General features: G+C 59.7%; 57 protein-coding genes and 3 pseudogenes (1 of these 60 only partly in view). 27 read left to right on the forward strand and 33 right to left on the reverse strand.

From position 1 onward, the window contains the following. Positions 1-196: 196 nt before the first annotated feature. The 3 genes from A5483_RS01905 to A5483_RS01915 all read right to left on the reverse strand — a co-directional run bounded on the left by A5483_RS01905 (position 197) and on the right by A5483_RS01915 (position 4,019). The gene (locus A5483_RS01905; protein ID WP_063810832.1) at positions 197-1,138 is read right to left on the reverse strand and encodes an NUDIX hydrolase; all 942 of its coding nucleotides are present in this window, start codon (positions 1,136-1,138) and stop codon (positions 197-199) included. Positions 1,139-1,145: 7 nt separating this feature from the next. Beyond that, entirely contained in the window at positions 1,146-3,251 is a 2,106-nt protein-coding gene (locus A5483_RS01910) for an RNA degradosome polyphosphate kinase (RefSeq protein WP_002549503.1), read from the reverse strand. Between the two features lie 123 nt (positions 3,252-3,374). After that, a complete protein-coding gene (locus A5483_RS01915) occupies positions 3,375-4,019 on the reverse strand; it encodes a winged helix-turn-helix transcriptional regulator (protein WP_002549448.1) in 645 nt (214 codons plus the stop codon). A 131-nt stretch (positions 4,020-4,150) separates the two neighbouring features. On the opposite strand from A5483_RS01915, the pseudogene A5483_RS01920 reads away from it, so the two are divergent. Further along, a pseudogene (locus A5483_RS01920) lies at positions 4,151-5,034 on the forward strand (NADase-type glycan-binding domain-containing protein). Between the two features lie 7 nt (positions 5,035-5,041). On the opposite strand, the gene dtd reads toward A5483_RS01920, so the two are convergent. Beyond that, positions 5,042-5,479 carry a D-aminoacyl-tRNA deacylase gene (gene dtd, locus A5483_RS01925; protein ID WP_063810833.1) on the reverse strand — a complete coding sequence of 146 codons (438 nt, stop codon included), beginning with the start codon at positions 5,477-5,479 and terminating at the stop codon, positions 5,042-5,044. A gap of 195 nt (positions 5,480-5,674) precedes the next feature. Between dtd and A5483_RS01930 the strand changes: the two genes are divergently transcribed. From A5483_RS01930 to A5483_RS01940, 3 genes are read left to right on the forward strand one after another with little or no spacing between them, the layout of a single operon-like run. Next, positions 5,675-6,175, forward strand: coding sequence for a nitrobindin family protein (locus A5483_RS01930; protein WP_063810834.1), 501 nt, complete (start codon positions 5,675-5,677; stop codon positions 6,173-6,175). Position 6,176: 1 nt separating this feature from the next. Beyond that, entirely contained in the window at positions 6,177-7,118 is a 942-nt protein-coding gene (gene ygfZ / locus A5483_RS01935) for a CAF17-like 4Fe-4S cluster assembly/insertion protein YgfZ (protein WP_063810835.1), read from the forward strand. A gap of 40 nt (positions 7,119-7,158) precedes the next feature. Beyond that, positions 7,159-8,544, forward strand: coding sequence for a sugar transferase (locus tag A5483_RS01940; protein ID WP_002549669.1), 1,386 nt, complete (start codon positions 7,159-7,161; stop codon positions 8,542-8,544). Between the two features lie 22 nt (positions 8,545-8,566). On the opposite strand, the gene A5483_RS01945 is transcribed toward A5483_RS01940, so the two are convergent. From A5483_RS01945 to A5483_RS01955, 3 genes are all read right to left on the reverse strand, one after another. Further along, entirely contained in the window at positions 8,567-9,304 is a 738-nt protein-coding gene (locus tag A5483_RS01945; RefSeq protein ID WP_002549463.1) for an SDR family oxidoreductase, read from the reverse strand. A gap of 75 nt (positions 9,305-9,379) precedes the next feature. Next, the gene (gene ptsP, locus A5483_RS01950; protein ID WP_002549597.1) at positions 9,380-11,053 is read right to left on the reverse strand and encodes a phosphoenolpyruvate--protein phosphotransferase; all 1,674 of its coding nucleotides are present in this window, start codon (positions 11,051-11,053) and stop codon (positions 9,380-9,382) included. Positions 11,054-11,057: 4 nt separating this feature from the next. Beyond that, complete coding sequence (locus tag A5483_RS01955; RefSeq protein ID WP_002513080.1) at positions 11,058-11,324, reverse strand: HPr family phosphocarrier protein; 267 nt, start codon at positions 11,322-11,324, stop codon at positions 11,058-11,060. A gap of 95 nt (positions 11,325-11,419) precedes the next feature. On the opposite strand from A5483_RS01955, the gene ispD reads away from it, so the two are divergent. Then, positions 11,420-12,223 (forward strand): 2-C-methyl-D-erythritol 4-phosphate cytidylyltransferase, encoded by an 804-nt coding sequence (gene ispD / locus A5483_RS01960; protein ID WP_063810959.1) that lies wholly within the window; start codon positions 11,420-11,422, stop codon positions 12,221-12,223. Continuing rightward, positions 12,223-12,726, forward strand: coding sequence for a 2-C-methyl-D-erythritol 2,4-cyclodiphosphate synthase (ispF, locus tag A5483_RS01965; protein WP_042842930.1), 504 nt, complete (start codon positions 12,223-12,225; stop codon positions 12,724-12,726). Before ispD ends, ispF begins: the two co-directional genes overlap by 1 nt. Here ispF and A5483_RS01970 read toward each other — a convergent pair. Next, positions 12,673-13,077, reverse strand: a complete 405-nt coding sequence (locus tag A5483_RS01970; RefSeq protein WP_063810836.1) for a PTS glucitol/sorbitol transporter subunit IIA — start codon at positions 13,075-13,077, stop codon at positions 12,673-12,675. The genes ispF and A5483_RS01970 overlap by 54 nt on opposite strands. 196 nt (positions 13,078-13,273) lie before the next feature. On the opposite strand from A5483_RS01970, the gene A5483_RS01975 reads away from it, so the two are divergent. Then, on the forward strand, positions 13,274-13,567 hold the full coding sequence (locus A5483_RS01975; RefSeq protein WP_042842995.1) for a PTS sugar transporter subunit IIB: 294 nt from the start codon (positions 13,274-13,276) through the stop codon (positions 13,565-13,567). Positions 13,568-13,649: 82 nt separating this feature from the next. On the opposite strand, the gene A5483_RS01980 is transcribed toward A5483_RS01975, so the two are convergent. Then, the gene (locus tag A5483_RS01980) at positions 13,650-14,135 is read right to left on the reverse strand and encodes a CarD family transcriptional regulator (RefSeq protein ID WP_002549548.1); all 486 of its coding nucleotides are present in this window, start codon (positions 14,133-14,135) and stop codon (positions 13,650-13,652) included. Between the two features lie 150 nt (positions 14,136-14,285). Here A5483_RS01980 and A5483_RS01985 point away from each other — a divergent pair, with 150 nt between their 5' ends. Then, entirely contained in the window at positions 14,286-14,879 is a 594-nt protein-coding gene (locus A5483_RS01985; RefSeq protein ID WP_082863974.1) for a hypothetical protein, read from the forward strand. A gap of 40 nt (positions 14,880-14,919) precedes the next feature. Here the strand turns inward: A5483_RS01985 and A5483_RS01990 are convergent, their stop codons facing one another. Further along, entirely contained in the window at positions 14,920-15,600 is a 681-nt protein-coding gene (locus A5483_RS01990) for a response regulator transcription factor (RefSeq protein ID WP_063810837.1), read from the reverse strand. Beyond that, positions 15,597-16,778 (reverse strand): sensor histidine kinase, encoded by a 1,182-nt coding sequence (locus tag A5483_RS01995; protein WP_063810838.1) that lies wholly within the window; start codon positions 16,776-16,778, stop codon positions 15,597-15,599. Before A5483_RS01995 ends, A5483_RS01990 begins: the two co-directional genes overlap by 4 nt. Positions 16,779-16,938: 160 nt before the next feature. Here A5483_RS01995 and phoU point away from each other — a divergent pair, with 160 nt between their 5' ends. Then, positions 16,939-17,607 (forward strand): phosphate signaling complex protein PhoU, encoded by a 669-nt coding sequence (phoU, locus tag A5483_RS02000; RefSeq protein ID WP_002549706.1) that lies wholly within the window; start codon positions 16,939-16,941, stop codon positions 17,605-17,607. A gap of 141 nt (positions 17,608-17,748) precedes the next feature. Here phoU and A5483_RS02005 read toward each other — a convergent pair. Then, positions 17,749-17,940: pseudogene (locus A5483_RS02005) on the reverse strand (hypothetical protein). A 46-nt stretch (positions 17,941-17,986) separates the two neighbouring features. Here A5483_RS02005 and A5483_RS02010 point away from each other — a divergent pair. Next, positions 17,987-18,823, forward strand: a complete 837-nt coding sequence (locus tag A5483_RS02010; RefSeq protein ID WP_193790422.1) for a polysaccharide deacetylase family protein — start codon at positions 17,987-17,989, stop codon at positions 18,821-18,823. A gap of 103 nt (positions 18,824-18,926) precedes the next feature. On the opposite strand, the gene A5483_RS02015 is transcribed toward A5483_RS02010, so the two are convergent. The 13 genes from A5483_RS02015 to A5483_RS02070 all read right to left on the reverse strand — a co-directional run bounded on the left by A5483_RS02015 (position 18,927) and on the right by A5483_RS02070 (position 29,727). Next, entirely contained in the window at positions 18,927-19,676 is a 750-nt protein-coding gene (locus tag A5483_RS02015) for a phosphoglyceromutase (protein WP_002549579.1), read from the reverse strand. A gap of 158 nt (positions 19,677-19,834) precedes the next feature. Next, positions 19,835-20,293: a PTS sugar transporter subunit IIA gene (locus A5483_RS02020; RefSeq protein ID WP_063810839.1), complete on the reverse strand. Its 459-nt coding sequence runs from the start codon at positions 20,291-20,293 to the stop codon at positions 19,835-19,837. Positions 20,294-20,351: 58 nt separating this feature from the next. Further along, entirely contained in the window at positions 20,352-20,651 is a 300-nt protein-coding gene (locus A5483_RS02025; protein ID WP_063810840.1) for a hypothetical protein, read from the reverse strand. A gap of 121 nt (positions 20,652-20,772) precedes the next feature. Further along, entirely contained in the window at positions 20,773-22,257 is a 1,485-nt protein-coding gene (locus A5483_RS02030; RefSeq protein ID WP_063810841.1) for a PTS galactitol transporter subunit IIC, read from the reverse strand. A 71-nt stretch (positions 22,258-22,328) separates the two neighbouring features. Next, on the reverse strand, positions 22,329-22,622 hold the full coding sequence (locus A5483_RS02035) for a PTS sugar transporter subunit IIB (protein WP_002549572.1): 294 nt from the start codon (positions 22,620-22,622) through the stop codon (positions 22,329-22,331). A 239-nt stretch (positions 22,623-22,861) separates the two neighbouring features. Beyond that, positions 22,862-23,155 carry a PTS sugar transporter subunit IIB gene (locus A5483_RS02040; protein WP_002549649.1) on the reverse strand — a complete coding sequence of 98 codons (294 nt, stop codon included), beginning with the start codon at positions 23,153-23,155 and terminating at the stop codon, positions 22,862-22,864. Between the two features lie 12 nt (positions 23,156-23,167). After that, a complete protein-coding gene (locus A5483_RS12015) occupies positions 23,168-23,320 on the reverse strand; it encodes a hypothetical protein (protein WP_161485333.1) in 153 nt (50 codons plus the stop codon). A gap of 30 nt (positions 23,321-23,350) precedes the next feature. After that, a complete protein-coding gene (locus tag A5483_RS02045; RefSeq protein ID WP_193790423.1) occupies positions 23,351-24,346 on the reverse strand; it encodes an asparaginase in 996 nt (331 codons plus the stop codon). Beyond that, complete coding sequence (locus A5483_RS02050) at positions 24,347-25,795, reverse strand: amino acid permease (protein ID WP_063810843.1); 1,449 nt, start codon at positions 25,793-25,795, stop codon at positions 24,347-24,349. 377 nt (positions 25,796-26,172) lie between these two features. Continuing rightward, entirely contained in the window at positions 26,173-27,648 is a 1,476-nt protein-coding gene (locus tag A5483_RS02055; RefSeq protein WP_002549536.1) for a glycine hydroxymethyltransferase, read from the reverse strand. Positions 27,649-27,761: 113 nt separating this feature from the next. Then, complete coding sequence (locus A5483_RS02060; protein WP_063810844.1) at positions 27,762-28,868, reverse strand: sugar kinase; 1,107 nt, start codon at positions 28,866-28,868, stop codon at positions 27,762-27,764. 2 nt (positions 28,869-28,870) lie between these two features. Further along, positions 28,871-29,512 carry a bifunctional 4-hydroxy-2-oxoglutarate aldolase/2-dehydro-3-deoxy-phosphogluconate aldolase gene (gene eda, locus A5483_RS02065; protein ID WP_063810845.1) on the reverse strand — a complete coding sequence of 214 codons (642 nt, stop codon included), beginning with the start codon at positions 29,510-29,512 and terminating at the stop codon, positions 28,871-28,873. A gap of 26 nt (positions 29,513-29,538) precedes the next feature. Further along, the gene (locus A5483_RS02070) at positions 29,539-29,727 is read right to left on the reverse strand and encodes a hypothetical protein (protein ID WP_153023066.1); all 189 of its coding nucleotides are present in this window, start codon (positions 29,725-29,727) and stop codon (positions 29,539-29,541) included. Positions 29,728-29,762: 35 nt separating this feature from the next. On the opposite strand from A5483_RS02070, the gene A5483_RS02075 reads away from it, so the two are divergent. The 3 genes from A5483_RS02075 to A5483_RS02085 all read left to right on the forward strand — a co-directional run bounded on the left by A5483_RS02075 (position 29,763) and on the right by A5483_RS02085 (position 33,361). Next, entirely contained in the window at positions 29,763-30,539 is a 777-nt protein-coding gene (locus A5483_RS02075) for a 3-ketoacyl-ACP reductase (protein ID WP_063810962.1), read from the forward strand. A 14-nt stretch (positions 30,540-30,553) separates the two neighbouring features. Beyond that, positions 30,554-32,575, forward strand: coding sequence for an FAD-dependent oxidoreductase (locus A5483_RS02080; RefSeq protein WP_063810847.1), 2,022 nt, complete (start codon positions 30,554-30,556; stop codon positions 32,573-32,575). Between the two features lie 129 nt (positions 32,576-32,704). Then, on the forward strand, positions 32,705-33,361 hold the full coding sequence (locus A5483_RS02085; protein WP_063810848.1) for a ThuA domain-containing protein: 657 nt from the start codon (positions 32,705-32,707) through the stop codon (positions 33,359-33,361). Positions 33,362-33,528: 167 nt separating this feature from the next. Here the strand turns inward: A5483_RS02085 and A5483_RS02090 are convergent, their stop codons facing one another. Both A5483_RS02090 and A5483_RS02095 read right to left on the reverse strand, forming a co-directional pair. Continuing rightward, entirely contained in the window at positions 33,529-34,368 is an 840-nt protein-coding gene (locus A5483_RS02090) for a sugar phosphate isomerase/epimerase family protein (protein WP_063810849.1), read from the reverse strand. Continuing rightward, positions 34,369-35,559, reverse strand: a complete 1,191-nt coding sequence (locus tag A5483_RS02095; RefSeq protein ID WP_063810850.1) for a Gfo/Idh/MocA family protein — start codon at positions 35,557-35,559, stop codon at positions 34,369-34,371. A gap of 296 nt (positions 35,560-35,855) precedes the next feature. Between A5483_RS02095 and ngcE the strand changes: the two genes are divergently transcribed. The 3 genes from ngcE to A5483_RS02110 all read left to right on the forward strand — a co-directional run bounded on the left by ngcE (position 35,856) and on the right by A5483_RS02110 (position 39,204). Further along, a complete protein-coding gene (gene ngcE, locus A5483_RS02100) occupies positions 35,856-37,274 on the forward strand; it encodes an N-acetylglucosamine/diacetylchitobiose ABC transporter substrate-binding protein (protein WP_063810851.1) in 1,419 nt (472 codons plus the stop codon). A gap of 32 nt (positions 37,275-37,306) precedes the next feature. Further along, positions 37,307-38,323 (forward strand): carbohydrate ABC transporter permease, encoded by a 1,017-nt coding sequence (locus A5483_RS02105; RefSeq protein WP_082863975.1) that lies wholly within the window; start codon positions 37,307-37,309, stop codon positions 38,321-38,323. A gap of 89 nt (positions 38,324-38,412) precedes the next feature. After that, a complete protein-coding gene (locus A5483_RS02110) occupies positions 38,413-39,204 on the forward strand; it encodes a carbohydrate ABC transporter permease (protein ID WP_241497667.1) in 792 nt (263 codons plus the stop codon). A 208-nt stretch (positions 39,205-39,412) separates the two neighbouring features. On the opposite strand, the gene A5483_RS02115 is transcribed toward A5483_RS02110, so the two are convergent. Further along, on the reverse strand, positions 39,413-40,429 hold the full coding sequence (locus tag A5483_RS02115) for a LacI family DNA-binding transcriptional regulator (protein ID WP_153023067.1): 1,017 nt from the start codon (positions 40,427-40,429) through the stop codon (positions 39,413-39,415). Positions 40,430-41,046: 617 nt separating this feature from the next. Here A5483_RS02115 and A5483_RS11125 point away from each other — a divergent pair. Beyond that, positions 41,047-41,700, forward strand: coding sequence for an NAD(P)-dependent oxidoreductase (locus A5483_RS11125; protein ID WP_199539599.1), 654 nt, complete (start codon positions 41,047-41,049; stop codon positions 41,698-41,700). A 24-nt stretch (positions 41,701-41,724) separates the two neighbouring features. On the opposite strand, the gene A5483_RS02125 is transcribed toward A5483_RS11125, so the two are convergent. Continuing rightward, positions 41,725-44,196 carry a polysaccharide lyase 8 family protein gene (locus tag A5483_RS02125; protein ID WP_063810853.1) on the reverse strand — a complete coding sequence of 824 codons (2,472 nt, stop codon included), beginning with the start codon at positions 44,194-44,196 and terminating at the stop codon, positions 41,725-41,727. Positions 44,197-44,617: 421 nt separating this feature from the next. Here A5483_RS02125 and A5483_RS12325 point away from each other — a divergent pair. Continuing rightward, positions 44,618-46,149, forward strand: a pseudogene (locus A5483_RS12325) (DUF2264 domain-containing protein). A 552-nt stretch (positions 46,150-46,701) separates the two neighbouring features. On the opposite strand, the gene rlmB reads toward A5483_RS12325, so the two are convergent. Next, positions 46,702-47,661 (reverse strand): 23S rRNA (guanosine(2251)-2'-O)-methyltransferase RlmB, encoded by a 960-nt coding sequence (gene rlmB / locus A5483_RS02140; protein WP_063810856.1) that lies wholly within the window; start codon positions 47,659-47,661, stop codon positions 46,702-46,704. A 13-nt stretch (positions 47,662-47,674) separates the two neighbouring features. Then, positions 47,675-49,105: a cysteine--tRNA ligase gene (gene cysS / locus A5483_RS02145; protein WP_002549647.1), complete on the reverse strand. Its 1,431-nt coding sequence runs from the start codon at positions 49,103-49,105 to the stop codon at positions 47,675-47,677. A 47-nt stretch (positions 49,106-49,152) separates the two neighbouring features. On the opposite strand from cysS, the gene A5483_RS02150 reads away from it, so the two are divergent. Further along, the gene (locus A5483_RS02150) at positions 49,153-49,371 is read left to right on the forward strand and encodes a hypothetical protein (RefSeq protein ID WP_002549702.1); all 219 of its coding nucleotides are present in this window, start codon (positions 49,153-49,155) and stop codon (positions 49,369-49,371) included. A 10-nt stretch (positions 49,372-49,381) separates the two neighbouring features. Here the strand turns inward: A5483_RS02150 and A5483_RS02155 are convergent, their stop codons facing one another. After that, positions 49,382-50,818, reverse strand: a complete 1,437-nt coding sequence (locus A5483_RS02155) for a DUF4032 domain-containing protein (protein ID WP_176607886.1) — start codon at positions 50,816-50,818, stop codon at positions 49,382-49,384. Between the two features lie 148 nt (positions 50,819-50,966). Here A5483_RS02155 and A5483_RS02160 point away from each other — a divergent pair, with 148 nt between their 5' ends. From A5483_RS02160 to A5483_RS02195, 8 genes are read left to right on the forward strand one after another with little or no spacing between them, the layout of a single operon-like run. Then, complete coding sequence (locus tag A5483_RS02160) at positions 50,967-51,500, forward strand: Asp23/Gls24 family envelope stress response protein (RefSeq protein WP_002549514.1); 534 nt, start codon at positions 50,967-50,969, stop codon at positions 51,498-51,500. A gap of 11 nt (positions 51,501-51,511) precedes the next feature. Continuing rightward, on the forward strand, positions 51,512-51,697 hold the full coding sequence (locus tag A5483_RS02165) for a DUF2273 domain-containing protein (protein ID WP_063810857.1): 186 nt from the start codon (positions 51,512-51,514) through the stop codon (positions 51,695-51,697). Further along, positions 51,697-52,110, forward strand: a complete 414-nt coding sequence (locus A5483_RS02170; RefSeq protein WP_042842938.1) for an Asp23/Gls24 family envelope stress response protein — start codon at positions 51,697-51,699, stop codon at positions 52,108-52,110. Before A5483_RS02165 ends, A5483_RS02170 begins: the two co-directional genes overlap by 1 nt. Position 52,111: 1 nt before the next feature. Then, positions 52,112-52,666 (forward strand): DUF6286 domain-containing protein, encoded by a 555-nt coding sequence (locus tag A5483_RS02175; protein WP_063810858.1) that lies wholly within the window; start codon positions 52,112-52,114, stop codon positions 52,664-52,666. Further along, positions 52,663-53,379, forward strand: a complete 717-nt coding sequence (gene amaP, locus A5483_RS02180; RefSeq protein WP_063810859.1) for an alkaline shock response membrane anchor protein AmaP — start codon at positions 52,663-52,665, stop codon at positions 53,377-53,379. Before A5483_RS02175 ends, amaP begins: the two co-directional genes overlap by 4 nt. A gap of 60 nt (positions 53,380-53,439) precedes the next feature. Next, positions 53,440-54,015 carry an RNA polymerase sigma factor gene (locus A5483_RS02185; protein WP_063810860.1) on the forward strand — a complete coding sequence of 192 codons (576 nt, stop codon included), beginning with the start codon at positions 53,440-53,442 and terminating at the stop codon, positions 54,013-54,015. Beyond that, a complete protein-coding gene (locus A5483_RS02190) occupies positions 54,006-54,530 on the forward strand; it encodes an Asp23/Gls24 family envelope stress response protein (RefSeq protein ID WP_063810861.1) in 525 nt (174 codons plus the stop codon). The genes A5483_RS02185 and A5483_RS02190 overlap by 10 nt, the downstream gene beginning before the upstream one ends. Continuing rightward, positions 54,523-54,876, forward strand: coding sequence for a hypothetical protein (locus A5483_RS02195; protein ID WP_063810862.1), 354 nt, complete (start codon positions 54,523-54,525; stop codon positions 54,874-54,876). Before A5483_RS02190 ends, A5483_RS02195 begins: the two co-directional genes overlap by 8 nt. A 64-nt stretch (positions 54,877-54,940) precedes the next feature. Here A5483_RS02195 and A5483_RS02200 read toward each other — a convergent pair whose 3' ends face one another. After that, positions 54,941-55,957, reverse strand: partial view of an ABC transporter ATP-binding protein gene (locus A5483_RS02200; RefSeq protein WP_063810966.1) — the 3' portion only. Its footprint extends 84 nt past the window's final position; the window shows 1,017 of its 1,101 coding nt (coding positions 85-1,101); its start codon lies beyond the right edge, outside the window; the stop codon is at positions 54,941-54,943.

Consider the following 55,957-nt stretch of genomic DNA (forward strand, 5'->3'; position numbering starts at 1 on the left):
TGATCTTGGCGAGACGATTCGTCACGGCACATCCTTTTCGAGTGATGTCCTAGAGCCGCCGTTGCGGCCCTTGGTACAGGGCTGACGGTAGGGTCAGAAAATGTCGCAAGTATCGCGTCAAGGTGAACGCAACGTGAACACCGCCGCCACCTTGACCGAAGCAAGTCGGCTAAGACACAGCTTGCGACCTGCTAGTTCAGTACCGTGACGAGTACCATTCTTGGCAGATTGTGCGCCCCGCTTCATCCAGGTGAACGATTAGGCATTCTGCAGTTGACATGGGGTGGTTCGCCCCGCCGAGGGCGTCTCGCATCGTCGGCAATACAGGCCGATGACCACAAATGGCGATGGGTTTGGTGGGATCTGCCAGCGCGCGGCCAATAATTTTCCTCATGGCTGACGCCGTCTTGCGGGGGTCCGCTTCATGTGTTTCCTCGCTTAGGGCGTCGAGTCCGGTGATCTCGGCCTCAATGGTGTCGGCATACGGCTGCAGGGTTTGCATACATCGCGTCGATGATGAGCTCGCAAGACGGGTGACGCCAAAAGCGTTCAGCAAATCGACCAACGCCTTAGCCTGACGGCGACCCCGCCTTTCTAACGGACGTGTGGCGTCTTTGCCGTGTCTGGTACGGGAGTTCCACTCTTTGCGGGAGACAGCTTTGCCATGACGTACCAGGACGACCGTTGACGTCGCAGGCACGTCGAGAGCCTCCTCGAGCACTTGGACGTCGGTGGGATAGGTGAGATGCTCAAGAGCTTGGTCGATCGGTATCCAAAAGGCGCCATCGATCTCCTCAAGGCTGGCCGTTGCATTCTCAACGGACCCTCCGATGGCGACCCCTAGCCACCAGGAGACGACCTTGGCCCGCGACTTTGGCTTGCCGGTACGTGCGGAGTATTTGACGGTGTACTCGATGGGTTGCAGGGGCATCGTCAGTCGGACATCGATGCCGGTTTCCTCGGCGACCTCGCGCACTGCAGCGGTGGGAAGATCCTCGTTAGGCTCGAGTTTTCCCTTGGGCAGGGAAAGGTCGTCGTAATCGGGGCGATGGACGACGAGCACCTCGCGAGCTCCACCGTCAACGTCGCGTAGCACGACGGCGCCAGCCGCCTGGATAGGACCCTTGTGTCCTCCCATCTCGGATTCACCGCCTCCTGTCGCGGGTGCGTCGGATGAGTTCTTCCTGGAAGTCAGTCAGCGGGATGCCGTCCGGTCCGCGCGATGTTTCGGTCCAGGTGCGGTCCTGTAGATGCCACGACACCGTACCCGGGTCGAAGGCCATGTCGAACATCTCTTCAACCTCCGCCACGTGCTGCTTGTTGGACAAACCAACAAGGGCCTCAACGCGGCGGTCCAGGTTGCGATGCATGAGATCAGCTGAGCCGATTGCCACCATCGGACGACCACCATTGGCGAACCAGAAGACGCGAGAGTGCTCCAGGAACCGCCCGAGTATGGAGATGACCCGGATGTTCTCACTGAGCCCAGGAACCCCTGGTCTGATGGAGCAAATACCACGTACCCACAGGTCCACCGAAACGCCGGCGCGGGAGGCACGGTAAAGGGCGTCGATGACGCGCTCATCGACGATGGAGTTGACCTTGATTCGCACTCCGGCAGGTAACCCAGCCTTCTTGTTCTCGATCTCACGCTCAATGGCGTCGATGATGCCGCTACGGATGCCTTCCGGAGCTACCAGAAGACGGCGGTAACGCTTTTCGACCGTCATTCCAGATAGATGATTGAACAACCGCGCGACGTCCTCGGTGATGATCGGGTTCGACGTCAACAACCCGAGATCCTCATACTGGCGGGCGGTCTTGGGGTTGTAATTACCGGTGCCGATGTGTGCGTAACGTCGCAGCCCTTCGCCTTCGTCACGGATAGCCAAAGCCAATTTACAGTGGGTTTTGAGGCCCACCATGCCATAGACAACGTGGACGCCGGCACGCTCCAGCACCCGGGCCCAGGTGATGTTGGCCTGCTCGTCGAACCGGGCCTTGATCTCCACGACAGCCAGTACCTGCTTGCCAGCCTCGGCGGCGTCAACCAGGGCGTCGATGATAGGGGAGTCCCCTGAGGTGCGGTAGAGAGTCTGCTTGATGGCCAGCACCTGCGGGTCGGCGGCGGCCTGCTCGATGAACCTCTGAACGCTGGTGGCGAAGGAGTCATACGGGTGGTGGACGAGAACGTCACGCCGCCGGATTGCGGCGAACATGTCGGCCGGGCGGGCCGTTTCCACTTCCGCCAGATGCGGATGTGTGATGGGTAGGAAGTTCGGGTATGACAGATCGTCGCGGTCGACGTCGGCTAGGGAGAATAGGCCGGTAAGGTCCAACGGGGCAGGAAGCCGGAAGACCTCCTTGTCTTTGATGTCGAGCTCGCGGGTGAGCAGGGCGAGCATTTCCTCGGTGATGTCGTCTTGTACCTCTAGACGTACCGGGGGACGACCTACTTTGCGACGCAGGAGTTCCTTTTCCAACGCGAAGAGCAGGTTCTCGGCGTCGTCCTCCTCGACCTCGAGGTCCTCATTCCGAGTGACGCGGAACGTGGTGTGCTGCAGCACGTGCATACCAGTGAATAACTGGTCGAGGTGACGGCTGATGATTTCTTCTAGCGGAAGGAATCGTCCCCCACCCAGGTTGACCAGCCGGGGCAGCACCGACGGCACTTTGACTCGAGCGAACTGCTCTGCACCAGTGATGGGATTCGCCAACATGACGGCCAGGTTGATTGACAGGCCGCGAATGTACGGGAAGGGATGGGACGGGTCGACAGCTAAGGGGGTGAGGATGGGGAAAATCCGCTCCGAGAACAGGGAGCGCATGCGGCCCTTTTCGTCATCGGACAGCTCGGCCCAGCGCAGGATCTCAATGCCCTCAGCCGCCAGCCCGGGTCGCACCTCTTCAGCGAATACCCGAGACTGCTCGGCGACCAGGTCGTGAGTGCGGGCCAGAATGGCGTCGTGGAGCTCGCGGGGTAGCATCCCGGCGACGGACGGCACGGCAACCCCAGCGTCGATGCGACGCTTGAGACCGGCGACTCGCACCATGAAAAACTCGTCGAGGTTGGACGAGAAGATGGCCAGGAACTTCGCTCTCTCGAGCAGAGGGATGCGCTCGACGTCCCGTGCAAGATCCAGCACCCGTTCGTTGAAAGCGAGCCACGACAGTTCACGATCGCTGTAGCGGCCCTCCGGCAGCTCGTCGGGAGAAGCCGGGGAGGTCCCGGGGGTGGGCTTCTTGGCCATGGACACACTCCTTGGAGATTTGTCCGCCCACCATTGGGTGGGCGCAGCTGCATTCAATCTATCGGACGGAGCCCGCTGGCATGGTGTGCAACTTCCATGTCGGCCGGTACCGCCCGAGCGAATTTAACGTTCCGGCTGGAATCGGTAGCCCACCGACCGCACTGTCTGGATGTGGCCTTCGTACTCTGGGCCTACCTTGGCGCGGAGGCGACGGATGTGGACGTCCACGGTCCGGGTACCTCCGTAATAGTCGTAGCCCCACACGTCTGACAATAGGAGGTCCCGGGTGAGCACTCTGCCGGGGTGTTCGACGAGGTACTTCAGCAGCTCGAACTCGGTGTAGGTGAGGTCAAGGTCCTTGTCTCCGACACTCGCTGTGTACCCGTCCTCGTCGATGGTGAATGGCCCTGCCACAAGTTGGTTGGTGACTTGTACCGTGGACAAGCAGCGAAGTCGAGTCTCGGCCTCCGACGGAGTTGCCGAATCGCACAGGAAATCGTCCATTCCCCACTCGGGGCTGATAACCGAAAGAGTGTCGGGGCCGGCCAGCAGCAGGACCGGCACTTGCCTCTCGTGACAGGACAGCCGAAGACACGCCTCGCGGGCTTTGGCCGGTTCGTCGTGGCAGTCGACCAGCACGACGTCGACTCCCTCTAGATGAGACATGCACTCCTGCAGGTCGTCGTAGCGGGCGATGCTGTGAGGCAGCAGCTCCAGGGCCTGAGGCAGCGGGGTGTCCAGCGGACCCAGCAAGGACAGTTGTGCCATCCGGATGCCCTCCCATGCCCGGTCAAATCGCGTTGTCCGCGATCGCGTCGCTAACGATGTCGCATCCCATCATCCCACGGGGGACTGAGCCATCTCACGATATCGGCACTACGATCGGTGCCGTGACGAGAATGCCTGACGAGTGGTTCCGTCCGGACGATGAAGAGCCCGGACCGGACGAACCCTGCCCGGCGGAGAGCGTTGAGGATACCCCGGACAGTGAGGATCCACCTTCTCGCCATGGCGGCTCTGAGGAGAGCCCGATTTCCTCAACGACCAGCGGCTCAATCCGCGTCCTGACCGACGAAACCGGGCCGAGCGTGGTGGTTGGTCACGCCCTCGCTACCGGTGCCTCGGCATCCGCGCATCGTCGGCACTTCCCAATTTGCATCCTGGTGGTTGCGGCTGCGCTCGTCGTCGGACTGGTGCTAGGTATCTTCATCACCTAGTCCCGTGACAGTACCGGCGCGGCGCGGGTCCCTCCTAGAGCCTTGGCGCCGGCGCCCACCTCCACAGCAGACATGCCATACCAGGGGAGAGTCAAGGCGATTAGCGGCGTGAGGGCCACAGCATCGTGCGTATCCGATCCCGCGGTCGATTCTCAGCATGAACTGGTTCGCTACGACGCTAAGTTCGTTGTCGACGATAAGCCGCAGACGGCGTGGCGGTGGAACGGCTCGGGTGAGGGTCAACAGATCACCTTCACCCTCACCCACCCCGCCCGGATTGTTGGCGTGGGGATGATCAACGGCTATGCCAAGGTCTTCGGCAACGTCGACCTGTACCCGCAATACCGTCGGGTGCGCACGGTGCGCTGGACCATGCCTGACGGGACCTGGTTCAACCAGGACTTCACCGATGACGACCAAGACTTTCAGAAGATCATGATCCTCCCCACACCGTCAGCGGGGACATCACCCTCACCATCATCGCGACGACCCAACCGGGTCTGGTTGGTGAGCCAACTCGGGACTCGGTGCTTATCTCATCGGTGCAGTTGTACGAGGCATCCTGAGGATTGTTCAGCGCCAGTCATCGGTGTCGATGAGGATCGTCATCGGGCCGTCATTGACTAAACCCACCTTCATATCGGCGCCGAAGATCCCGGTCTCGACGTGCGCTCCCAAGCTGCGCAGATGGGCCACGAAATGATCCACCAGCGGCTCAGACACCGGGCCGGGGGCTGCGGCACTCCACGACGGGCGGCGCCCTTTGCGGGTGCTGGCGTAGAGGGTGAACTGGCTGACGACGAGGAGTGGGGCATCGAGGTCGCTGGCAGATTTCTCGTCCGCGAGGATGCGCAGTCCCCAGATTTTTTCGGCGAGTTTCTCGGCGTCTGCTGCGGTGTCGGTGCCGGTCACGCCGACGAGCACTACTAGCCCGGGAGTTGTCAGTGACCCGACCGTCCGGCCCTCGACGACGACCTCGGCACTGGTTGCTCTCTGTACGACGACCCGCATGGAATCGAGTCTACGCAGGTGACCCCGTAGAATCGTGGTGTGGCTGAGGCTGATCTCGTGGTTCTGGTGACTGTTGCGGTGGTGGGCGCCGTGTTGCCGCTGGTTGCTCTGACTAGGGTTCTGGTCGCAGCTTGGCGAGGTTGAGCACGGCCATCGCTCCGGCTTTCCCGAAAATCTACGACGACACGAGGACCCATGCCTTTTCAGATTCCTGATGACCTGAATCGTGATCTCATGCCCCTGGCCTGGATGATCGGCCACTGGGAGGGTGAGGGACACGGAAACACCCCAGATGACGGTGAGTTTAGTTTCGGGTGCCAGGTCGACTTCACCGAGAATGGCGGGGACTACTTGCACTACATCTGCCAGACGTTCACCATGAATCCTGAAGGCACCCCGGCCGCCCCGCTACGCATGGAGACCGGTTTCTGGCGTCCCAACGTCGACACCCGCAAGGTCGATGTGTTGATGGCTGCCCCGGAGGGGTGGGCTGAGGTGTGGACCGGCACTATTGACGGTGCCAAGATCGAACTGGTCACCGATGCTGTGGCTCGTACCGAGGAGGCTCTGGTCCCCTATACCGGTGGGCAACGTCTTTATGGTCAGGTCGAAGGTGATCTGCTGTGGACATTCGACCGGGCCACCGTCGATGCCCCCTTACAGCCCTACATGTGGGCTCGCCTCAAGAGGTCCTGAGATGTCCGATCCTGTAGTGCTAACTGACGGTCCGGATGCCGGGCTGGTCTCCCACGTTGGGAACCCGCTCGTTGAGCAGCGCCTGATGGTTGGCGGGGGCGGGCGCGTTGAGCTACCTAATCGTGAGGTGTTGGCGGTTTCCGGCGTCGATCGGCTGGGCTGGCTGCACTCCTTGACTTCGCAGTTCCTTGACGGCATTGAACCGGGACGCACGACGACAAGCCTCGTACTTTCCCCGACTGGCCACGTTGAGCACGTCTTGCACGGCGTCGATGACGGCCAGACCTTTTGGGCATGGACGGAGCCGGGTCGGGGTGCCGACCTGGCGGCCTGGCTAGACTCAATGCGCTTCATGATGAGGGTCCAAGTTGCGCTGCGCCCGGACCTGACCGTCCGATGGTTCGGCCATGAAGTCGCCGTTCCTGAGGGCGTGGTCCTCGATTCGGAAGTGGCCGGTGGGCGCGAGGTGATTCTGCCCGCTGACACCGAGGTGCCTGGGGATGGCGAGCCGGTCGGGGTGCTGGCCTGGGAGGCGCTGCGGATTGCCGCCGGCATTCCGCGGATTGGGTTGGATACCGACGATCGAACCATCCCTAACGAGATTGGTCTCTACGGCACTCATCTAGATAAGGGGTGCTACCGCGGCCAGGAAACGGTTGCTCGGGTTTACAACCTGGGGCGCCCGCCGCGTCGGCTAACTCTGTTGCAGCTCGACGGCTCCCGCGCTGAGCTTCCCGAGGTCGGTGCCGACATTCACGCTGCTGGACGTCGAGTAGGGGCCATGGGGTCGTCCGCCAACCATGAGGTCGACGGACCGATCGGTTTGGCTCTAGTGCGTCGTGGTGTCGATGTCGGTCTGGAGCTGGAGGTCGACGGGATCGCGGCGAGTCAGCAACCACTGGTCGATCCCGAAGTTGGGCTGCACGTTCGCCCGGTAGTGTGAGCCTGTGCCCCTGTGCCCAACAGGGCCGAGGAGGAAATACGTGAAGAAGGATTATTTCAACCGCACCCAGAAATTGGTGACGGTCCTCGTTGACGTCATCGTCTTCGTGGCCGGCATCTTTCTGTCATTCTGGATGCGTTTCGGAATGGTCATTCCGCAGCGAAACCTAGACGACGGAAAAGCCGCGCTTACGGCGTCGGTCATTGCGTTCCTTATTATCAACGTTTTGTCTGGTGTTTACGTTCTATATAACAAGACGCTGTTAGACATAGGAATTATCACGGTCGTCGACCAGGTCATGGTGACTATCGTGATTATGGCGTTGACCTTCTTTGGGCGATGGTTTGCTTTCCCGCGCTCAGTTCTCCTCATTAACCTGATGGTCGGCATTGTGTTGCTCCTCGTGTGGCGCAGTGTCGAGATCGTGGCCTATCGCCATTTTCGGGGGGCTAAGCGGGTCATGCTGCTCGGTCCACCTGAGATGCTCAACCGGGCTGTCATGAACTATATGGCTAATAAGGCGACCCGTCATCGTCTTACGCATGTGGTGCGTGGCCACTATCTGGAGCAGATTCGATCTCATATCGACGAATTTGATACCGCCCACGTATCTGACGATATCCCTTCGTCAGAGCGGGTTGCTATTTACGACCTGCTACTGAGCGAAGACAAGGAAATCTTCATGTCCACCTCGTTTGAGCATATGATGCTCATCAATCCGACAATAATGTCGATTGAGGATGAGACGATCATTGCTGCGAGTCCATTTAAGATTCCGGCAGAAATGGATATTGTCAAGAGGTCTTTTGACATCTTGCTGTCGTTGATCGCCCTGGTCGTCGCTTCGCCGATCATGCTCGTTACCGCGATCTTGGTGAAGGCCAGCTCTCCTGGCCCGATCTTCTACCGTCAGACCCGCATCACCAAGGACGGGCGCGAGTTCAAGATCCTCAAATTCCGTTCCATGGGCGTGACGGCTGAGAAGGAATCCGGCCCCATGCTGGCCACCACCAACGATCCGCGCGTCACCCCGGTCGGCAAATACCTGCGCAGCCTGCGTATCGACGAGATTCCGCAGCTCATCAATGTGCTCATCGGCGACATGTCGATCGTCGGCCCTCGCCCTGAACGGCCCTTCTTCGTCGACCAATTCCAGGAACAGAACGCCCACTATACGTTGCGACACAACGTGCGTGCCGGCATTACCGGGTACGCGCAGGTCTACGGTAAGTACGCTTCAGACTTCGCTGCCAAGCTCAACTTCGACCTCATCTACATCAAGCAGTACTCCCTCGTTCTGGACGTCAAGATCATGATCCAGACCATCAAGATCCTCTTTGACAAGGTCTCTTCGCGAGGCGTTGACGAGACAGCCGAGCCCGACGAGAACGTCCACCTGCCCGCGGAGGTCCAGCAACTGGACTGACGGGCAGGGAACCCCCTGGAATTTAGGATTCGCGGGCCACCTTGTACTGAGCCGCTTGGGCGCGAGGACGAACGATCATCCGATCAATGTTGACGTGGCTAGGCAGCCCAGAGATCCAACGCACGCATTCGGCGATGTCGGCGGCGACGAGAGGAGAGTCAACCCCTTCGTAGACCTTGTCGGCTTTGGCCTGGTCGCCATGGAAACGTACTAGGGAGAATTCCTCGGTGTGCACCATGCCGGGGCTCACCTCGCATACTCGCACCGGATGGCCGCACAGTTCTAGGCGCAGGGCCTCGACGACAGCTCTCTCGCCAGACTTAGCGGCACAGTATCCGGCGCCGCCCTCGTAGCCCCATTCAGCGGCGGTGGAGGTGATGGTGATGATGGTGCCTTCAGCAATTTCGAGTGCGGGCAAGAGGGCCTTGGTGACCCGCCCCATGCCTAGCACGTTGGTTTGGTACATCGTCGTCCAGGCATCGAGGTCAGCTTCAGCGACGGGTTCCTGGCCGACGGCACCGCCAGCATTGTTGACCAGGAGATCCACCTTACCGCCGACAGCCTTAACAAGCTTGGTGACAGACTCGGTGCTCGTAACGTCACATACCACAGCTTGCCCCCCAATCTCGGTGGAGAGCGGCTCGATGAGTTCGGCTCGGCGGGCGGCACAAATGACGTGCCAGCCATCGCGCGCTAGAGCGCGGGCTGTGGCCGCGCCGATTCCTGAACTTGCTCCTGTGACCACTGCAGTCTTAGTCATAGACCCATTGTCCTCCCGCACGGAGCATGCCAAAGCCCCCTTTAAAGGGGGCTTTGGCAGATTCGGGATCGTGCGTTAGCTGACGAGAACCTCGACACTCGGGTCAGCCAGCTCCAGGGCTGCCTTGCGGGCCTCTTCCGGGCTGCAAGCGACCAGAGCGGCGTCGGCGATCTGGCGGCACTGCTCTAAGCTATGGCGAGATAGGGCCGCCTTGACGGCGGTGATTTTGCCGGCGGCCATCGAGAGGGAACGGACCCCGATCCCCACGAGAACTAAAGCCAGCAGAGGATCACCGGCAGCCTCTCCGCACACGCCGATAAGCCGCTCGCCAGCTCCGTCACAGGTGGCCTTGATCAGCTGAATGACGGCAGGTTGCCACGGCGTCAAGAGCTCAGCCAACTCGCCCTGCAGGCGGTCAGCGGCCATCGCGTACTGGGTGAGGTCGTTAGTGCCGATGGAGGCAAAATCCACCGGCTCCAATACCTGAGACGATCGCAGAGCCGTTGAGGGCACCTCGACCATGATGCCCACGGTCTTGATACCGGCGGCACGGGCACGAGAGGAGAACCACTCGGCTTCTGCCTTCGTGGCGACCATCGGGGCCATCACATATGGCTCACGACCTGTCTGCTCGGCAGCCTTGGCGAGTGCCTCCAGCTGGGCGTCGATGAGGTCGGTGCGTACCTGAGACAGACGCAGCCCGCGACGTCCCAGGGCCGGATTTTCCTCAGGGCCCAGGTCAGCGAAGGCCAATGGCTTGTCGGCTCCGGCGTCCAGGGTGCGGAAGACAACCTTGGCGCCCTCATCGAAGGTCTTAAGTACGGTGGCGTACGCCTCAGTCTGCTCGGCAACGGTGGGCGCGTCCTGGCGATCCAGGAAGAGAAACTCGGTGCGGAACAGGCCAACTCCCTCGGCGCCCTTCTTCTTTGCCGTCGGGGCGTCGGATGGGTTGCCGATGTTGGCGAGTACGAGGATGCGCTCGCCGTCAGATAGCGTGGCGTCTCCTTCGGGGGCTGAGGCCAGCACCTCGGCGCGACGATTGGCGCGCTCGGTGAGCTCGGCGACGGCTGCTTCGGTAGGCTCGACAAGGACCGTGCCGGTGACGCCGTCAAGGGCCAGCGCAGTGCCGTCTTCAATGTCACGAGCCTCGCTACACCTCACCACAGCCGGTATGCCGATCTGGGAGGCCAGGATCGCGGTATGGCTTGTGGGGCCGCCGGCCGCAGTGATGAGACCACGGACCAGCTCTGGGTTAAGGGTCGCGGTATCAGCCGGGGCAAGATCTTCCGCGACGAGGATCACTGGCGAATCAAAGGAGGGAACGCCGGGCTCAGGCAATCCCTGCATGACGGCGATCGCGCGATCGCGGACGTTGCGTAAGTCGGTGACGCGTTCGGCAAGGTAGCCACCTGCTGCACTCAGCTGAGCGCAGAAATCGTCAAAGGCTGCCCACAGTGCGTGGGCCGGGCCATGTCCGTCCGATAGGTGGGACTTGACGCTGCTAAGCAACCCGGGATCGCGAGCCATCATGGCAGTGGCCTGCAGTACCGCAAGAGCCGACGGATCGGCGTGAAGGGAGCGTTCGTCGAGACGATCAGCCACCTTGCTGAGGGCGGCCTCAACCTTGGCGAGATCTGCTTCTGCGCCGTGGCTGGGATCTGAAGCGGGCAGTCCGGGGGCGGGGGAGACGACAAGCGCATGGGCCTGTCCGACTCCTGCCGAAACCCCGAGCCCCGAGAGGGTCCGCATGGGGTCAGGCCTCCGGGTCGGTCTGCAGGTTCGCGACGAGGGCGTCGAGCACCTCGTCGGCGTTGTCACCTTCTGCGGTCAATTCGACGGTCTCGCCGTGCTTGGCTCCGAGCCCCATGACCGACAGAATCGAGCGGGCATCCACCGGCTCTTCGCCAGGGCGCCCGATCTTGACGGCCAGGCCCGACTTCGACGCTGCCTGAACGAACATGGCCGCGGGACGGGCGTGCAGGCCGCTCTCGGCTGCGATGGTCGTGGTGCGACTCGGCATGATTGCCTCCTTGGTGGGGTAAGAATGTCAGGGTCGACGATAGCCGACGGTGCGATGATACGAAGTGGTGGGTCGGGGCCGATAGAGTGCGAACCATGGTTGATGAGCACACCCCGCCCGTCGTCGCGGTTGTCGTCGCAGCCGGTCTGGGGACACGATTCGGCGGTCCTGTTCCCAAACAAGTCACGTCGCTGACCGGAAAGGCTGTCGTCGCCGTCGCAGTGGAATCCCTAGCCGCAGGCGGTTGCGACGAGGCCGTCGTCGTGGTGAATGAGGGCATGCACAACCACCTGCAGCTAGCCCTGGCGGCATCTCCGATCCCGGTTCACCTCGTTACCGGGGGCGATACACGCCAGGACTCGGTACGCAATGGGCTGAGATTTATTGCCCAGCATCATCGGTTAAGCGACGCCACGACGGTGCTCATTCACGACGCAGTGCGTCCGCTGGTGCCGGCTTACGTCGTCGAGAATGTCATCGCGGCCGTCGCGAATGGCGCTGTGGCTGTGACTCCAGTGGTCGATGTGGTCGACACCATACGTCAGGTTGACGGAGACACGTCATCGGTCATTGACCGTTCAACCCTGCGTGCCGTTCAGACTCCGCAGGGATTTAAACGTGCCATCGTCACTGAATGTCACGAGCAGCTGTCTATGGAAGGCGGCTCGGTTACTGACGATATTTCGTGTTGTGAGCGGTACGGGCACCATGCCACCCTCATCGAGGGCTCCAGGATGTCCCTCAAGATCACTGAGCCGGTTGATCTGGATATCGCAGAGGTTTTTGCGAAGGCGGCTGCCGGGGCCGGGCATCATTCGGGACGCCGTGTTGGCAGGATGCTGCGTGCTGCCAAGCCGTCCACCATTGCTAGGAGATTGAGCCGCAGGAGTCGACGGTGATGGAGATCCGGACGGGGATTGGGACGGATGTTCACCAGCTGAGCGAGGGCGTGCCAATGCATGTTGCCGGGCTTTCTTTCCCTGATGAGGGGGTTGGGCTGGCCGGTCATTCTGACGGTGACGTTGCCTGCCACGCCATATGCGATGCGCTGCTATCGGCGACCGCATTGGGTGACGTTGGCTCAGTATTCGGCACGGCGGATCCGCAGTGGGCTGGGGCGGCTGGGGCCGCCTTGCTGAGCCATGTGGTAGCTCTCGTGGCTGGTGAAGGATGGATCATCCACAACGCCGCGGTGCAGGTTATTGGGCAGAGACCGCGTATGGCCGCTCGTAGGGCCGAAGCGGAAGCCACCCTGTCAGAAATCGTCGGAGCGCCAGTATCGGTATCGGCGACGACGACCGATCACCTGGGATTTACCGGACGTGGCGAGGGAGTGGCGGCGATTGCGTCAGCCCTTGTTACTCGCGGGTTCAAAGGTGAGGATAGCGCCCTGATCCGGTAGCTGCGGCTGTGGCCCGGACATCTTGATAGCTCCAGCAAGGAGCGATTGGTCAGGGGAGTTGAAATACAACACGACGTGGCCAAGATCGCCGAGGTTGGAGGTTGCGGCTTCTCCGACCTCATCGATGGTGTAGCGAGCGCCGGCGAGATTAAAGACATCTCCGGGGCGCAGGTCGCGCTCAGGGGGCAGCGGGGAACGACCGCCGCGATTGTGAACCACGCAGATATCAGATAAGGCATCGGGCACGGGCTCTCCGAACAGCACGATGACCCCAGTATCTAACATGTCCTGAGCGTTTTTGCCGGTGCGGAGCACCACGGCATTCCACACTGTGCTGGACGTAGTCACCATGGCGGACTCCCTCGAGATGGACGCTGTGCTCTTGACGGCAAGGTACCATTATGGATAGCTACCCAAGGCACCGTGGTCGCGGGGGATCAACCCCCACCGAAGCGGGTAAAAGGGGTGCGTTTAACATCGTGGGGGACATCCCTTGGTAGACCACATCCAAGGGGCGAGGAGATTTCCCGGAGGAGGGGTGGTCACCATGATCGAGAAGAAGATTCTGGTCTGCTGTGGCACTGGTATCGCGACGTCAGTGCAGGTCGCCAACAAACTTCAGCGGTTGCTGCGTGAGCGCGGGATCAACGCTCGGATGGAGCACTGTCGTGTCGCGGAGGTCCCGCGAGTAGTGGGGGAACTCAACCCTGACGCGATCGTCTCAACGACCGCAGTGAAGCAGCCTACCGAGAACGTCAAGATGTTCCGCGGCGTCGCGTTCCTTACCGGTGTTGATGAGGGGCAGTTGGCAGACGAGATTGCGGGAGCACTGAAATCTTGACGATCCCGTGACAAGCCTCAAGGCATGAGAAACGGGGGCTCACTCGCTTGGAGCGAACCCCCGTTTTCGCGGTAAGTGCGAATCAGGAAGCCAGAACCTCGTCGAGCATCTCTTCGGCCCGTTCATCGGTCACCTTCTTGGCGAGGGCCAACTCGGATACCAGGATCTGACGAGCCTTCGAGAGCATCCGCTTCTCGCCGGCTGACAGGCCGCGGTCGCGCTCGCGCCGCCACAGGTCACGAACGACCTCGGCAACCTTGAGAACGTTGCCAGAGTGGAGCTTCTCAAGGTTGGCCTTGTAACGACGAGACCAGTTGGACGGTTCCTCAACATTGGTCTTACGAAGGACCTCGAAAACCTTTTCGAGCCCTTCGTCGTCAACGACGTCACGAACGCCGACAAGGTCAAGATTGCTGGCTGGCACTCGCACAACCAAATCGTTCTGTCCGAGAATCCTCAGAACGAGGTAGAGCTTTTCTTCACCTTTAATAGTGCGAGTCTCGATGTCCTCGATCACGGCAGCGCCATGATTTGGGTAGACAACGGTTTCACCAACATTGAAAGTCATGTGTATGGCCCCTTTCGGGGGTTAATTTTATCACATAATAGTTGCTGAAGTCAATGCTAATTTCGTGCGGAAGTGCTTAATGGTGTTATGGTGCGCCTGGCTCATCGGTTGAGTCATATACACCTGGACCCAGGTTCCGTGGTGCTGCGGATGAGTTGCTCTGGCCCGGTGGATGCGGCCCCTGTGGGTGCTGATTCAGCTAAACTCAACGACGATATGCACCCCGCAAGAGGAGATTCCACGATGATCGACTGTCGTCGGACGGCTGCTGTCCTTGCTGCCGTCGGGGTTCTTGGTGTGGCAGCTTGTGGTGCCGATCCCAAAGTCCTCACCAGTTACACTCCGGCGGCTGGTGTCAGTGGGGAGTCCGGCACCGTCAAGGTGCGGAATCTGGTGCTCATTAATGGGGGTGGTCAGGCCCGGGTGTCCGCCGCAGTTGTTTCTCGACAGAGCGACAAGCTTGTCGAGATTACTGGGCAGCCGCTTAAATCAGATAACTCCTTGTCCGGGCGGTCCTTCACTGTGAGGACAGTGGACGTCAAACTTCCAGCTCAGAGATCGGTCAACCTTACCCAGTCTGATCTTCAGGCCCCCGCTAAAGGGCTGTCGGATGGGCTGTTAGCCAAAGTGACGCTCAAATTTGCGAACTCAGCGCCGATTACTTTGAATGCTCCGGTTGTGGCATCGACTCATCCGGACTTCAAGAAGTACGCTCCCTCAGGGGTTCCGTCGGCTCAGTCCTGATAGCCGAATACATTCTGGATGTGGCCTATATGGTGCTGCCTTAGGCCTGAAACTTGTAACCCAGTCCGCGGACGGTGGTGATGCGTACCGGATGGGATGGATCGTCCTCGATCTTCGCACGCAGCCTCTTGATATGCACGTCAAGAGTTTTAGTGTCGCCGACATAGTCGGCTCCCCAAACCCGGTCGATGAGAGAAGCCCGGGTCATGACACGTCCGGCATTGCGTAGCAGCACTTCAAGGAGGTCGAACTCTTTAAGGGCAAGTCGCACGACCGTCCCCTCGACGCTGACCTCGTGACGCTCGACGTCCATCCTTACCCCGCTCTCTTCGAGTACATCGGGGGAGACGTCTATCTCGGGGCCGCCACGACGAGTGACAGCGCGGATGCGCGCTACCAGTTCCCGGTGGCTAAACGGCTTGGTGACGTAGTCGTCGGCTCCGAGCTCCAGGCCGACAACTTTGTCGATCTCCGAATCTCTGGCCGTCACCATGATGATCCCGACATTGCCACGCTGACGTAGCTGGCGGCAGACCTCCGTTCCCGGAATCCCCGGCATCATGAGGTCGAGCAGCACGATGTCGGCACCGTTACGCGAGTAGGCTTCTAGACCGTCAGCGCCATTGGCGGCAGTGGTGACCTCAAATCCCTCCTTGCGCAGCATGAAGGCGGTGGCCTCACGGTAGGACTCTTCGTCCTCAATGATGAGTACGCGGGTCATGACTCCTCCTGTTCGGATTCGTTGTGGTGATCAACGTCGAGGGTTGGAAGCCGAAGGGTGAACGTGGATCCTTGGCCCAATTTGCTCCACACATCGACCGATCCCCCGTGTGCCTGGGAGGTGTGCTTGACTAGCGACAATCCCAGGCCGGTTCCACCGTTTTCCCTGGAACGGGAGTAGTCCACCCGGTAAAATCGTTCAAAGATACGCTCTTGGTCGGCCTCGCTAATACCGATTCCATTGTCGGCGACAGCGATCACGATGACGTCGGTGTCGACGTCACGGACGCGCCGGGCGGAGACCGCGACCCGGGCCTTTGGCTCGGAATAAACGATGGCGTTGTGAACAAGATTGGCGACTGCCTCGGTGAGCTGGCTTTGATCCCCAAGGACCCACAGGTCCTCGTCGCAGCGCACCACTAACGTCACCTCTCGGTTGGCAGCTTGTTCCCGGTGGCGCGAGACGGCCTCGTCAATAACGTCTGCGACGGCTACTGGTTCAGCACGCAGTAGCGGCTGGTCGGCTTGTAGTCGGGATAAGTCGATGATCTGGGTCACGAGGGCAGACAGCCGCGAGGACTCTACTGTCAGCCGCTGGGAGAAATGTCGGACGGCCTCCGGATCGTCAGCTGCACCTGCGATGGCCTCGGCGAGGATGGAGACAGCACCGATGGGGGTCTTCAACTCATGAGAGACATTGGCGACGAAGTCTCGGCGGGTCTCGGCCAGCCTGACGTGTCGCGAGCTGTCACTGGCAGCGATAATGGCATTGCCGTGATCATCGAGGGGACCGACTCGCACCGTGAGGATGAGGTCGGCCCCTGTGGATGCCCGTTTCATCGCCATGGTGTCGACGATGTCGCGGCCCTCGCGCCGGGCGGTGCGCACCAGATTGAGCAGAGCCTCATCAGCGATACGTGAACCGCGTACGAGTTCCATCGATCGCGCCCCCACGGTGGTGTGGAGGACCTCGTCATGAGGTCCGACGATGACAGCTGCCTCGGTGGCTAAGTCGAGAGCCCGAGAGAGGGTCGAATCGACCTCAATAGCTTCGATGTCGGTGGCGAGGGTGTCTACGGGATGACGAGATGACTCCACTACACGGCTTATGAGGACCGTCAACCCAGCGCCGACGCCGGCACCAATGATTGCTGACAGAACTATGCCCACAGTTCGCATAATAGGGGGATGGGCGTCAGGCTCGTCACCCGCGTGTCACAAAGGGCTGCGGAGGTCATTGGCCGTTCACTTAAGGTTCACGGTGGTGTCACACGGGAGAAATGTCTCGGTCGACAGGGTCGATAGTCTTGGCAAGACCCCACTACGGAAGGATACCGGCATGCGTGAGAGCTATCACGATGAGCTCAATGCCACCAGCGGCAGGATTCTGACGATGGCGGAGTTAGTCCGGGTTGCCGTCAAAGATGCCACGGCGGCTCTCATCGGTGCGGATCTGACCACCGCTGAGCGCGTCATCTCTGACGATTCCAAAGTCGACGCCCTAAACGAGGAGATCGAGCGTCGTTGTTTTGATCTGCTTGCCCGTCAGGCCCCGGTGGCCGGTGAGTTGCGTACCATCGTCGCGATGCTGCGGATGTGTTACGAGCTTGCACGTATGGGTGACCTCGCTGCCCACGTCGCCAAGATCGCCCGCCTGCGGTTCCCCGAGGTTGCGGTGCCTCCGCAGGTCGCCGACCAGTTCGTCGAGATGTCGAAGATTGCCGACTCCATGATCGGCAAGGCTGAGAAGACTCTTGCCGATCGCGATGCGGAGGCCGCCGAGTCTCTGGCGTCTGAAGACTCCAAGATGGATGATCTGCGACGCGATCAGTTCCGTCTGCTACTGGGCGACGACTGGACTTACGGGGTGGAGAGCGCCGTCGATACGGCTTTGCTGGGCCGCTACTACGAGCGCATCGCCGATCACGCTGTGGCTGTCGGGTCCCGTGTCATCTACATTGTCACTGGCGAGGGCCCTGCTGGCGAAGACTGGCCGAGCGCGTACTGATCAACCGACTCCTCATGTCAGCATTTCCAGTCGGCACGAGGGGTTTGTCGTGTCGCAGCTCGGATGCCTTGTATTGAGTACCTACAATTGAGTTGACTAACGTGCCGTCATACACGGCTGATAATTCTCAGTGAGGTCTTGTCACATGGCTTTTGCCTTCCGCAAGAAAACGATGGCTGGAGCTGTTGTTCTCGTCACTACCGTTTCAATGGCCATCGCCGGGTGCGCGAGTAGAGATCCGGAGTCTGCTAACTCCCCGTCAAAGTCGGGTGCTAGTTCCGCTCAAGCATCTTCGCAGCAGTCGCCGTCGAAGAGCCCCGTCGCGACGCCCAAGGGCTCCGGCGGAGCCAGCGTGCCGGCCGGGCTGCCGAGCGGCCCGGTGCCTGCCGGCACCTTCGGTGTTGGTGCAGCCGTCACCAAGCCCGCTTGCGCCGAGCCGCCGTCGAACTACCCCCCACTTAAGGTTCCGGGGACTGTCGTCAAGGACATCGACGGCCTGGAGGCGGGAACGAACCACGGCACGGCTGCCGACAAATATGTCTACCCGGCCTCGGTGGTGAATCAGTGGTTAGAGAAGCCTGCCACTCAGCCTAAGAACAAGAAAATCGCCTTTGTCACTTTTGATGACGGTCCAACGACCAAGTTCACCGGTGAGCAGCTGGATAATTTGAAGAAGGCAGGTGCTCGTGCCACCTTCTTCATGATTCCTCCGCAAATGCGTGACGTGAATAAGAACATGCTGAGCCGCTCACTTAAGATGGGCAATGCGCTGGCCATCCACTCGTATTCCCACGACTACAAGTACTTGTATCACGGCAGTGCTGTGGACAAGGCTAAGCACATCGGATGCGACTGGGACTGGGCAATGGCTCAAAGTCGCGCCATCCTCGGGTCGAATTACTTCTCTTCGGCCTTCCGTCATCCGGGGGGCCACATGTCCTGGACTAACCTGTCTCAGGCTGACGCTGCACTGGCCAAGCGTGGGGTCGGCTGGATCGATTGGAATGCCATGAGTGGGGACGCTGACGCGCAGCGACCCACGACTGTTCCCGGATATCTCCAGATGGTCAAGAAGAGCATCAAGGAGTCCAATAACCCGAACGTCGTGGTCATCCTCAACCACGACACGTACGGCAAGCAGATGACAGCTGAGGCCATGCCATCCATCCTCGCCTGGCTCAAGAGTCAGGGTTATGAATTCGGCGTTATCGCCTGATCCCTAGCTAGCGGCCTACGTAATTCGACGGTGCCCCCAAACAATTGTTTGGGGGCACCGTCGAATTACGTCAAGCGACATCAGTGGTCGCTGAGGTTAGGGCTCACTTGTTTCCCTGGTTGGCGACCGCCTTGGCGCCGGCAGCAGCAGCCTCAGGGTCGAGGTAGCGGCCACCCTTAGTTACGGGCTTGAGGTCGTCGTCAAGCTCGTAGAGCAGCGGGATACCGGTCGGGATGTTGAGGCCGGCGATGTCCTCGTCACTAATCTCGTCAAGGTGCTTGACGAGGGCGCGCAGGGAGTTGCCGTGAGCAGCCACCAGCACCGTCTTGCCATCCTTGAGGTCGGTAGCAATGTCGGAGGTGAAGTACGGCACCATGCGAGCCACGACGTCCTTGAGGCACTCGGCGACCGGACGCTCCGACTCTGGGATGTCGGCATAACGCGGGTCGTTGAACTGGCTGAATTCGCCGTCATGGTCAAGGTCCGGCGGACGAACGTCGTAGGAGCGACGCCAGGCCATGAACTGGTCGTTGCCGTACTTCTCCTTGGTTTCGGCCTTGTTCAGGCCCTGCAGTGCGCCGTAGTGGCGCTCGTTGAGACGCCAGGAGCGACGCACCGGAATCCAGTGGCGATCACAGCCGTCAAGGGCTAGGTAGGCGGTATGGATGGCGCGACGCAGCAGTGAGGTGTGGACGATATCGGGCAGGAGGTCCTCCTGCTTGAGTAGGTCGGCGGCATGGCGAGCCTCGCCCTCGCCCTTCTCATTGAGATCGACATCCACCCAGCCGGTGAAAAGATTCTTGGAGTTCCACTCGCTCTCGCCGTGGCGGAGCAGGATGAGCTTTGCAGTCATGGTTCCACCTTAGTGTGCCGTGCGGACAGCATTCGCGGCCCCTACCCGATCCGCGGGATCGAAGTGAACCTGCCTCCCGGTAATTCGGTTTTTGATCTCAGCCATAGCCTCGTCAGACTGTGGTGAAGTCAATGTGGGCGAGGGGGATGTTATGACCATCAATTCTCTATCGTTGCGAGGACATGCGAGAGTTTGTCGGCGACCTGCGCGCCCTCACCGTGCAGCAGAATGTGGTACGACGACTCGTCTTGGATGAGCGCGATGACGGCCCCGAGCATGCCTACTTGATTGTCAGGGTCAGTGACCAGGGGCCAGATGCTGAGTTGAACGTCGAGGCTGCGTTCGGGATCGTCCATGGCATGAAAGATCGTCGATGCACTGTTGCGGCAGACCAGTAGCCCCGGGGAGATGACGTGATCGGGGTCGATGTGTGGAATAGCGATCGACACGTAGCCGAAGTCAAGCCCGGTGGGGAATTTCTCCTCCCGCGCGCTTACCGCGTCGAGGAAGGTGGACTTCACCATGTTGTCAGCGATGAGACGCTCATTGACCTGGGTGTAGAGGTCATCCTGGGTGGTGGCCGTCACGTCTGCCACGATGAGACGGGGTGTCGGCATGTTTTACGTTCCTTTTCAGGTGGAGTTTCGTATCGGCGGCATGTGACGGTCGACACGGTTAGCGGGCAGGGAAATGTTTGCGCGACCGGGTGCCTATCCCTAAGACGCCGTCCCGGAAACGGATGAAATAGTTCGGCATCCGCGTCATATAGGCAACTAGAGCATCGGCATCGCAACGCTTCAACCACAGGCCGTTTGCGGCTGGCATCCAGCGATGTCGGGCGGCCTGGGTGCGGATGATAGGGGTGAGGTGGTCGGCTAATAAGGTAGGCCCTGCTCGACGGGCCTTTGGCCATGTGTTGAGCTCGGACCTCATAGCTTTCTCCGCATCTTTGACGACGCGATTGCCAATGATCATAACTGCCATCCACGTGAGTAGCGGCCCTATGAACCATAGGAAGTGCTCTTGAAACCCCCCCGATGGCTAGGCGCCACCAGCGGCCGAGAATTACGTCGAGCATGGACTCAACCATGGTGGATCACCATCCAGCTTCCGCTGCTTCTTTTTCGGCTGCGAGTTCTTCCTCGCTCATATATGTCTCGCGGTCGGTGATGCCGGGAGTATTGCCCTTTGCGATGTAGACGAAGAAGGCGACGTAGCACAGCACGGCGAAGGCGAGTAGGAAGATGCTAAAGACGATAAACGCGGTGCCGTACGCCTTGGCCTGCCCGAAGACGAAGAAGAACGCTATGAAATACGCAATCAGGTGAGCACCGGAGTCGATGGCGGAAATTTGACTAGCACCATTTGGGATCGCGAAATTCGCCTGACGGGCCAGCTCGGTAGTGGTCGGGGCCATGAAAGTTCCGATAGTCAGCATGCAGGCAATGAAGAAGGAGCCAATCACTGTGCCGCGAGCGATATTTCCTCGGCACCATGTGGTTGCCCACACTGCGAAGAAGGGGGTATTGGCGAGGTCGGTGAAGGGGAGCATTTGGTTGAGGTGCAGGTAGCTCATGAGAATGCCGAGAGCTAGGGTGATCGGTACGAGGATGATGGCGACTGACATATTGGCCGGGTAACCGACGAGGATAGCGGCATCTAGGCCAATGTTAAGTTCGCGATCTGGATAGCGCGCCTTGATCCATTCCTGGGCTGCGTCAGATAACGGTATGAGGCCTTCCATGAGTAGGCCGACCATTCTGGGTAGGAGGAGCATGACGGCACCCATGGAGATCGAGACCATGAGGATGTCCTTGATAGCAGTTCCCCATGCCTCAGTGAACTGCGGATAATAGGCGAGAACGCCTATGACGAGGCCGAGCAGGGTTCCCATAACCATAGGCTCGGCCCAGGATCCGTATTTTTCCTGGATGTGCTCAGGGGTCATCTTGTTGTTTTTGAACCCGGGTACGTGATCAAGGATCTTGTTGATAGTCCACCCCACCGGCGCCCAGGACACAGTGTCGGTATGGGCCGTCGTGACGCCAGGGATTTTGTAGTAATCCTGAATGATCGGGGCGACGATATCAGCAAGTTTGAGAACGACGATGAGGGTAATAACGCCTGCAGTGAGTCCGAGCCAGAAATTCTTCGTCACCATATAGACAAAGGCTGCCGAGAAGATGAAATGCCAGAAGTTCCACATGTCGACGTTGAGTGTGGTGGTCCACTTTAACGCGATCATGACAAGGTTGATGGCGATGGCAAGGATGAAGATCCATGGAACGATTTTCGCCGTTCCGAAGGAGATGGCTGCTGCCACCGGCCAGCCGGCATCGATGATGGGAAGGTCCAGTCCGGTATTACGCACCATCGCCTCGGCGGCTGGGCCGAGGCTCTCGGTGAGAAGGCCAATGACGAGATTGATTCCGATGAATCCGATACCAATGGTGAGTGCAGCCCGGATGGCCTTGCTGAGCTTCATCCTGAAGAACAGGCTCAATAAAAATATGATAATAGGAAGGACGACGCTGGCCCCTAGACTCAGAAAATATTGAATAACGGTGGTGACGTGATCCATGGTGGGGATCCCTTCTACCAGGTGAATCCTCGGATGTGGTGGGGAGTGGGGCTCCGCCAGCGTGTTATCGGTCAGTCCTTGAGGTAGGTGGCAATCTCGTCGGCGAGTTTGTCGGCGCCGACTCCGGTAAGGAAGGCAACCCCCTTGAAGACTTTGATGCCTTCGTCGGGGGACTTCACCATTGTCGTCGAAACGATGGCATCAGGATGGAAAGACGCAGTCTGAGCAGGCACTTCCAAGGCCCTGCATTCCTTCATGGACGCATTGATGCCGCGCTCCTTCAGCATCTTCTCAAGCTTGTTCGCAACCTGAACTGAGGTGGCAATGCCAGTGCCGCAGCAAACCAAAACCTTCTTGTCGACCATCGTGTGACTCCCTTGATCCAAAGGGGGAACGAACCTCGCTCCACCCGTCGTGATGGGGGCGGGTAGTGAGGGGCATCGCTGCCCCGGCTACCTGGCGTCCAATAAGGTAATTCTGCCCGACGGCTCGAGGGGGATAACCAAGTTTGGGAGGCTTGTGCACTTATGTGCATTTACGGTCATGTGGTCAGCGAGGAAGCGCTTCGCCTCTGCCACTTGCGGCAACGACAGCCACAGACCGGTCAGGCTTTGAGGTCGCTAGCGATCTGGTCGGCAAGCTCTTCTGCGCCGACTCCGGTGAGCAGCGGTGTGCCTCGGTAGACCTTAATCCCCTCGTCTAGAGGGGTGATGGCGGTGGTGACGACGATGGCGTCAGGCTGGAAAGTCTCCATTTGAGCAGGGATGTTGGCCGTCTTGCATTCCTTCATCGTCGCGGTAACGTCGCGATCACGCAGCATCCGCTGCAACTTGTTGGCCACTTGGACGGAGGTGGCGATGCCGGTGCCGCAGCAGACCAGAACCTTCTTGTTGACCATCAATGCCTCTCCTCACGTGAATGCCGAACTCACCTCGTCGGCCAGCTCGGGGTACGGCGACGGCACCCCATGATCAGTTAGCGTGCCTCCATCATCGTTGACAGGCAGACCATTAGCCAGTGATAACGGCAAATCTCCCGCCACTTCGCGACGAATGTGCGTCAATATTAGGACGCTAGTGAGAAAATGCGGCGATTAGACGCTGATCTCACCAGCGATGTCAGTCTCGATCCAGCGCCGCAGTTCTTTGCCGCGCAACCCTTGAGAGAGCAGAAAGATCAGCTTGGCGTGGAGAGCTTCGAGCGTCATGTCATGGGCGCTGATAGCCCCGCCCTCGGTGAGAGCGTGACTTGACTGGTATCGACCCAACTGGACATCAGCTTGCATACATTGGGAAGCGACGACAACGGGGGTGCCGGCGGAGATGACATCGAGGATGGCGTCGACAAGGCCGGGCTCATCGCTGGGGATATTTCCGACCCCGAATGCGCGCAAGATGACGGCCTCGGGCAAGGGGTCGAGGACAGCTCGAAGACGTCGAGCGCTGATGCCCGGCGATAGATCAACGATGAGGACGTCATGGCGCTGGTACGGGGCGGGGTTGAGCCAGCCGCAGCCCGTCGCCTCATTCTCGACCCATTGCCATGGTGCACCGGTGCGCGCTAGCTGTGGGACGGCGGGGGAGTCGAATCCGTTATAGGCCCACGAGGAGAGTTTTGTGACGCGATTGCCACGCAGCAGTTTGTGACCAAAGAAGACCGCAACCCCGTTGAGCCGCCCGCTTGTGGCCGCTCGTAGCGCGCCAGTGACGTTTGGTGCAGCATCTGTCCCCACGACTCCCAACGAGTATTGCGCCCCGGTGACGACGACCGGTTTGCCGAACTCCGTGAGGGCGTAGGACAGCGCCGCTGAGGTGTAGGCCAAAGTGTCGGTTCCATGAAGCACGACGAAGGCGTCGGCGTCGTCGCGGTGCTCCCACAGATCGTCGACAATTCGGTGCCAGTCGTCGGGAGTGGCATTGGCCGAGTCAATGAGATGCTCGAAGCTCAAGGTCTCAAAGGTTCCGGCGAGTTCGGTGCCGGACAGTAACTGGTTAAGCCAACCCGTCAGATCAGCACCTGGAGCCAAGCCGTTAGGAGTGGGCACCATTCCCAAGGTTCCGCCGGTGTAGAGAATGTGGGTCCGCATGATTCACATCCCCTCCTCGCTCGGAACCACGTTGTCGAGCAAATCAGGCTTGATGCTGTTACGCACCGCGTACCACCCAGCAACCATTGCGATTGCGACTAGAGCGAAGAGGGCTAGCGTCCAGCGCCCCGATTCCGAGGTGAGGTTCGACAGCACGACCACCAGTAGGAAGGCCAACGAGATGTAGTTCGTGACCGGAGCGCCCGGCATGCGGTATTCCGGTCGGCTCTCCTTGCCCGACTTGGCTGCGCTCACGAAACGGGTATGGGAGAGCAGCACCATCGCCCACGTGCCAGCAATGCCGATACCGGCTAGATTCATGACGATCTCGAAGGCGCTATCCGGAAGGAAGGCATTGAGGGCGACGCCCAGTAGGCCGAGGGCAGCGGTCATAGCGATACCGCCAGAAGGCACGTGGTGACGGTTGAGCTTGGCAGCGGCTTTTGGCGCTTCGCCGGCAACTGCCAGCGACCTCAAGGTGCGCCCGGTCGAGTACAGGCCAGCATTGAGCGAGCTGAGGGCGGCCGTCAGGACGATCACCTGGATGATGTCGCCGGCATAGGGGATTCCGATTCCGGTGAAGAAGGTGACGAACGGGGATTCATTGGTCGAATAAGCCGTGTAGGGCAGCACCAGTGCCATCAGGATGATCGAACCGACGTAGAAGACGAAGATACGCAGGATCATCGAGTTGATGGCCTTAGGCAAGATCTTGCTTGCTTCCTTAGTTTCGCCTGCTGCCACACCGACCATCTCGGTGCCGCCAAAGGCGAAGATCACTCCCAGAGTGAGCGCAAACAGCGGTGCCAGCCCGGCGGGGAAGAAGCCACCATGCTGGGCGATGTTGTGGAAACCTGCGGTGTAGTTACCAACCCGCGCGCCAGTGACGATGGCCCAGATGGCCGCGATCATGAACAGGATGATCGCGGTCACCTTGATGGCAGCGAACCAGAATTCGGCCTCGCCGAACATCTTCACGCTCAGCATGTTGAGGGTAAACACAACGCCGAGGGCGATGAGCGCTAGCACCCATTGCGGGACGACACGCAAGGCCGTCCAATAGTGCAGGTACAGTGCCACCGCAGTGATGTCGGCCATCACCGTCACTGACCAGTCGAGGAAGAAGAACCATCCGGTGACGTAGGCGCCTTTCTCACCCATGAACTCACGTGCGTAAGACACGAAGGCACCCGAGGACGGCCGACGAATAGCCATCTCTCCAAGGGCTCTCACCATGAGGAAGGCGAAGATGCCGCAGACGGCGTAGCTGATCGCCAGTCCGGCGCCGCCTTGGGCAAGGCGGCCACCCGTCCCTAGGAACAGGCCAGTGCCGATTGAGCCGCCGATGGCGATCATCTGCAGGTGCCGGTTTTTTAAAGCCTTGTCGTAGCCAGCATCCCCCTTGTCAACGGTGCTGCTGGTCTGCGGGGCAACAGGATCACCTTCCTGCATGAGAACCTCCTCGTGACGGAACCGCCCGGTCTAGCACGGGAATGCTAGCGCCGCGATAGGGTCACTCTGCCCCGAAAATAAGTGGCTTTACAAACGGATCAGAATGGAGCGGGGCGGTTGAATTATCGACGTGACCGTGTGGTAAGGCCCCGTCTGATGAAGTAGTTCATCTGGGCGCTACAGAGCCAGATGGTCGAGGTTGCAGGATTGAGATCAGGCAGTCAAAGCAGCGAAGAAGAAAGGACAGCAACGAGAAATTGACGGTCCATGTTCTGCAAAGAGCAGAACATGGACCGTCGATCGAAACGGTTCGAAAATTTTGCGAGGTAGAAACCTGGTGAGGAGTCTCGAACTCGGAATCCGCGAACCGAGGCTCGTCAGGCCAGATCCAACCCTGGGTAGAGGGGGAAATTGCCCAGCAGCTCGTCGGCCGCGTCATGGACCTTCTGAGCCACACCGTCGGCAATCTGGTACTTGGCCTTGCCAGGCTTGCCAGTGGAGGCCGTCACCGGGGTGGTGGCTTTCAAGGTAGTGACGATGAGCTCGGCAACTTGATCGAATTCGTCGGATCCGAATCCGCGAGAGGTCAGTGCCGGGGTGCCGATGCGTATGCCAGAGGTGTACCAAGCGCCGTTCGGGTCAGCCGGAATGGAATTGCGGTTGGTGACCACACCTGAGTCCAGCAGGGCGGCCTCGGCCTGACGGCCTGTCAGCCCGAAGCTTGCGGTGACGTCGAGCAGGTTGATGTGGTTGTCAGTTCCGCCGGTGACGAGCTTGACGCCCCGCTTCATGAGTCCCTCGGCTAGCGCCTTCGAGTTATCGGCGACGCGCTGGGCGTAGGTGCGGAAGGCCTGGGTGCGGGCTTCTGCCAGGGCGACGGCCTTGGCAGCCATGACGTGCGACAGCGGGCCGCCGAGCACCATCGGGCAGCCGCGGTCGACGTCGTCGGCGTAGTCCTTGGTCGTCAGCACCATGCCGCCGCGCGGTCCCCGTAGAGACTTATGGGTCGTCGTCGTCACGACCTGGGCGTGGGGAACAGGGTCCTCGTCACCAGTAAAGACCTTGCCAGCTACCAGGCCAGCGAAGTGGGCCATGTCGACCATGAGCACAGCACCGACCTCGTCGGCAATCTCGCGCATCGTTGCGAAATTCACGCGGCGCGGGTAAGCGGAGTATCCGGCGACGATGACAAGTGGCTTGAACTCGCGGGCGAGCTCGGCGACTTTGTCGTAGTCGAGCAGGCCAGTCTGCGGATCGGTGCCGTACGAGCGCTGGTCGAACATCTTTCCGGAGATGTTAGGGCGGAAACCATGGGTGAGGTGGCCACCCGTATCGAGGCTCATCCCGATCGCCCGCTGGTCATTGAAACGATGGCGCAGGGTATCCCAGTCAGCCTGAGTGAGGTCGTTGACGGTGCGGGCACCAAACTCTGACAGCGCCGGGGCCTCGATGTGGTGGGCGAGGATCGTCCAATAGGCGGTGAGATTGGCGTCAATGCCGGAGTGGGGCTGCACATAGGCGTGCTCGGCGCCGAACAGGGCGCAAGCATGCTCGGCGGCGATCGTCTCGACAGTGTCAACGTTTTGGCAACCGGCGTAAAACCGGTGGCCAGCAGTGCCCTCGGCGTACTTGTCAGAGAACCAGGTACCCATGGTCGCCAAAACTGGCAGGGACGCGTAGTTCTCGGAAGCGATGAGTTTGAGGGAATGACGCTGGTCGGTGAGCTCAGCACGGGTGGCCTCCGCGATCCGCGGTTCAACCTGCGCGATCGCGTCAAGCATGGTGCGGTAGGCCGGGGCTAGCTTCTCGGCAATGTCACGGGCGGTGGGGTCGACGGCGCTGGACTCACTCACGGATGGCTCCTGTCATGACGGGATGGTAGGCACGAATCTACTCGCCCCAGGAGCTGATTGGGGCTATAGGCCGAAAGGACGGCGAGTGGCTTGCCGTCCTGCCATGAATCGGATCAGCGTTTCACTCTTGCAGATCCGCCTGCCGCTAACGATTGCACTTCGCAGCGGCTGGCCATCGAGGTGTCGCCGGGGGTCGTCATGGCCAGAGCGCCGTGGGCGGCTCCCCACTCGACGGCCTTCTGCAGGTCTCCCGTGTCCATAAGGCCAGCCACCAGGCCAGCGGCGAAGGAGTCACCGCCGCCAACGCGGTCGAGGATCTCCAGGTCGGGGCGTTCGACCGAGCGAACTAAACCAGTGTCCTTCGACCACGCGATAGCTGACCAGTCGTTACAACTAGCAGTACGCACCTGACGCAGGGTCGTAGCAACGACGGAGATATTCGGGAACTCCTCGACGACCTTGTCAATCATGGTGGCATACGAGTCGACGTCGAGGTGGGAGAGGTTCTCGTCGTTGCCCTCCACCTCGAATCCTAGACACGCCGTGAAATCCTCCTCATTACCGATCATGACGTCGACCAGCCTCGCTAGCTCGCGGTTGACGCGGCGTGCTTCCTCCTGGCCGCCGATCGATTTCCACAAGCTCGGACGGTAGTTGAGGTCGTAGGAGATGATGGTGCCGTTAGCGTGGGCGGCCGTCATGACAGCCTTCGCAGTCTGGGCGCTGGTCTGTGACAAAGCGGTGTAGATGCCACCGGTGTGCAGCCATCGCACTCCCAGCTCACCGAAAAGACGGTCGACGTCGATGTCTTCGGCGCGTAGCTGGCTGGCAGCAGTGTGGCCGCGGTCGGAGACGCCCACAGCGCCACGGACACCAAAGCCACGCTCGGTGAAGTTGAGCCCGGTACGCACTGTGCGGCCGACTCCGTCGGAGGGCACCCAGGTGATGAACTGGTCGTCGACCCCACCGGCAGCAATGAGGTCACCGGCGAGGTGCCCAACCGGATCGTCAACCAGGCTGGTAATGACGGCGGCGTGTTTACCGAAGACGCGGGATAAGCCGCGACTGACGTTGTATTCGCCGCCGCCCTCCCAGACGTCGAAGGACCGAGCAGTACGGATGCGACGCTCGCCCGGGTCGAGCCGCAGCATTACCTCACCAAGGGAGACGACGTCGTAACGGCACTGATCTGCGGGGCGAAGGGTGACTGGGCTGGTCATGACTACTCCTTGACGATGTGGTGGGCGCTGTGGGCGGCTTCGCGGGCTAGGTTGGCGATGGCGTGGCTGTCGCGGGCGGCCACGGCGTCAGCCGGAGTGAGCCAGGTACCTCCGACGGCAGGAATATTGGGGCGAGAGAGGAAATCCGCGAGGTTGCGTGGCTTGACCCCTCCGGTGGGGACGAAGCGCAGGTGCGGGAAGGGACCTCCCAGCGACACGATGGTGGCTGCACCGCCGAAGATACCGGCTGGGAAGAACTTAAAAGTATCGAGCCCCATGTCGATTCCGGCCATAATTTCGGTCGGGGTGATGACCCCCGGCAGGACTGGTATGGCATGGTGTCGGCACCGATCGACGACCTCGCGGGAGAGGCCGGGGGAGACGACGAAAGTTGCCCCGGCGCCCACCGCCTCATCGACCTGACGCGCGCTGATGACGGTTCCGGCGCCGACAATGATCCGGCCGTCGCTGGCCATGGACTCGATGGCGGCAGGGGCGGCATCAGTACGGAAAGTTACTTCGGCGACGGGAAGGCCGCCGACGACCAACCCGTCCGTGACGGCTGGGGTAGTGGCGGCGTCATGAATGACGACTACCGGGATGATGAGGTTCGCCAGGACTTTGTCGAGTGCTTCGTTGCTCACTTGTGATCTCCGACGTTGGGGGTTTGTCAGATTTCTACGCCGGAGGCATCGATTGTCTCGAGGACTTGCCACGGTTTCCCGTGGTCGATCCAATCAGTGCCGTATCGGACGGTTGTGGATGGGGCGATTGACAGGTTTGTACCCCATTCAACCATGGACCTGACCTTCTGTGGTAAGCGCTTGCCGAAGACGTCGAGAACAGCAATACTGAGCATCACGCACGCCAACGATGTACGACGAGGGAGTCGGTATGACGAAAGTTGCACTGGTCACCGGCGGGAACCGGGGCATTGGCCTAGCCATCACCAAGGCGATGCTGTGCCATGGATACGCGGTCCAGATCCTGTCGCGAAGCCAACCATCGGCAGAGCTACTCGACGAGATGGCTCGGCTTGGTGAGGTCGGCCACACTAGAGGGGACGTCTCCGATCTATCGGTTCACGAGCGTTTTATCACTGACGCCGTGGCCAAATGGGGGCGCATTGACGTGCTCGTCAACAATGCCGGAGTCGCGCCCGCCAGCCGCGACGATATCCTTAATGCCACCGTAGAATCCTTCGATCGTGTCATGGGGATCAACCTGCGCGGCCCCTACTTTCTTACCCAAGCCGTAGCCCGAAAATTTATCGACCAACGTGGCACTGGCACTACCAACACCACTGACGGTCTTGCCGGGGCTATCGTCAACGTCGCATCGTGCTCCTCGGCGATGGCAAGCCTTAATCGTGGCGAATATTGCATTTCTAAGGCAGGAGTTTCCATGGCCACTCAGCTGTGGGCTGCGAGACTCGCCCCCGAGGGGGTCCTCGTCAATGAGGTGCGTCCCGGAGTCATCGCTACCGACATGACTGCGTCTGTCAAGGAGAAGTACGACCGACTGTTGGCTGAGGATTTGGCGCCAATGCGAAGGTGGGGCCTTCCAGAGGACGTTGCAGCAGCAGTCGTTGCTCTGGCTATCGGGTCGATGAGGTATTCGGTCGGCGAGGTGATCAACGTCGATGGCGGCATGCACATCGCGAGACTGTGAACAAGGTGCGTGACATGGATCACTCCACGATGTGCCTCGAAGGCCTCGAAGTACCCGTCGTTCAAGTCAACACTGTCGTCATCGGCACCGGGTCTGCCGGGTATTGCGCTGCTGACCGGTTGGCCCAGTTTGGTCAGGATGACGTCATCGTCGTTGCCGACAAGGTTAACGCCGGGACATCGCGCAATGCAGGCTCCGACAAACAGACTTACTACAAGCCGACCCTGTCAGGGAATGGGCCCGACTCGGTGGGAGCGATGGCCCGTACGCTCTTTGACGGGGGAGCCATGGATGGGGACATTGCCTTAGTTGAGGCTGCGATGTCGGCGCGCTGTTTCTATAACCTTGTCGAGGCCGGCGTCGAGTTCCCCAGTGATCGCTACGGGCAATTCTCCGGTTACAAGACCGACCACGATCCGCGGCAGCGAGCCACCTCGGCGGGGCCGTTCACCTCCCAATCGATGGTCGAACATCTCGAGCAGCGGGTACGGTCACACCACACACCGGTCTTCGGAGCGATACGCCTTGTCGACTTGCTCGTTGATCGTTCGGGGGAGACCCCCCGATGTGTGGGACTGCTGGGTTTGCGCCGTGATGTCGCTGTCGGCCAGGGTTACCCTTTTATCCTCATTGCAGCCCGAAATGTCGTCCTCGCTACCGGAGGACCTGCAGGAATGTTCGCTGACTCAGTATGGCCGCACGGGCAATGGGGAGCCATGGGGGCTGCCCTGCGGGCCGGAGCGGTAGGTCACAACCTACCGGAGTTTCAATTCGGTCTGTCCTCTTTGCGTCCCCGATGGAACGTGTCTGGAACGTATATGCAGGTGGTGCCGTCCTTCGTCTCGGTGGATCCCGACGGCACTGAGCATGCTTACTTGTCTGAGGTCATCAACGACCCTGGTGCATTAACCAGTCTCGTCTTCCGCAAGGGCTACCAGTGGCCGTTCGACGTCGACAAGGTCCGCGACGGATCAAGTTTTATCGACATTCTCACATACCGGGAGACGGTGATGCGGGGGCGCCGGGTGTTCCTTGACTTTCGCGTCAACCAGCCTGGGTGGGACCCGCATCGTCTCGACGATGAGGCTCGACGCTACCTGAAATCGGCCGGAGTCTTTGACTTGCCGAGCCCCGTCGAGCGGTTGCGTCACATGAACCTCCCCGCCTACGAGCTCTACCTGAACCGCAATCCAGGGATCGACCTGGCCTCTAAGCGTTTGGAGATCGGGGTGTGCGCCCAGCACAACAATGGTGGTATCGACGTCAACGCGTGGTGGCGTTCCTCCATCGACGGCCTGTACGTGGTCGGTGAGGCGGCCGGAGCCCACGGAGTGGCGCGTCCAGGTGGTGCGGCTCTCAACTCAGCTCAGGTGGGCGCTACCCGAGCGGCACAGTGGATCGCAGCTCACGAGAGCGGCGAGATGCCTATTGACGACACCTGGTGGGCCTTGGCCACGGCTACCCTTACCGCGGCCGTTGACCTGCTTGATGGAGCCTGCTTTCGTAAAGGCGCTGATGCCAGCCCCATAGACTCCATCATGGCCGTGTCGACCAGGGCTATGAGTGACCATGCCGGTCTCGTGCGCTCGCGCCAGGGTTTGGAACATCTCCAGGGTCGGATCGACCGGTGGCGTCGTCAACTCGTCAACGAGTGCTGTGTTGATCCGTCCAATCGTCGCAGCGTTGATCGGCTCTTCCTCGTCCGAGACATCCTCGATGCCCAGGCTGTCTACGTGGCGGCCATGATTGATTATCTGGACCATGGGGTCGGTTCACGCGGATCGGTGCTCTACACCGATCCCGATGGGGCTCTTCCCGTCTCGTGGTGGTCCGACGGCAGCCAACTCGACGTCGAGGAGATCTTTCGTCATCGCCTCGACTCCAGACAACACCACGGTGTGACCCAACGGGTGTGGCTAGCTCCAGACGGCCACGAATATGGTATTCAGTGGGATCCTGTGCGTCCGATACCCGGCGAGGACGAGTTCTTCGAGAATGTCTGGAGAGGCTACCGCAAGGATCACAACATTCACTGACCATGCGACGTCCATTGATCACGTCCGAGTGACGATGGAGGATCCCTCTGACTCAAGGCCCCACAGGCGTCGCAGAAAACTAGCACCATACTCTCGGAATACACAAGTCGCAACGATGAAGGAGAAATCGTGGCATCCATCAGGATTCTTTCCGGCCATGGTCGCTACACCGATCCATGGCACCCCTTCGCTGAGAGTTCGTCGGCGATTCGCGATATCCTCCGGGGCGCCGGTTATCGTGTGGAGGTGCGTGACGACGACCCGTCCTGTCTGTCGGGTCTGGACGATCTCGACCTGGTCATCGTTAACCTCGGAGGCAACGTAGAGGTGGCACTGGAGTATGACGGTAAATGGGCTGCCGCTCAGCACGATTTCGGGCAGTGGATTCGTGACGGGGGTCGGGTCCTGGCTGTCCACACTGCCGCGAATTGCTTCCCTGACTGGTCTGACTGGCCCGAGCTTTTGGGGGGCCAGTGGGTGCGCGGTACCAGCTGGCATCCGCAACGGTGCATTGCCACTTTCGAGAAGGTTCCCGGTGCCGAGGGGCACTCGGTCTGGCAGGGACTCGATGTTGTCACCGCCTACGACGAAAGGTACTCTGACCTCGACGTTCACGAGGACTCCGTCCCCCTCATCCATCACGAACTCAGCGAACAATGGCAGGTGATGGGTTGGGCTCATGGGAGCAACGTCGTCTATGACGCCATGGGTCACGATAGACGCTCCTATATGTCGGAAACCCGACGCAGGTACCTGCTTAACGAGGTGGAGTGGTTGTTGGGGTGACGTTTCATATCCCGTGATGACGCGTCGCGGGTGATGCCGTTACGGACGAAATGGATACCTGGTCGCGTGATAATAGGTACCCACCATGTTAGTTCCATTATCGCGTGTGGTGATGATTTACATGCCGACGGTTCACAAGATGAATCCATGGACGAGTATGGACACGGTCACAGATATGGCTCGACGAGGTCCACGTATCGTGCGGAAATGGCGTCGACGATCTGGCGGACGGGCTGAATCCACAGGTTCTCGTTGAAGATTTCGACTTCAACGGGGCCGGTGTATCCGGCCTCGGACACCCATCTTGTGATAGTGGGGAAGTCGATGTATCCGTCCCCTGGTAAACCCCTGGAATTAAGAGTATTTGCAGTCAGCGGAAGGATCCAATCACATATCTGATATGTCGAGATGCGACCTTGGCGCCCAGCTCGCTCGATGGACTCATGTGCATCTGGATCCCACCAGATGTGGTATGTGTCGACAACGACGCCAACCTCCTCGGGTTCGAACTGTTCGGCTATGTCCAGGGATTGTCCGATGGTGGCGAGGACGCCACGGTCTGCGGTGAACAGGGGGTGCATTGGCTCCAGTGCCAGACGCACACCATGGTCGTGAGCGATAGGAACCAGATCGCCCAAGCGTTGGGCGACCCGCTCGCGGGCCGAGACGAGGTTCTTGTCCCCGGCGGGCAGCCCACCGACGACCATGACGAGTTCCCGAGCCCCCAGCGCCTCGGCCTCCTCGATCGCTCGCGTGTTCTCGACAATGGCCCGGGACCGGGAATCGGGTTCGGTAGCGGTGATGAAACCACCGCGGCACACCGTCGAGACACTCAGCCCCACGGCGGAGATGATCTTGGCGGCATCGGCGGATCCCACCTCTTGGATGCGATTACGCCAGGGTCCGATCCATCCCAGACCCGCTTCGGCACACGCCGACGCGCACTCGGCCAAGGACGCGTATTTGGCTGTCGCGGTGTTAAGCGACAGCATCGACAGATCACCCACTTATGCCTCCACAGTAATCTCGGGGACGTTGATACGACGCCCCTGCTCTGCCGAGAGCAGACCAAGCTGGGCCAGCTGAACACCGCGTGCCCCCGAAACCAGGTCGAAACGGTGTCTGCTACCGGCGGCAACGTCAATGAGATATTCCTCCCACTGCGCTTTGAATCCGTTCTCGATTGAGCCATCTGGGGCAGTTCCGTTGCTGGGGACCCTTTGCCACATGGACATGTAGTCGTGGATGTCAGGCAGGTCGGGGTTCCAGGTGGGCCGGGGAGTAACGCCGCGCGGCTGGCAGACGCATTCGAATAGCCCTGCCACGGCCGAACCGGCGGTGCCGTCGATTTGGAATTCGACCAGTTCTTCGCGGAACACGCGGGTGTCCCAGGAGGAGTTCATCTGCACGACGACCGGATCCCCCGATGATGTCGTGGCGTTGAAGATGGCGTAAGCCGCATCGTCGGCGTCGGCGGTGTAGATCTTTCCGGCCTCGTCGATCCGCTCGCTGATATGGGTGGCGGTTTGAGAGTAGACGTCGTGGATTGGGCCGATGAGGCCCTCGATGACGTAGCTCCAATGCGGGAACATGTCGGTGGTAATGCTGCCGCCGGAGGTCTTGCGATAATTCCAGGATGGACGTTGGGCGGGGATGTCGGTGCCCTCCCAGACCCAGTAGCCGAACTCCCCACGCATGGAAAGGATGCGTCCAAAGAATCCCATATCGACTAGGCGACGCAGCTTCACTAGCCCGGGAAGGTAGAGCTTGTCGTGGACGACTCCGTCAATGATGCCGCGACGACGTGCGAGGGTGGCCAGCTCAATGGCTTGGTCAAGGGTTCCGGCGGTGGGTTTCTCGGTGTAGACGTGTTTTCCAGCCTCGATGGCCTGGCGCAAGGCTTGATGTCGTCGCGAGGTTGTTTGGGCATCGAAGTAAACGTCGACGTCGTCGCGGGTCATGACGGTGTCGATGTCGGTGGAAATCTCCTCGAGTCCGTGAGTCTGGGCGATATGACGCAGTTTCGCCTCGTTGCGCCCGACGAGGATGGGCTCGACCTGGATCGTCGTGCCGTCGGGGGCTGTGACGCCCCCCTGATCCCGAATGGCGAGGATCGATCTGACGAGATGTTGTCGGTACCCCATGCGACCCGTCACACCGTTCATCGCGATGCGGATGGTCCTGTCGGTCTGCGTCATTGGTGTCTCCTGCGAGATTGGCCGCACCGCCCTTGGTGTGGCAAGCGCTTTCCATCATAGACACGATGGGAAGCTTCGTCAATATGTGGTGATGATGCTCTGTCACCTGCGATGGTGGCGGTCAGCTCCCTGAGTCAATGGTGGGTAAGCGGTTTCCATTCGAGTGGATATGTTGTACGGTGGTGCCTGCACCGAAGCAAAGCCCATCCTGACGGCAAGCCCTCGGCATCGTCGGGGCCCAACGATGGGTTGTAGGTCCACCAATGTCGGCGGGCCACGGATGAGGAGACATTGACATGAGCCAGTTCATCTTCCCGCGTCGCGGCTTCATCAAAGGCTTGGGGGCCGCTGCGGCAGCCGCACCGCTCGCGGGTCTGCTGTCCTCGTGCGCCGCAGGCACTGGCGGTGGAGACGATGACGTCAAAGGCGGATCTGCTGTCGCCAAGACCAAGGACAATCCGTTCGGTATGGCTAAGGATGCCAAGCTCGACGCCGTGATCTTCAACGGCGGCTACGGGATTGCCTATTGCGAGTACGCCGCGAAGGTCATGAAGGAGAAGTGGCCCAAAATGACCTCGATATCAGTGAAGGCGTCGAACCATATCGGTCAGGAACTCCAGCCCCGGTTCGCCGACGGCAATCCGCCTGATGTCCTCGACAATGCCGGCTCCGGACGCATTAAGGTCTCGGCCATCCTTGGCCAGCTCGATACCGTCGACGATCTGCTGGCCGCTCAGAATCTCGAGGGCACCACGATCTCCGACACTCTCTACGCAGGCGTCAAAGACGTTGGAACCTACGATGGTAAGTTCGTCGAACTCAACTACGTGATGACCGCCTATTGTCTGTGGTACTCCGGGTCCCTCTTCGCCAAACAAGGCTGGCAAGCACCGAAGACTTGGGAGGATTGCATCAAGCTCGGAGCCGAGGCTAAGAGGGCAGGGAAATACCTCTTCCTCTTTGGTAAGGAGGCTGCCGACTACTACATGTTCCTGGTCCTTGGATCGGCCATTAAGGAGGGCGGTAATGAGGTCCGGCTCAACTTCGAGAACCTCAGGCCCAGGGCGTGGTTCCAAGAGCCCATGCAGGCCGCTCTCAACTCACTCAAGCAGATCATCGACAAGGGATATATGAAGCCTGGCGGCGCCGGGACCCAGTTCACCGCAGCCCAGGCACAGTGGTGCCACGACGAAGCGGCTCTGTTCTACCCTTCGGGGTCGTGGATCGCCAACGAGATGGAGTCTCAGACCAAGGAAGGATTCGACATGATGGGCTGCCCCGAACCGTCCGTGACAGCCTCTCCATCCATGGGCCATGAAGCGCTGCACGCCGGGCCACGGGAGGCATTTCTTTTCCCGAGTGCGTCCAAGAACCCGGGGGCAGGCAAGGAGTTCATGCGCGCCATGCTGTCGAAGGAAGCCACCACCAACTTCGTCAAGACTGCCAAGGCCCCCACTATCGTCAAAGGCACCATTCCCGACGACGGTTTCGGATCGACCGCCCTTAAGTCCTTGGGCAAGATGCTCGATGCAGCCGGGGATAAGCTGTTCCCTATCCAGTTCCCCACCTTCTACGGCATGACAAAGGAAAATCTCGTTCCATGGAATGACTTTCTATCGGGCAAGAAATCGGTTGCCGAAATCACTGAGGCCATGCAGACCATTTCGGAGAAGGTAGCCAAGGACAGCTCCGTCAAGAAGGTCACCTTCAAGTGAGGCACGGTGAATCTAAGATCAAGGAATCGTCCATGAGGAGTCCGGTCATCGCTATGCATGGGTCGCAGGATGCCGAAGAGGGAAAGGTTGTTGTGGACACCCCACGTCGTCGAAATCATCGTCGCTGGAGTTTCGACAGGATTAGTTTCTTCGTGGTGTTCCTTGGAGTTCCATTGACAATCTACTTGGTCTTCGTTATATCGCCTTTTCTTCAGGCCCTCTACTATTCGTTGACGGACTGGGGCGGCTTCTCGATGAAGTTCAAGATTGTCGGCCTGGAAAACTACAGAATCCTTTTCGCTGATCCGCTATTTAGACGAGCCATGCTAAACAATGTAATCTTGTGCGTCTTCGTGCCCCTCGTGGCCATCGTCTCAGCCCTCGCCCTAGCGACCATGCTGACGGTCGGCGGTTCCAGCCATGGGCAAATCCGTGGTCTTAGGGGATCGGGGTTCTATCGCGTGGTGTCGTTCTTCCCATACTGCGTACCGGCCGTTGTCATCGGCCTGTTGTGGTCGCAGCTGCTCGACCCGTCACACGGGTTAGTGAATGGTTTGCTTAAAGGTGCTGGGCTCGGGGGATTCGACAACTTTGCCTGGCTGGGTGAGAGGTCCACCGCCATGCCCGTGTCGATCTTCATCATGCTGTGGGGATACATCGGGTTTTATATGTTGCTTTTTGTTGCCGCAATTAAATCGATTCCTTCTGAGATCTTTGAGGCAGCGAAGATTGACGGCGCTGGACGTTTTAGGGTTGCTGTGAAGATAATGGTCCCGCTGATTCGTGATAATATCCAGACGGCATGGATATATCTGGGAATTGTTTCCCTGGATGCCTTCGTATACATGAGCGTACTTAATCCGTTTGGGGGTCCAGATAATTCCACACTAGTCATGAGTCAGCAACTGTGGGATTCATTTCAGAATGCCCGATACGGTCTCGCGTGTGCACAAGGCGTCGTTATCTGCCTTTTCACTCTGACGTTCGCTGGCATCGTCGGTCTGGTTAGTCGCCTCACTGGAGGGAAGGACTCGGTGACTCTGGCATGATTAGAACAAGTCTTGGCGCGTCTGGTATCCCTATTCGGCACTCAAAACCCACCAAGGGTGACAAAGTCTTTTCTGCTATGTCCCACATCATGTTGGTGACCTGGACGATTATCGTCGTGTTGCCCTTGATGTGGACTTTCGTAAGTTCCTTCAAATCAACATCGGAGATTTTTTCATCGCCGTTCTCTTGGCCTAGAAAACCCCATTGGGATAATTTTTCCAACGCATGGAGCGAAGCCCACATAGGTGATTACTTTCTCAATACTATCGTCGTCGTATTCAGCGCTTTGGCGGTTGTTATGATTCTGGGGGCAATGTGTTCTTATGTTTTGGCGAGGTATAGGTTTCGTGGCAACAAAATCATCTATATGTTGATGCTTGCGGGAAATACGTTCCCAATATTTCTGGCAGTAGTTCCCCTGTTCTTCACCCTAAAGAACCTCGAGCTGACGAACACTGTAACAGGACTCGTAGTCACTTATGTGGCTTTTGCTCTCCCTTTCACTGTTTTCTTCCTCTATGCCTTCTTTAAGACCCTTCCCTTTGAAGTCTACGAAGCGGCACGGATCGATGGTGCAGGAGAGTGGAAGATCTTTTTCCGTGTTATGCTTCCGATGGCCAAACCAGGATTTGCCTCGGTTGCAATCTTTAACTTTCTGGGGCTGTGGAACCAGTACCTTATTCCGATAGCCATCAACAGTAATGAGGAAAATTACGTGCTTTCTCAGGGGTTGGCTTCCTTCGCCACTAAGATGGGATATGAGGTCGATTTTGGTGCTCTCTTCGCATCCGTTACGCTGACCGTTATCCCAGTGCTGGTGGTCTACGTCATCTTCCAGCGGCAACTGCACGGATCAGTGAGCCAGGGAACGATGAAGTAGCCCTGCTATGTGGCATACCTCTTAAAGGCGTGGCGTCGAGAAGCGTGATAATTAGTCTGCGGCGACCGTGCCGATTATGGGTCCGGTGCCACTATCAGTGCAAGTGAGAGGCGCTAACGAGTTGTCATGGTGATGGCGATGAGTCAGGTTATTGAACCTGGGAGCACTCTGAATTTTGGTGGACCGTATTGCGCACTAGGTAATGGCGTCATGCGCGAGAAATTATGAGGTTGGGGGTGGATTCCCGGATCATGATCGACGTCGGCATGGTTGTGGGAATCGGCTCCGTGGGGGAAACAAGTAGACGAGTCGCCCTGCGTCCGAGTTCTTCGAGGTCAATGTGTACCGTAGTCAGGCTGGGAACGATATCGGCGAGGGTGGGGATATCGTCGAAACCGCACAGTGCGATGTCATTGGGTACCACCACACCCGCCGTCCGTGCCGCGGCGAGGGCTCCCACTGCCATGATGTCGGCAGTGGCAAAGACCAACTGTGGGCGGGTAGCCGAGGCCAGGATATGGTTCATTGCGTCGATGCCGCCCTGCCTACTGAGGGTAGTCTCGATGATCTCGCGTACCGTTCCGCCAGCCTTTCGGACGATGTGGGTGAAACCTTCGGCACGCAGGTGTGATGCCGGGACGGTGGCCGGAGCCGTAATGACCGAGATATCGCGATAGCCGAACTGGAGCATCATTCCGGCGAGGTCAGCCGCTGCGGCACGGTTATCAACCTCGACACCTCGAGTCTCCGTGGGAAGATCTGAAGTGCCGATAGATAGAACTGGGGAGCCGGTGCGGTTCATGAATTGTGACAGAGCATTCCTCACAACGGGGGTTGAGGGGATAGTACCGCCAACGACAATGAGGGCTGCGGCCTGCTGGCTGGAGGCGTCGTCGATAACCTCAAGGCTCGACTTGTCTGAACCGTCAGCTTCGCAGATGGTTACGCGCAGACCATGGGAATGAGCCTCGCGGCTGACGCCGGCCGCAATCGAGGAGAAATAGGGGTCCGCGATTGATGCGACGATCAGGCAGATCACGTCGGTGCGTCCCCGCGCCATGGCTTGGGCGGCCCTGTTGGGGACGTACCCTAATTCAGCTGCTGCCTCGAGGACACGTTGACGTAGCTGCGGGCGGACCGTCCGATGTGTCGATCCGTTGAGGACCCGAGAAGCTGTGGCTAAGGACACTCCTGCCCGTGCTGCTACATCACTGAGCGTTGCCACGCGGATCCTCCTATTCGACGACGGGGAAGACTCTATCGGTTTCAAGAGGGTACGGGCGGTATATCGACGAGGGGCCGTCGCCCGAACGAGTCGGATCTATCTCGGCGGTGTTTCTCCTATGAGGGTGTTAGTTCTGATGCTGTAGTGGGGCGGCAGAAGGTGGCCCCACATATACGCTCAAAATGGCCAAGAATTCCATGTAAAGAGTATCATTGTGAATGATTTTGAGTTGACGTTGATGTACCGAAAGGATGAGGCCGGTAATGAGAAGACCATGTGTGGTGCTGTCCGTTCTGGACCGATATAAATCGATGTTTTTCACTGCTGAAGCCATGGAACGTCTTGACGAGTTGGCGGACTTGCAGATTGACCCCGATCCACAGACCCATGCATCCGTGCAGAGCCGCCATATGCTCAAGGACGCAGAGGTCGTTATCACCGCATGGGAGACTGGCGAGCTCACTGATCTGCTAGATCACATGTCGAGGTTGCAGATGGTGATCCACTCGGGGGGTTCGGTCAAGGATGTCATTGGAATGCAGGCCTACGAGCGGGGAGTGAGAATCTCTTCCCAGACCCAACTCAACGCTGAACCCGTCGCCGAATACTCTCTTGCAATGATCATCCTTGCTGCAAAAGGGATCTTCGCATCACGGCGCCGATATCTGGAGAACCGAGCCAAGGAAGAGACATTCTGGGGGAACTTCCCGGATGTCGGACTGTACGGTGCACGGATCGGGATCATTGGGTTGTCGCGAATTTCGCGCCGGGTTATTGATATGCTGAACGCCTTTCATGTTGACATTAAGGTGTCTTCCCACCATCTCAACGAGGCACAGGCCCGTGAACTCGGTGTTACTGCCGCAAGCATCGAAAACATCATGCGGACCTGCGACGTAATCTCTCTGCACACAGCGTCGACCCCGCAGACTTACCACATGCTGGGAGCTGAAGACTTTGCCAAGATGAAAGACGGAGCCACGTTCATTAACACCGCGCGAGGCGCCATCTGTGACCAAGACGCCCTCATCGCCGAGCTCCAGCGTGACAGGATCAACGCCATCATTGACGTCACAGACCCTGAGGTTAACGTCCCCGATTCACCATTGTGGAACCTTCCCAACGTTGTGCTCACCCCGCATGCTGCCGGTTCCATGGGCAAGGAACTTCATCGCCTCGGCGACGGGGCCGTCGACGACTTGGCCCACTACATCGCAGGTAGCAAGGTGGCCGGGGAAATCCTGGTCGATCAGTATGCAGGGCGAGCCTGACTGACTGGGGATCTATCTTTATTCTCAGGCGCGGGTGTGGTCAGCCCAGGTGCTGGGGCTAGGCTTCGTCGATTGCGGGTTGGGCTGCGCCGGAGACAGTGTGACTTTGATGGATTGGCCGCCTAGGCCTGCGGTGTTGATATGCAACGTCATGGTCTTGGCACTTTGGCTGGTGCTGACGCGGTCGTTGGAGGTTTCAACTCTCCACGCTCCTTCGATGGTGACGGTGAGTGAGGGTCTCCTCTGGGTGGGCTCGGACATAATGACGTCCATCTGGCTTCCCTGGACCTGCGTCTGCACTATCGCGGGTGCGTCCGCCGTCACCCCGGCGCACGTGGCCGGCTCCCAGAAGGCGTAGGTGGTGACTACAGTGAGGTCTTTTGCGAGCAAGCAGCCGGCCGAGCGTACGGCCTGCACCATCCGGTCGTTCGACAGCACGGTGAATAGTTTGTCGGCAGGTCGCTGAGCCAGCGCCGCCGTTTGGACTCGGTTAGCGGTGGGCAATAGGGCCCAGGCGACCGGACGATTGTGATGGGTGACGTGGAGGGAGACATAGTTGTGCTCGATGGCTTCGTTGGCGCCCTTGACTGTGCGGGCGGGATTGACATCGATCCATGAACCCTTTCTTTTCTCCAGCTGAGCGGTGAGATCGACGTCGGTGGCGAAGACGTATCCACCGACTCCCCGCAGGTGTGCCCAGCGGGGGTTGTCGAAGGACATCTTCGATATGACGGTGGTACCGTCGACTAGCAGTTCCGGTGATGGCTCACCCACCTTGCGGTGCTCGACTACTGTGGTGGCCGTAGAAGCGTTGGTGGAGACATCGGTCGTCAGTTCCAGCAGCGCATCCTTGAGCCCTACCCACAGCCGCCGGGCTGTCAGGGTGGAGTCCTGAGAGGTGATATGTGAGGCGGCGGCAGACCACTCTCCCGATGCCAGCCCACCGGACCATTCATTGTCGGGGGTCCTAGCGGCCCATGCAGCACCGACGGCGCGTTTCAGCGGAGTGGAGTCCACTGTCGTGCCCGTCGGTGCGGAGTAGTCGACGGTGGCCCAGAACCCGTCCTCGTACTGGCCCATGTCCTCAGGCAACATGAGGTAGCGCATGCCTTGGCTAGTCCTTGATGCCCACTCGTTTTCTGAGTTGCCGTACTCGTACCACGAGATGCGGTCCGAACAGTTGGAGACGGCGATGAGCCAGTTTGGTGTCCGGTGCACCAGCCGGTCCATGGAGGCAAAATAAGTTGGGGTGGGCAATTCTGGTATCGGTCGGACCTTGGCGGCGTTGTCGAAGAGATCAATATCGGTCAGTGATGCAGGTTCGCTCAGGTGATCGAAGGTGTTACGGGTCATCCACCCGTGTACGGTTCCTCGCCACAGTTCGGCACGGTGAGCGGGGATGGCATCTGCCATGAGCAACATGGATCGTGCGATGGACTTGCCGTGCATAGCTGCGGGTTCATCGATGCGTGAGACGGAGCGGCCGCGCACACAGTCAAGGACCTGACCACCATACATTATGGGTACAATGCCCCGCTCGACCTGCGAGATGAGTGCTGTTCGCGCCGACCTGGTGATGTCGAAGTGTGTCCCCGCCACTAATGGGAGCAGCATCGCCAAACCGCTCAATAGTACGTTGCCGTAGGAGCCGGTGTAGGGGATATGGGAGTGCTGGATGAAGCCACCGTCGGCGCGAAAGCCATCGCCCTCGGTGGTCGTGCGCCAAGAATCAGGAAGACCCTGGACTGCATGGCGAAGCTTGGACTCGTTGCCAGTGGCAATTGAGCGACACATCACAGCCCGGGTGAGGTCCATTCGGTTCGTCCCAGTCGAGATGACCGGTTGTGTGGGATTGGCTGTCGGTTTCACCGATTCTGGTTGCTGGTACCAAGGATCGGGGACGAAATGATCGATGCCGGATGCTGCTGCGGCCATGACATCTGCGGGCAGGTCATGGTGCAGAATGCACATGACATCACCGATGGCACGGGAAGCGCCATCCTCCCAGTCCCACCAGTTGCCGTACTCGTCCTGCGAGGGGTTATATCGAAGGCGACAGAAATCCCTCAGGGCCTCGATGCAGACAGAGAGGATATGCGGGTCGCCATGATAAGCGGAGCCAGGAGTGGCCCAGGCGCACGCGATGGTATCAATGGCACGAGCGGTTGTCGTGACGAAGGGAGAATCCTCCTTCTGTAGGTTTGCAGAGAGTAGGACAGTGGTTCTACCGCTGCCAGATGCGAGGTCAGTGAGGATTGCGGCCACCCTGTTGTCAATCTTGGCGATTATCGCACGAGCTCGTGGATCAGAGGTCTTAGCTGCGTTGCGTCCAGTGATGATGTCGGTCCATTTTTCACACAAGTCCGACCAAGTATTGGGATCTTGTGAGGCGAAGGCATTGGGCGCATCAGGAGAAGCGGCAATCGCGATGGCTGATAGTGCGGACAAGGATAGGAAGGTCCGTCGAGAAGGTACTTGGCCTGGGGTGTCGAACATTAATCGCGCTCCTGAAGCTAGTGTGGCAGCGGTGCCGTGTGGGTAGACGTGTGTTTCTAACAGACTACGGGAAAGCGGCTACCGCTATTGCTGATTTAACGATAAAGTTATTTTGGAACTTCATCTAACAGTGGTTCGAAGGCGGCCGTTGGGGAGCGCTCACATGACCGAGACAAGTTCAGGGACGCACTGGGAGCGCGAAGACTGGTGCAAACTGGCCGATCGACTCTTGGATGCCGCGATGGCCCAGGCAACCCCCCCGGGCATGCACGGATCGTTATGCCGGGTGAGTCCGGAGGCCTAGGAACTGACGTTGACGGGCTGGAAGGATTTGCTCGAGTCGGATTACTGGGGGGGACGCGACTCGTGGGGGGAGCGGGGGGAAGCTCTTTATAAGCTGGCGTCGTGGTGGGCCAAGGGCGTGGCCACCGGCGTCAATCCCAAATCCGACGAGCGATGGTTGCGTCCGTCGGAGCATCGGCAGGCAGTGGTCGAGGCATCTTCATTGGCCTTGCTGCTCCACTTCACCAAGCCTTGGATTTGGGAACACTTGTCTCCACAGACACGGGAGCAGGCGGTCGAATGGTTTCAGGACGTACGAAATCCCCAGATCCCCGACAACAACTGGATCTGGTTCCAGATTATCGTCGAAACTTTCTTGCGCGGTGTGGGTGCGAAGTGGGATGAGAATCTAGTCCGACGGTACCTCGCCCGTCATGAACAGTGGTATCGCCGCGGCGGATGGATAAGCGATGGGCCGAGGCGGTGCTACGACCACTATGTCGGATGGGCGATGGAGACGTTGCCCGCGCTGTGGACCCTTATGGCCCCGCGCTGGGATGTGGTCAGGGAATTCGCAGGCATTCATGGGCCTCGGTTGGCACGCTATCTTGAGGACGTCCCTTACCTCGTAGGGGCCGACGTGGACGGTAGTCGGGGGATTGCCCCGCTCATCTAAGGCCGCAGTCTGATATATCGGTGGTGTACGTGCGCACCCCTGTGGGCAGGGGTATTCATGGGGGTTTCGCCCCTACCGCCGGGATTGACCAGGCGGATCTGCTCGGGGACAGTGCGCCATTTCCTCGATCATGGAGTCGCCGAGGACGGCATCCTCACAATGGGATGGTTTGGGGAATTCCGACCGATGGCCCAATTCTATTCCGGAGTGGGTTCCCCCTACTGGGCGTCAAAGGGGATGCTGGGACTAGCGTTGCCGCCAGATCACCCGGTTTGGACTGAGCCCGAAAAACCCATCCCGGTGGAGTTGGGTGACACTCATCGCATCATCGCTGCGCCCGGGTGGATGGCCAGCGGAACCCGTCAGGACGGGATCGTGAGGGTCCTCAACATCGGCACCGGTGGGCAAGACGAAGGAGAACTCGTTGGTGAGGCCCCGCTTTACACGTCCCTGGGATTCTCTACTGCCACAGCACCTCCGCAGGCGGGGGAGTGGAAGCTTCGGTCGGTAGCCAATGTGGTAGGGCTCAAGAATAGGCAAGGGTGGATTTCTGCCCGTTCCGGCCAGAAGGTCGAACGATGCGAACATATTGGTGAGGTGCTCATAGGTCAGTCGTCGTGGCTGGCCCACTGGGTTCGTGATGGCGTCGATGAAGGGGTCGGTTATGGTGCTCGCGGCACCGTCGAGATCGGACCAAAGATTGTGTGCGCTCATGTTTGTCATCGTGGTGTCGAAGTGCGCTGTGTATGGGTGGACGGAGAATTATCTTCGGGGGCAGTTTTTATGGCGGGATGGCCGACTAACCCTTGCGATGGCCCGGAGTCCTTCCTTGAGCCGGTCACCTCTTGGCGCTACCCTCGGCGTCTGGTGGGCCACCAGGTTACTGGTCTATCGAAGTCAACGACCGTTGAGACCTTGGAAACTTCGCTTGAGGGTGAGGGGCCTTATATCGCATTAGTTGGGTTAGGCCAATGTGGGCCTCTCCCACAGGTTAATGTAAGCGACGGTGACGTGGTGGTGTCTTTCCCCGGGCAATCTATAGCCGTGCTGAAATTCGATTGCTCTCGCAGTTGAGAACCATGATATGCAGATGGTTGGTTAAATGGCCTTAGGTCAGATACGAAGAACGGTCGATCCTGTGCAGCTTTCCGGAGGTACGGGGCTGGCCATCCCACGTTTCGTGCGACACGTAAACGTGGGATTTGGAGTTGACTCAATAACCCTGAACAATGCTCACCGGCACGGCGTCCCCGGATGTGGCGATGCTCCATGCGCTCTATCTCACTGTCTGGTGATTCGTGCAAGATGATGCGATGACGGTATTCATCGGCCCAGACCAGGTATGGAAGTCTGGTCGAAGTCGGTGCCATCGAATAACGATCATGTGACCGCTATTGCCCACGCAATACCCGGAGCGCCCCAAGTATCTGAGGGGATGACCACGCTCTGCCCAAACTTTGATGGCTCTGGCGACGTGCCACAGTCAAACGCGAGTTTGAGGGATTCGTGTTACACGAACCCGCCCCTATCCTACTGAGTTCCGACCTTCACAATTGCGCAGTCCTGCGCACCTTTGCCGCCTCATACAGTGCGACGGATGCTGCGACGGAAGCGTTGAGGGACTCTACATCGCTGCTGATAGGAATCGACGCCAGCACATCGCATGACTGACGGGTAAGCCGGGCCAGGCCTTCTCCCTCCGAACCGACAACAATCACCAGGGGGCCGTCGAGTCCAGGAGCTGAAGCCAAGTCCGAGTCGGCCTCGCCAGCTAGCCCGACGATCATCCAGCCAGCGGCAGCGAACTTGCCGAGAGCCTGATTAAGGTTCGTTGCCATCGCCACCGGGATGCGCGCCGCGGCCCCGGCCGAGGTCTTCCACGCCGCAGCCGTCATCGATGCTGACCGCCTTGAGGGGATGAGCACGCCCTGGGCGCCGAAGGCGGCGGCGGAGCGGATAATCGCTCCCAGATTGCGCGGATCGGTGACCTTATCGAGGGCTACCACGAGCCCACCACGGTAGGTCTGAGTACCAGCTGTGATGAGGTCGTTGACGGTGGCGTATTCGTATTCGGGCAGACGTAGGGCCACTCCCTGGTGGTTGGACCCACCCGTCATACGGTCGAGTTCGCCACGGGTGGCCTGCATTAACGTGATGCCGTGATCAGCGGAGAACGTGAGGATTTCCCTCATCCGGGAGTCATGTTCAGCCCCCTCGGCAACATAGGTAGTGCGTACTGGAAGGCCAGCATGCAGGGCTTCCAGCACAGGATTACGACCGATGACCCACTCCGGGCCTGCCCCTGTGGCCTGCCTATTCGCCGGTTTACGGGCCGCGGCGCGGGCCAGCTTCTCCTGCTTGGCCTTGTGTGCCTTGTGGTAAACGCGGTCCTCCGCCTTGGGGGTGGGGCCCCGGCCTTTGAGAGCCTTGCGGCCTCGTCCACCGGAGCCAACAGTGGAATTCTTGCCCTTGTGCCCGGCGCCTCGACGCTGGGAATTTCCTGCCATGTCAGCCTCCTCGTCAGCTCAGCGACCAATGGGCGCCAGCGGGGGTGTCTTCGATTGTCAGTCCAAGGTTTGTCAGGGTGTCGCGGATGGCGTCAGCCGTAGCCCAGTCTTTGCGGGTGCGAGCCTCGGTACGCTGGTCCAACATAGCTTGTACCAAGCCGTCAACGATCGGTTCCAGGCGGGCGTCGCTACCTGCGGCGTCGGCCCACTCGGGAGCCTGAGGATCGAGACCGAATACCGCGAGCATGGCCTTGACTTGGGCCAGATGATGACGGGCGGCCTCGGCATCGCCGGCCGACACGGACTTGTTCCCCTCGGAGATCTGACTGAACATGGCCGCCACCGCTTGGGGAGTGCCTAGGTCATCGTTCATCGCCGTGACGAATGCCTCCGGCAATTCTTGCGAGGCCGTTACTTGCTCTCCGACGAGGTCGCCGGCGCGGTCTAGGAAGGAATCGATGCGCTCGATAGCTTTAGTGGCCTCATCCAGGGAGCCCTTGGTGTCCTCATCGGAGGGGCTGAACTCGATCATCGAACGATAATGCGGGGCCAGTAGGAAGTACCTGACGGCTCGCGGACTGTAGGTCTTAGTGACTTCAGTGACCTGGGCGGTATTACCCAGGGACTTGCTCATCTTCTCCCCAGACATCGTCACCCAAGCGTTGTGCATCCAGTAATGAGCGAAGGGCCGTCCAGCTGCTGCTGACTGGGCCAGCTCGTTCTCATGGTGAGGGAACCGCAAATCGATGCCGCCACCGTGAATATCGAAGGCCTCACCCAGATACTTCCCTGACATCGCCGAGCATTCTAGGTGCCAGCCGGGCCGACCGCGTCCCCACGGAGACATCCACGACGCTGTCTCGGGTTCGCCGGCCTTGTGGCCCTTCCACAATGCAAAGTCACGTGGGTCGCGTTTACCACGCGGGTCTGAATCCTCAGCCGGGCTCATCTCGTCGACACGCATCCCGGACAACTCCCCGTACCGCGGCCAGGATCGAACATCGAAGTAGACGTCACCGGAGCCATCGGGAGCGGGATAGGCGTGACCCTTCTCGATGAGGGTCTCCACCAGTTCGATCATCTCCGGGATATGGCCGGTGGCTCGAGGCTCATAGGTTGGCGGACGGCATCCCAACGCCTTATACGCCGCGTGAAGCTCGTTTTCGTAGTGGTATGCATGAGCCCACCAGGGGGTGCCAGCAGCGGCGGACTTAGTGAGGATCTTGTCGTCGATATCGGTGACGTTGGCGACGACGGTCACTTGGTAGCCAGAGCATTCCAACCAGCGTCGCAGGACGTCGAAGACAACCTCCTTGCGGATGTGGCCCAGATGCGGACTGGACTGTACCGTCATGCCACAGTGGTATATCGACACCTGGCCCTCGCGAAGGGGCTTAAAGGTCTCGATGCCATGGGTAGCGGTGTTATAGAGCTTGAACGTCACGATCCTAGGCTACCGGCGGATCCCGACATATCCCTTACCATGGCCATATGGCCGAGATTCGCAAGCACAAGCCGTCATCCAGCCCTATTGCCCGGGCCCTGGAGTCCGCAATGGGTGAATCCATCAAGCCGGTTACCCCTGGATCGCACCCCCACAAGGGTGTTGAGGGGTCGGAGAGGAACCCCGAGGCCACCCCATCGGCTGCCGCAACTGCCACCCAGTGGGGGTCTTTCACTGTGGCGATGCCGCTAAAACCCACAGATTGATCAGACTGGCCTAGCCCTTCGTTCGGGCCCGTAAAGCGTCGATATCGAGACGCATCGCGGACTCCACGTCGATGGCCTCGGCATGGGCCTCCCACGGATCGTAGGGGGCATCCTCTTCTTCGTCCTCAACGTATCCGAGCGACGGATCGTAGACGTTGACCAGTTCATGTCCGCTGTGCGTCGGGGGGCCGTCCACCGGTACTACGGATTCAGTACTCATAGCCTCGTCGGGCAACTTGGCCAGAATGTCACGGACGTAGCCCTGGGCGGCTTCGACGTGGGGGACTTCTCGTTGCTGGCGCTGGGACTCGTACCACCGATAATCGAGTACCTCGTGGTAAAACTGGGCGAGTTCGCGTTTCCGGGATAGTTCCGGAGGGATCTGCTGGACGACCGGCTCGAAGCACTCGGTGAGCCAGCGGTGAGCCGCTACCGCTTCATCAGCCCCCTGAAGTCCATTGCGCGCCCGGAAAGTGTCAAGGTCGTTGAGTAGACGCCGTGCCTGGAATTCTTCGGTGTCTAGGCCAGTGAGACGCAATAAGCGACGCTGGTGGTGCCCGGCGTCAACGACCTTGGGCTGGATGCGTAGTCGCTGGCCGTCCGGCGAGGTTTGGATGTCCAATTCGGCTACGTCGAAGCCAAGGGCGTTGAGGCGACGTACCCGCGACTCGACCCGGGAGTAATCGCCGCCGTCGAATTCCTCGGCCGCAGTGAGTTCATTCCACAGGTCGTGATAGCGATCCTCGATGGTCGTGACCAAGCCCAGTGGGTTAAGCGCGTCATCGAGCATGTCGCCCTGTTCAAGGTCGAGGAACTCGCCATAAAGATTCGTTCGGGCGATTTGTAGGTCGTGTTCCCGCTGCCCGGTGGTCAGGCGATCGTGCAGCTCACCGGTCTCGGCATCGACCAAATAGGCAGCGAACGCCTCAGCATCGCGTCGAAACAGGACGTTCGACAGCGAAATGTCACCCCATAAGAAGCCCACCAGATGGAGTCGCACAAGCAAGACGACGAGGGCGTCAAGGAGCCGCATGACAGTTTCTTGACGCACACCAGAATGGAAGAGGGACCGGTACGGCAAGGAGAACCGTAGGTGGCGGGTGAGAATGATCGGCTCGAGCGATTCGCCATTGGAGGCGACGCGATCGGTGATGACGCCGATGGGCTCGACTGACGGGGTGTCGAGTCGCATGAGGTCGTGTAGCAGCCGGTACTCATGAATTGCGAGGTGTTCGACGACTTCCTTGGCGGCGTAGACATCGTCGCCGACCGTGATGAATCGCACCACGTGACGAGAGATGCCCCGAGGCAGCGCAACTAGTCGCTCCTGCGGCCACTGCGCCAGCGGTGTGCTCCATGGCAACGGAAGCAGGCGGGAGTCGGGCTTCGCGCTGAGGAAACGGGTCACAGGGAATAGTCTGCCACCCGCCCCTGGATTAGTCGGCATGGTCCCTCTTGCTATCGGGTGGGTCTGGGGGGTAGCCGAGACGGGCGTCGGAAATCTTTCGACCAAGTTTCGGATCCGTCGTGACGAATGCTCCCCTCAGACATCTACACATATGAAAGTCCCCCACATCGAATGGAGATGAGTCGACATGGCTGACAACAAGACCGCTTCCGCTAAAACCGACACCACCAAGTCCAACGCGACGAAGACCGAGAACCTGCCGGAGACGACGACCAAGGAGACCTTGCCTCCCTCGCCGCTACACACCGATCACGGCTCGACCCTGATCGCTGAGCAGGTCGTCCAGAAGATTGCTGGTATTGCTTGCCGCGAGGTCCCCGGCGTGCACGCCATGGGCTCCACCGGTCGCCGCATGCTCAGCTCCATCACCGATCGCATCCCCGGATCAACCACCAACGTGTCGAACGGCGTCCAGGTTGAAAAGGGCGAGCGTCAGTGCGCTATCGATCTGTCTGTGGTTATTGAGTACGGCTACTCGGTTGTCGAGGTTGCCAATAAGCTCCGCGAGACCATCATTGACGCTGTTGAGTACGGCACCGGCCTTGAAGTCGTGGAAGTGAACGTCCAGGTCACCGATGTTTACATCCAAGGCGAGGACGATAACGACGACGAGCAGCCTGATCAGGCTGTCAGCCAGCACAAGAGCACCGAGCTTTCCTGAAAGGCCACACTATGAATGTATCGCGCATCGGAGCACTCATGGGACTGCTATTGGGTGTGATTGCGGTCTGTGTCGGCGTGTGGCAGGCCATCGTCGTTCTGGTGTTGGGGCTACTCGGTCTCATCATCGGCCGGATCATTGACGGTCAGCTCGACGTGCATGACATCTTCGGCAAGCCAAGTCAACGGAACCGTTGATGTCCGCCGGCACCACACGCGTACGCTCGGTGCCGTCGCTGGCGGTCCACAATCGTGAGAAGGCTAGCCGTGGAAGCCTGACGGTTACTACAGCGGTTGTCGAGAAGGTCGCCGCTCGTGTGGCGGCTCAGAGCGAGGGTTTCGGGGCTCCCGTATCATCCTTCTTCGGATCGGGGTCGCGTGCCGACTTTGACCGAGGCCCCAGGGTTAGTGCGGTCCTCACCGGTCGTACAGCTGATCTTGAGGTGGAGGTTGCTATTGGCTACCCCGCCCCTGTCCAGGCCCAGTGTGATGAGCTGCGAGCCCGGTTGGCCGAGCAGGTACCGAAAATGTCCGGAGTGGATATCGGCACGATTGACATTTTGGTGAGCCGGGTCGTCAGCAAAGCCTCGCCGACGAAGGAGTTGACCTGAGATGAGTAAGCAATACGTGTCTCCGCCTCTCATTCGTCGCCCTTCCCGGACGACTCCGGTGGTGATTCTGGCTATCTTGCTCGTGGCAGCCGGGGTGGTGGCCATTATCGCTGCTATCCAACGACTCCAACACGGATCCTTGCCACAGTGGCTGGCCTGGGGGCGTGGTCATATGACCACCGCATCATGGCAAAACGGCACTGCCCTGACAGTGGCCATTGTTGTCGGTGTCGCCGCGCTGTTGCTTCTGATATGGGCCTTCAAGCCGGGACGGAGCTCCGGGGTATTCCTCAAACCGAGTGACGGCGCCCCCGACGATCGGGAGATCGTCATGGACAACTCCGACTTAACAGGTTGGCTGTCTCGCTGGCTTGACGAGGAGGACGGCGTCGCATCGTCAAGAGTGAAACGTCGTGGCAACACTGTCAAAGTCGACGTCGAGACTGACGTCAAGGACCCCGAAGTGATGCGGGAACAGCTCACTAAGAGGATCGCTGCCCGCGTTGATTCGCTGGGGCTGGAACAGCCGCCGAAGGTGAAAGTGAGGTTGCGATGAGGGGCCGTGCAAATAGAACGCGACTGGCCGTCGTCGGGATCCTTGGTCTATTGGTGGTCGCGTGGTTCATGCTGGTGCGGTTCAACGTCGCCTCGTCGTGGGGATGGCGGCAGCCCGCACCCGACGCCCCTATCCTCGACGTCCCGAAGGCATGGCGAACTGACTACGCGTCTTGGGCCCTGCTCATCGTAGGGATCCTAGCCGCGGTGATTGGGCTGATCTGGCTGCTTCGTCAGTTCTCGTCGAGCAATCGGGTCCATACGTACGGCATCAGCCACGAGACGGACCACGGCTCAACGGTGCTGTCGACAGACGCCTTGGGAAAGGCCGTCGAGGAGCAAATCGAGGAGTTCCCCGGCGTCAGCAGCGCCAGCGTGAGATTCTTTGGAGCCCGCGTGGCTCCCGAGATGATGGTTCAGATCGACATCGATGACCGTGCCGATGTGCGAAAGCTCGTCGACCGGCTGGAGTCGGAGGTCGCCCCCGACGTCGAGACGACCCTGGATGCGAAGCTGGTCCGTTTTGGGACGAAGCTGCGGACCGGAGCGCACGTCACAGGAGTGGGCGTGAGCCACGTCGGCGTGACCGAAGTGTCCAATGTCGACGAGTCCGGAGACAACCTCCCCGCCAATCCGATGCCCAAGCCCACCTTCCTCAACGAGAAGTCCGAACGGGCCAAGCCGCGTACACGTGACGGAAAGGTGCTCGCCTGAGCTGCGCGCTAGCGGTCGAGGACTCAGTAGTTGTCCTCGACCGCTGCTAGCGTCGAATCCATGGTCAGAGGGGTCGAAGGTGACGACGGCGACGAGATCGTTTTAGCGGACATAAGTGCTGCTCAGGACGGAGATGCTGCGGCATACGCTCGCGTTGTTGAGTCATGGGGCGGGCCGCTCCTGAGGTTCTGTCACAACCACTTGCCGGCCACGATTGACGCGGAGGACGTCGTCCAGGACGTTTTGCTGACCGCCTGGCAGAAGCTGCCCGATCTCGACGATAGGTCCCGGTTCAGGGCGTGGATGTACACCATCGCCCGCAACCGGTGCCGAGAGGTTATTCGAACCGCTGGGAGGCGCGCTACCGACCCGGTGTCTCCGGAGGAGGTTGCGGTGAGGATCGATTCCAGGCAGGATCCAGCGAAGGCTCAGGTCAGGGACGCAGCAATGATGGCGCTGCGAGAGAGCGTTGCTGGGTTGCCAGATAGCCAGAGGCGTATCTGGGTAATGGCCCAGATAGACGGTCTCGAGTATGCCGAGATTGCCGATATTGAGGAATTACCACGGTCCACCGTCCGTGGCCGTTTGGCTCGGGCGAGGGCCACCATTGCAAAGGAGATGGAGTCATGGAGGTGAGGCTCGCGTGTGGCGCGGACATGAACCATGTCTGGGAGGGAGCGACGCAACCTCCCACTGAACATGAGGTCGAATGTTCAGCTTGTCAGGCTGTGCGCACCGAGGCCCGTCGTGCTGCTCAGCTGCGTGACGACACGGTCGCTGAGGATGCGCAGACCAAGGCGGTCGTCGATCCGCTGAAGCTGAGGTCAGTATGGAGGTCATACAGTGCTGACCTCTCGCCGCGCCACTGTGTTTTCAATGACGACGGTGGCCAGGTGGAAGTCCGAGAGACCGTGCTAGCTGCGATTGTGCGTAACAGCCTCGCCGATTGCGAGGATGGGAGACTCAATCGGATCCGGTTCTCGGTTCCCCACAATCCCCTGAGACTTCGCATTGATCTATCTGTCGCACGAGGGGTACGGATACCCGATTGCGCCGAGCGCTTGCGCCACCGCATTGTGACGGCGATGACTCGCGAGCTTGGTGCTCGCCCGGAAGCTATCGACATCCTCGTGGAGGATATCCATGTCTGAGTCCGAGAACGACGTCATCGTCTCCGGGACATTGTTGACAGGCGAAGAAGACATCGATGACCTAGCAGGGGTGATCGTCACCACCGTTTGTAACACCCCAGGGGTGACGCGACTCGTGAAACCGTGGTGGCGTCGGGTTGGTAGCGACGACCGCTCAGCGGTGCGAATCAGTGAGGAGAATGGGCTCAGCGAAGTGGAGGTGGAAATTACTGTCGACCTGACAGTGCCTATTGTGCAGTTGACCCAAGACCTTCGGCACCGAGTTTCCACCGCTATTACCCAGTCCGGACGCACCCCCGGCAAAGTAGACATCGTCGTCTCCAAGGTTGAGCCCAACAACGAGTGATCTGAACCCGTACAACACGGCGAGGCCCACGGACGCACCGGGGCCTCGTCGTGTCCGTCAAGGGTCAGGAGATACGTTCGCTGGTTTCTTGGCTGAAGACGTGGACGGCGGCCGGGTCGACACCCAGACGCACCTGCTCGCCACGCTGCGGAGGACGGCGCGACGAGATACGAGCGACGACCTGGTGAGCCTCGTCGTCCTCAATCGAAGCTTGCTTGCCGGATCCGACGAGTGAGCCATACAGGTACGCGTCTGCTCCAAGCTCCTCGACGACGGCAACGTCGAGTCCGATGCCCTCACTGGCCAAGGTGAACGCCTCCGGGCGAATACCGAGGGTGAGCTTGGTCTCGTTCGGGGCCTTGGCGAGGATGTCGCGAGAAACAGGGACGACGTAGTCGCCAAGTTTGATGCCGCCGTCAACGACATCGCCCTCCATGAGGTTCATGGCGGGGGAGCCGATGAAACCAGCAACGAAGAGATTCTTCGGGGTGTCGTAAAGAGCGAGGGGAGAATCGACCTGCTGCAGGACTCCGTCCTTCATGACGGCAACGCGGTCTCCCATCGTCATAGCCTCGACCTGATCGTGGGTTACGTAGACGGTCGTTACACCGAGGCGCTGCTGCAGAGCGGCGATCTGGGTACGGGTCTGGACGCGCAGTTTGGCGTCAAGGTTCGACAGCGGCTCATCCATGAGGAAGACCTGAGGGTTACGAACAATGGCACGGCCCATGGCGACGCGCTGACGCTGGCCACCGGAGAGCGCCTTCGGCTTACGATTAAGGAAATCCTCCAGGCCGAGGAGTTTGGCGGCTTCCAGGACGCGCTGCTGGCGTTCGGCCTTTGGTACGTTCTGCATCTTGAGGGCGAAGCCCATGTTGTCCGCCACAGTCATATGGGGGTACAGGGCATAGTTCTGGAAGACCATAGCGATGTCACGGTCTTTCGGGGGCAAGTCGGTGACGTCGCGGTCCCCGATCCAGATGGAGCCTGCATTGACCTCTTCGAGGCCGGCCAGCATTCGCAGGGAAGTCGACTTACCACAGCCAGACGGTCCAACGAGGACCATGAACTCTCCGTCGCC

Origin of the sequence: Cutibacterium namnetense (assembly GCF_001642025.1) — a bacterium.
Taxonomy (GTDB): domain Bacteria; phylum Actinomycetota; class Actinomycetes; order Propionibacteriales; family Propionibacteriaceae; genus Cutibacterium; species Cutibacterium namnetense.

Coding starts and splice junctions, on each gene's coding strand:
- A5483_RS01905 (WP_063810832.1), bottom strand. CDS start 1,138: ATGGGAGGACACAAGGGTCCTATCCAGGCGGCTGGCGCCGTCGTGCTA.
- A5483_RS01910 (WP_002549503.1), bottom strand. CDS start 3,251: ATGGCCAAGAAGCCCACCCCCGGGACCTCCCCGGCTTCTCCCGACGAG.
- A5483_RS01915 (WP_002549448.1), bottom strand. CDS start 4,019: ATGGCACAACTGTCCTTGCTGGGTCCGCTGGACACCCCGCTGCCTCAG.
- dtd (WP_063810833.1), bottom strand. CDS start 5,479: ATGCGGGTCGTCGTACAGAGAGCAACCAGTGCCGAGGTCGTCGTCGAG.
- A5483_RS01930 (WP_063810834.1), top strand. CDS start 5,675: ATGCCTTTTCAGATTCCTGATGACCTGAATCGTGATCTCATGCCCCTG.
- ygfZ (WP_063810835.1), top strand. CDS start 6,177: ATGTCCGATCCTGTAGTGCTAACTGACGGTCCGGATGCCGGGCTGGTC.
- A5483_RS01945 (WP_002549463.1), bottom strand. CDS start 9,304: ATGACTAAGACTGCAGTGGTCACAGGAGCAAGTTCAGGAATCGGCGCG.
- ptsP (WP_002549597.1), bottom strand. CDS start 11,053: ATGCGGACCCTCTCGGGGCTCGGGGTTTCGGCAGGAGTCGGACAGGCC.
- A5483_RS01955 (WP_002513080.1), bottom strand. CDS start 11,324: ATGCCGAGTCGCACCACGACCATCGCAGCCGAGAGCGGCCTGCACGCC.
- ispD (WP_063810959.1), top strand. CDS start 11,420: ATGGTTGATGAGCACACCCCGCCCGTCGTCGCGGTTGTCGTCGCAGCC.
- ispF (WP_042842930.1), top strand. CDS start 12,223: ATGGAGATCCGGACGGGGATTGGGACGGATGTTCACCAGCTGAGCGAG.
- A5483_RS01970 (WP_063810836.1), bottom strand. CDS start 13,077: ATGGTGACTACGTCCAGCACAGTGTGGAATGCCGTGGTGCTCCGCACC.
- A5483_RS01975 (WP_042842995.1), top strand. CDS start 13,274: ATGATCGAGAAGAAGATTCTGGTCTGCTGTGGCACTGGTATCGCGACG.
- A5483_RS01980 (WP_002549548.1), bottom strand. CDS start 14,135: ATGACTTTCAATGTTGGTGAAACCGTTGTCTACCCAAATCATGGCGCT.
- A5483_RS01985 (WP_082863974.1), top strand. CDS start 14,286: ATGAGTTGCTCTGGCCCGGTGGATGCGGCCCCTGTGGGTGCTGATTCA.
- A5483_RS01990 (WP_063810837.1), bottom strand. CDS start 15,600: ATGACCCGCGTACTCATCATTGAGGACGAAGAGTCCTACCGTGAGGCC.
- A5483_RS01995 (WP_063810838.1), bottom strand. CDS start 16,778: ATGCGAACTGTGGGCATAGTTCTGTCAGCAATCATTGGTGCCGGCGTC.
- phoU (WP_002549706.1), top strand. CDS start 16,939: ATGCGTGAGAGCTATCACGATGAGCTCAATGCCACCAGCGGCAGGATT.
- A5483_RS02015 (WP_002549579.1), bottom strand. CDS start 19,676: ATGACTGCAAAGCTCATCCTGCTCCGCCACGGCGAGAGCGAGTGGAAC.
- A5483_RS02020 (WP_063810839.1), bottom strand. CDS start 20,293: ATGCCGACACCCCGTCTCATCGTGGCAGACGTGACGGCCACCACCCAG.
- A5483_RS02025 (WP_063810840.1), bottom strand. CDS start 20,651: ATGATCATTGGCAATCGCGTCGTCAAAGATGCGGAGAAAGCTATGAGG.
- A5483_RS02030 (WP_063810841.1), bottom strand. CDS start 22,257: ATGGATCACGTCACCACCGTTATTCAATATTTTCTGAGTCTAGGGGCC.
- A5483_RS02035 (WP_002549572.1), bottom strand. CDS start 22,622: ATGGTCGACAAGAAGGTTTTGGTTTGCTGCGGCACTGGCATTGCCACC.
- A5483_RS02040 (WP_002549649.1), bottom strand. CDS start 23,155: ATGGTCAACAAGAAGGTTCTGGTCTGCTGCGGCACCGGCATCGCCACC.
- A5483_RS02050 (WP_063810843.1), bottom strand. CDS start 25,795: ATGCAGGAAGGTGATCCTGTTGCCCCGCAGACCAGCAGCACCGTTGAC.
- A5483_RS02060 (WP_063810844.1), bottom strand. CDS start 28,868: ATGACCAGCCCAGTCACCCTTCGCCCCGCAGATCAGTGCCGTTACGAC.
- A5483_RS02070 (WP_153023066.1), bottom strand. CDS start 29,727: ATGCTCAGTATTGCTGTTCTCGACGTCTTCGGCAAGCGCTTACCACAG.
- A5483_RS02075 (WP_063810962.1), top strand. CDS start 29,763: ATGACGAAAGTTGCACTGGTCACCGGCGGGAACCGGGGCATTGGCCTA.
- A5483_RS02080 (WP_063810847.1), top strand. CDS start 30,554: ATGGATCACTCCACGATGTGCCTCGAAGGCCTCGAAGTACCCGTCGTT.
- A5483_RS02095 (WP_063810850.1), bottom strand. CDS start 35,559: ATGACGCAGACCGACAGGACCATCCGCATCGCGATGAACGGTGTGACG.
- ngcE (WP_063810851.1), top strand. CDS start 35,856: ATGAGCCAGTTCATCTTCCCGCGTCGCGGCTTCATCAAAGGCTTGGGG.
- A5483_RS02105 (WP_082863975.1), top strand. CDS start 37,307: ATGAGGAGTCCGGTCATCGCTATGCATGGGTCGCAGGATGCCGAAGAG.
- A5483_RS02110 (WP_241497667.1), top strand. CDS start 38,413: ATGTTGGTGACCTGGACGATTATCGTCGTGTTGCCCTTGATGTGGACT.
- A5483_RS11125 (WP_199539599.1), top strand. CDS start 41,047: ATGATCATCCTTGCTGCAAAAGGGATCTTCGCATCACGGCGCCGATAT.
- A5483_RS02125 (WP_063810853.1), bottom strand. CDS start 44,196: ATGTTCGACACCCCAGGCCAAGTACCTTCTCGACGGACCTTCCTATCC.
- rlmB (WP_063810856.1), bottom strand. CDS start 47,661: ATGGCAGGAAATTCCCAGCGTCGAGGCGCCGGGCACAAGGGCAAGAAT.
- A5483_RS02150 (WP_002549702.1), top strand. CDS start 49,153: ATGGCCGAGATTCGCAAGCACAAGCCGTCATCCAGCCCTATTGCCCGG.
- A5483_RS02155 (WP_176607886.1), bottom strand. CDS start 50,818: ATGCCGACTAATCCAGGGGCGGGTGGCAGACTATTCCCTGTGACCCGT.
- A5483_RS02160 (WP_002549514.1), top strand. CDS start 50,967: ATGGCTGACAACAAGACCGCTTCCGCTAAAACCGACACCACCAAGTCC.
- A5483_RS02165 (WP_063810857.1), top strand. CDS start 51,512: ATGAATGTATCGCGCATCGGAGCACTCATGGGACTGCTATTGGGTGTG.
- A5483_RS02170 (WP_042842938.1), top strand. CDS start 51,697: ATGTCCGCCGGCACCACACGCGTACGCTCGGTGCCGTCGCTGGCGGTC.
- A5483_RS02175 (WP_063810858.1), top strand. CDS start 52,112: ATGAGTAAGCAATACGTGTCTCCGCCTCTCATTCGTCGCCCTTCCCGG.
- amaP (WP_063810859.1), top strand. CDS start 52,663: ATGAGGGGCCGTGCAAATAGAACGCGACTGGCCGTCGTCGGGATCCTT.
- A5483_RS02185 (WP_063810860.1), top strand. CDS start 53,440: ATGGTCAGAGGGGTCGAAGGTGACGACGGCGACGAGATCGTTTTAGCG.
- A5483_RS02190 (WP_063810861.1), top strand. CDS start 54,006: ATGGAGGTGAGGCTCGCGTGTGGCGCGGACATGAACCATGTCTGGGAG.
- A5483_RS02195 (WP_063810862.1), top strand. CDS start 54,523: ATGTCTGAGTCCGAGAACGACGTCATCGTCTCCGGGACATTGTTGACA.